This is a genomic window from Streptomyces sp. NPDC104761 (assembly GCF_055583445.1).
Map to the genome: position 1 here is coordinate 262,704 of NZ_JBVJNZ010000005.1, position 55,872 is coordinate 318,575.

Sequence of the window (55,872 nt, forward strand, 5' to 3'; positions counted from 1 at the left end):
CTCCCCACCGCGCCCGCTCGCACCCTGCTCCTGTCCGTCCTCTACCTGCGCCTCCCCCCCCCCCCCCCCCCCCCCGCCCGACTGACCCGCACGGTCCTGGCCGCCATGGAGGCGGAGGCCGTACGGCGGCTGGTGGTGGTCAGCGCAGCGCCGGTGGGCCCGGAACCGGACGACGGCCTGCTGGACCGCACCATGCGCGGTGTGGTCGCCACCGTCCTCAAGCCGGTCTACGACGACCTGCGCGCGATGGAGGCCGAACTGTCCCGCAGCGGCACCGACTGGACCTCCGTACGCCCGCCGCGCCTGCAGGACAAGCCGCTGACCGGTACCTACCGCACGGTGGTGGGCGGCTTCCCGCGCAAGGGACGCTTCATCGCACGGGCGGACGTGGCCCACGCGATGCTCGCGATGATCGAGGACGCGGGGACGGTGAAGCAGGGGGTGGGCGTGGCGTACTGAGTCCGGGGAACGCTCAGAGACTGACGCCGACGGTCACCGGTTCGTTGACCAGGGTCACGCCGAACGCCTCCCGGACCCCGGCGACGACCTCCCGCGCCAGCTCCAGCAGGTCCTCGGTCGTGGCCCCGCCCCGGTTGGTCAGCGCCAGCGTGTGCTTCGTGGAGATCCGGGCCGCGCCGCTGCCGTACCCCTTGGTGAACCCGGCCTTGTCGATCAGCCAGGCCGCCGAGGTCTTGGTACGCCCTTCCCCGGCGGGGTAGGCGGGCGGCTCGGCCGCGTCGCCCAGCCGCTCGCGCACGCGCGCGTGGAACGCGGCGAACTGCTCGTCCGTGAGGATCGGGTTGGTGAAGAAGGATCCCGCCGACCAGGTGTCGTGGTCCTCGGGATCCAGCACCATGCCCTTTCCGGCACGCAGCTTGAGCACGGTCTCGCGGGCGTCGGCGAGCGGCACCCGGCCCCCCGGCTCCACCCCGAGCGCCCGCGCGGCCTCCGCGTACCGCACCGGCGCCGACAGCCCGCCCGCGTCCTCCAGCCCGAACCGGACACGCAGGACGACGTACCGCTCAGGGTCGGCCTTGAACCGGCTGTGCCGGTACGAGAACGCGCACTCCTCGTTGGCCAGCGTCACCGTCCCGCCGGTCCGCCGGTCGTACGCGACGACCTCGGTGACGGTCGAGGAGACCTCCTGCCCGTACGCCCCCACGTTCTGGATGGGCGTGGCACCCGCGGATCCCGGGATGCCGGCGAGGCACTCGATGCCCGCGAGGCCCGCTTCGACGGTGCGGGCGACCGCGTCGGTCCACACCTCACCGGCCGCCAGCTCCAGCGTCGTACCGCGCAGTTCGACTCCGGTGGTGGCGATGCGCAGGGCGGTGCCGTCGAAGCCCTTGTCACCGATGACCAGGTTCGATCCGCCGCCGATGACCAGCAGCGGGGTCCCGCTGTCGTCGGCCGCGCGGACGGCGGCGATCACCTCTGCGTCGGTGGTCGCGGTGACCAGCCGGGTGGCGGGGCCGCCGAGCCGGAAGGTGGTGAGGGGGGCGAGGGGGGCGTCGTGGAGTTCCTGCACGCGCCCAAGACTACGAGACGCCGCCGGCGGACCGGCCGCCACGAGCGGCATGCGCGCGTGGGGCCCCGTCCGCACCGGAAACGGGGCCCACGCGCGCGTGCCGTCAGCCGTCATCAGCCGCCGTCAGCCGCCGACGGATTCCAGTGCCGGTGCCGGGTCCCCGTCCGCCACGAGCCGCGCGGCGCGCCGCCGGCCGGGGATGACCAGGGCGGCGATCCCGGCGAGGGCCACCACGGCCGCGCCGGTGACCAGGGCGGGCTGCAGTCCGTCCACGAAGCTCTGGGCGCTCTCGTAGCCGCCCTGGGCGGAGAAGATGGACGACATGACCGCGACGCCGAGTGCGCCGCCGACCTCGCGCAGCGCGTTGTTGGCGCCGGAGGCGATGCCCTGTTCCTGCGGGCGTACGGCGGACATCACCAGGTTGGCGGCCGGGGCGAAGTACAGGGCCATGCCGATGCCGCTGACGATCAGGCCGGGCAGCTGGGCGCCGTAGGAGGCGTCGGCGGTGACGACCGAGGCCAGGTACCCGAGCCCGGCGGCCTGGAGGAAGAGCCCGGCCGCGACGACCGGGCGGCCGCCTATGCGGTCGGACAGGATGCCGGCGACCGGCGCGACGATCATCGGCATGCCGGTCCAGGGCAGCATCCGCAGGCCCGCCTCGGTGGGCGAGTAGCCGAGCACACCCTGCATGTACTGGCTGAGCAGGAAGATCGACCCGAACATCCCGAGGAACATCAGCAGGCTGGCCGCGTTGATCCCGGAGAAGGCGCGGGAGCGGAAGAGCCGCATGGGCAGCATGGGATTCTTGGCGCGGCTGCCGTGGAGGACGAAGCCGGCGAGCAGGGCACCGCCCGCGAACAGGCCGGTGAGCACGAGCGGGCTGGTCCAGCCGTCGGCGGGGCCGCGCACCAGGCCGTAGACGATCCCGAAGAGGCCGCCGCTGGCGAGCAGGGTGCCGGGGACGTCGAGCGGGGCGCCGGTGCCGTGCGACTCGGCGAGGCGGAGGCGGGCGAGCGGCAGCAGGGCGAGGCCGAGCGGTACGTTCAGCCAGAAGATCCAATGCCAGGACACGTGTTCGGTGAGGCTGCCGCCGATGAGCGGCCCGGAGGCGACCGCGAGCCCGTTGACGGCACCCCAGATGCCGTATGCCATCCCGCGCCTGGCCTCGGGCACGGCTGCCGTCAGCAGGGTGAGCGTGAGCGGCATCATGATCGCCGCGCCGACGCCCTGCACCGCGCGGGCGGCGATCAGGGAGTCGATGCCGGGTGCCATGGCCGCCGCGGCGGAGGCGCCGGTGAAGACGGTGAGCCCGGCGAGGAAGAGCCGGCGCCGGCCGAAGCGGTCACCCAGGGCGGCGCCGAACATCAGCAGGACGGCGAAGGTGAGCGTGTAGGCGCTCACGGTCCATTCGAGGTCGTCCAGGGCTCCGCCGAGGTCCTTGCGGATCGAGGGCAGGGCGGTGGTGACGACGAGGTTGTCGAGGGCCGCCATGAACCCGGCGACGCTGGTGATGACGAGGGCCCATCCGGCGCCCCCACGACGTGCGGTTTCTTCTGACATCGCTCCCCCAGAGCGTGCTCTGCGTTCGTTGATTAGTTATCAGTCACTAATTTTTTGCGCCATGAAAAGGCCCGGCTGGGAACGGCGGACCGCCCCTCACTCGTCCCCGCACTACTCCAGCCGCCCCGTGACCCCGGCGTCCGGGTGCATCCCCTGCCAGACCCGGTGCCCGGGCGGAAACCCCATGGCGGCATAGGTGTTGATGAGCATCCCTTTGGCCAGGAAGGTCGTGGTGCGGTCGACGTCCGCTCCCGAGAGCAGGTGGACGGTGTCCCACAGCCGCCCCCAGCCGGCCCGCACGAGCTCGCCGAACTCGTGCTCGCCCTCCGCCTCGGCGGCCGCGACGGCGATGTACGTCTGCATCTGCATCTGGAGCCGCTCCGGCTGCTCCTGGATGAGCTGCACGTAGGCGTCGCCCATGGCGTGCAGGGCCTCTTCGCCCCGCAACCCCTCGGCCGCCTTCTCGAAGAGCTCGCGCATCTCGTCGATGCAGCGCTGCGAGGCGACGGCGAAGATCGCCTTCTTGCCCGGAAAGAGCCGGAAGAGGTACGGCTGCGAGACCCCGACCCGCTTGGCGATCGCCTCGGTGGAGGTGCCGTAGTAGCCCCTCTGCGCGAACTCGGCGATCGCCGCACGGATGACGCTCTCGCGCCGCTCCTCTGCGCTCATCCTGACCATGCAAGAAAGTTAGTACCCAATCACTAACTACGTCAAGGAGTCCGGACAGCCGCTCTCCAGGGCCACGCGCGGGTAAGGGGCGCCGCTCCAGGGAGGACGCCCCTTACCGAGACGGCTGACTCAGCCCAGCCGCACGACCGCCCGCGACATGCCCAGCACCTTCTGCCCCGCGCTCGTCGCCGTCAGGTCGACGCGCACGGTGTTGTCTTCGAGCTTGGCCGCGACCTTGCCGCTGACCTCGATCAGGGCACCCTGATCGTCGTTCGGGACGACGACGGGCTTCGTGAAGCGGACGCCGTAGTCGACGACCGCGCCCGGGTCGCCGGTCCAGTCGGTGACCACCCGGATCGCCTCGGCCATGGTGAACATGCCATGGGCGATGACGTCCGGGAGGCCGACCTCCTTGGCGAACTTCTCGTTCCAGTGGATCGGGTTGAAGTCCCCGGAGGCGCCCGCGTACCGCACCAGCGTGGCGCGGGTCACGGGGAAGGTCTGGGCCGGCAGTTCGGTGCCGACCTCGACGTCCTCGTACGCGATCTTCGACGTCATCGGATGCTCACGCCCCGCCTTCTTCTTCGTCCGCAGCGCGGGCCACCAGCTTGGTCAGGGCGCTCACCACGAGCTCGCCGCTCTCGTCGTGGACGTCACCGCGGATGTCGATGATGTCGTTGCCCGCGAGGGACTTGACCGCCTCGATGGTCGAGGTCACGGTCAGCCGGTCGCCGGCGCGCACCGGACGCCGGTAGGCGAACTTCTGGTCGCCGTGCACCACCCGGCTGTAGTCCAGGCCGAGCTGCGGGTCCTCGACGACCTGGCCGGCCGCACGGAACGTGATCGAGAAAACAAAAGTCGGCGGGGCGATCACATCGGAATGGCCGAGCGCCTTGGCGGCCTCCGGGTCCGTGTACACGGGGTTGGTGTCACCCACCGCCTCGGCGAACTCACGGATCTTCTCCCGCCCCACCTCGTAGGGCTCGGTGGGTGGGTAGGTCCGTCCCACGAAGGACTGGTCGAGCGCCATTGGCCCGGCACCTCCTGATGTCTGCTGTGCTGCCCCACAAACTAGCGGGAAAGGCATCGGCCGAAACGCCGTGAGGCCGCCCCCGAGTCGGGGACGGCCTCACGGACGAGCCTGTTTGTTATCGCGTTTCGCGGTGCGCGGTGTGCGCGTTGCAACGCGGGCAGTGCTTCTTCATCTCAAGACGGTCCGGGTTGTTACGCCGGTTCTTCTTGGTGATGTAGTTCCGCTCCTTGCACTCCACGCAGGCCAGCGTGATCTTCGGGCGGACGTCGGTGGCAGCCACGTGAGTGCTCCTAAGACGAACGGATGGACTGATTCAACGCAAGAAAGAGTAGCCGATCGAAGGACCGACCCCGCAATCGGCTACTGTCAGTAGCGGTGACCGGACTTGAACCGGTGACACAGCGATTATGAGCCGCTTGCTCTACCGACTGAGCTACACCGCTTTGATGAGATCGGCCCCCGCCTCGCGACGGGAACCTCTCACACCAGAGCCCCAATACGGAATCGAACCGTAGACCTTCTCCTTACCATGGAGACGCTCTGCCGACTGAGCTATTGGGGCGAGCGATGAAGACATTACACGCTCGGCCGCCGTTCGCCCAAATCCGTTTCCCGCCGCCCTTCCCGGCCCCCTCCGGGGCCCCTTCGGGCCGCCTCCCGCACGGCTCACAACGGCCTCCCGGGCCCCTTCCGTCAGCCCCCACGCGCGCGTGGGCGACCATTCCCCGCAGGTCCGACGGCTCCGGTACGACTATTGAGCTCCTCCCCGCCGCACGCGGCTCGCCGCCCTAGGCTCGACTCACTCTGCGTGATCTTGAGTCCCATGCCTGGTCCGACCCTGATGGAGCGCGATGCCCGACAGCCAGCCGCAGCCGCCCTCGTCGTCGTCCAACCCGCAGGGTTCCTCGGGCCAGCCCGACCCGGCCGCGCTCCTGCTGTGCGGGGCGCGGCTCACCGACGGCAGGACCGTGGACGTACGGCTGGGCTGCGGGCGCATCGAGGCGGTGGGTACGGCCGGCAGCCTGGCCGCGGGCCCGGCCCGCACGGGCGGCACGCGCGTGGACCTGTCCGGCTACCTCCTCCTCCCCGCCCCGGCCGAACCGCACGCCCACGGCGACACCGCGCTCTCCGCCGAACACCACGGCCCGGTCTCCTACGAACCCGAGGACGTCCAGCGCCGCGCCACCGAGGCGGCCCTGCTGCAGCTGGGACACGGTGCGACGGCGGTACGCGCGCACGTGCGCGTGGGCGACGTCCAGGGGCTGGGCGCCCTTGCCGCCGTCCTGCAGGCGCGCCGCTCGCTGCGCGGGCTCGCGGAACTCACGGCGGTAGCGATGCCGCGCGTGCTGACCGGGATCGCCGGCGCCGACGGGCTCGCCATACTGCGGGACGCCGCGAAGATGGGCGCGTCGGTCATGGGCGGCTGCCCCGACCTGGACCCCGATCCCACCGGGTACGCGGAGGCGGTCCTGGAGATCGCCTCCGAACACGGCTGCCCGGTCGACCTGCACACCGATGCCACCGACCCCGCCCGGCTGGCCAGGCTCGCGGCGATGGCAGGCGGCATGCGCCCCGGCGTGGTCCTCGGACCGTGCGCCGGGCTCGCGCGCCTGCCCGCCGAGGTGGCCGCGCGGGTCGCGGACCAGCTCGCCGCGGCCGGCATCACGGTGGTGTGCCTGCCCCAGGGCGGCTGCGGTGCCGTGGACCGCCGCGGCACGCCTCCGGTACGGCTGCTGCGCGCGGCCGGGGTGCGGATCGCCGCCGGCAGCGGCGCCCTGCGCGACCTGTCGAACCCAGTCGGCCGCGGCGACCCCCTGGAGGCGGCCTACCTCCTGGCCTCCCGGCACGGCCTGCGCCCCGAGGACGCCTACGACGCCGTGAGCACCGCCTCCCGCGCCGCCCTCGGCCTGCCCGAGGTCCGCGTCGAGGCCGGCTTCCCCGCCGAACTCCTCGCGGTACGCGGCGAGCACCTGGCCGGCGCGCTCTCGCTCGCCTACAGCCGGATCGTGGTGCACCGGGGGCGCGTGGTGGCACGCACGAGCGCGGTCCGCGAGTACTGCAACTCGGCGGTGGCAGCGGAACTGGGGCTGCCGCGCCAGGGGCGGGGGGAGTTGTCCTGAGGGGCACGCGAACGCGAACGCCCGGACGCGGGCCGGGGGCGCGGGAGCGCGCGGCACGGAGCGCGGGATCCCGACAGCGCGCCCGTACCGGACCGGCGCACGCCAGGAGGAACCACCCGGGCGTGTGGGGCGCATGAAGTCGTGCGGCGGATGCGGGGCTTCGGGCGTACGGTCTGAAACATGCGCATTGTCATCGCTGGTGGTCATGGTCAGATCGCGTTGCGGCTGGAGCGGCTGCTCTCCGCGCGCGGGGACGAGGCCGCGGGAATCATCCGGAGAGCCGAACAGAGCGACGACCTGCGGGCGGCCGGTGCCGAACCGGTGCTGCTGGACCTGGAGTCGGCGTCGGTCGAGGAGGTCGCGGCGATCCTGCAGGGGGCGGACGCGGCGGTGTTCGCGGCGGGCGCGGGCCCGGGCAGCGGCACGGCCCGCAAGGAGACGGTGGACAAGGGCGCGGCGGTGCTGTTCGCGGACGCGGCCGTGCGCGCGGGCGTACGCCGTTTCGTGGTCGTCTCCTCGATGGGCGCGGACCCGGCACACCGAGGCGACGACGTCTTCGACGTGTACCTGCGGGCCAAGGGCGAGGCCGACGCGTACGTGACCGGGCAGAGCGCTCTCGACTGGACGATCCTGCGCCCCGGTTCGCTGACCGACGCGCCGGGCACCGGTCTGGTGCGGCTGGAGGCGCACACGGGCCGGGGTGCGGTCCCCCGTGACGACGTGGCCGCCGTACTGGCGGAGTTGGTGGACACCTCGGCGACGGCGGGCCTGACCCTGGAGCTGATCGGCGGGTCGACGCCGGTCACGGTGGCCGTGAAGTCGGTGGCCGGGAACTGAGGCCTCAGAACAGCGGCAACTGCCCGGGGAACTCCGGCACGACGTAGCCGTCCAACGTGGGTTCCACGGCCCCGGTCCGGGCCTGCTGCCGCGAGCCGGAGCAGGAGACGAGCTCTCCGGCCTCGCGGGCCCCGGGCGGGTCGTGCCGCGCGAAACGGCCCGCCACGACGGCGATTTCACGGCGGCACACCGGGCAGGTTCTGCGTCGGGAGGACATGTGTTCAGTGTGCCCCGAGGCGGGGGACCCGCGGCGGACCGCGGTCCGGCCGCCTCACCGCCGAACCACCGTCATGATCTTCGTCACGCCCGGCGTCCACGCTCCGCGTCCACATGGTCCGGCCCGTGCGAGGACATGCGACCGAGCACATGACGAAGGGCCCGTGACCTGCATGATCGCAGGTCACGGGCCCTTCGTTCCCGTGTGGCGGCGCCAGGATTCGAACCTGGGAAGGCTGAGCCGGCAGATTTACAGTCTGCTCCCTTTGGCCGCTCGGGCACACCGCCGGGGTTTCGCCACCAGGCCGTACCGCTTTTCGGCGGTGCTCCCTGGCAACGACGTAAACAATACCCGATCCGCAGGGGTGCTCCGCCACCCGATTGATCGCCGCCCGCGGGACGCGGGGTGGCTAGGCTGGGCGGATGCGGCCCGGTCCCCACCCCGGGCTCGGCGGCTGCCGTCGCGCGCCGCGACGCATCCCGTCACACCCCCGATACAAGGAGCCACAGGACATGGCCGACTCCAGTTTCGACATCGTCTCGAAGGTCGAGCGGCAGGAGGTCGACAACGCCCTCAACCAGGCCGCCAAGGAGGTCTCGCAGCGTTACGACTTCAAGGGCGTGGACGCCTCGATCGCCTGGTCCGGCGAGAAGATCCTGATGCAGGCGAACTCCGAGGAACGGGTCAAGGCGATCCTCGACGTCTTCCAGTCGAAGCTGATCAAGCGTGGCATCTCGCTGAAGGCGCTGGACGCGGGTGAGCCGCAGCTCTCCGGCAAGGAGTACAAGATCTTCGCGTCGATCGAGGAGGGCATCTCCCAGGAGAACGCGAAGAAGGTCGCGAAGATCATCCGTGACGAGGGCCCCAAGGGCGTGAAGGCCCAGGTGCAGGGCGACGAACTGCGGGTCAGCTCCAAGAGCCGCGACGACCTCCAGGCCGTGATCGCGCTCCTGAAGGGCCAGGACTTCGACTTCGCGCTCCAGTTCGTGAACTACCGGTAGGAAGCGTCTTCGAAGTACGAGGAGGGCGGGGACCGCGCGGTGCCCGCCCTCCTCGTACTTACTCGCTCACTCGTGCGCCGGCACCGGCCGGGCCTGGTCAGTCGCGCGAGTTGCCGAACAGGATGCGGTAGGCGATCAGCAGGACCAGTGAGCCGCCGATCGCCGCCACCCAGGTCGCGCCGTCGTAGAAGTTCTTGGTGACCGGGTGGTCCAGCCAGCGGGCCGATATCCACCCGCCGAGGAACGCACCCACGATGCCGATGAGGGTCGTGCCGATGAAGCCCCCCGGGTCGCGCCCCGGCAGCAGGAGTTTGGCGATGGCGCCGGCCAACAGTCCCAGGATGATCCAGCTGATGATGCCCATGACCTGAACCTGCCCTTCCGCGCTGTGTTCGCACTGTTCCGGCCCTGTGATTTCGGTCGGGGCCGGCCGTGCCGGACTGGTGGTGCCGGACAGGCCGTCCGAGCCGTCCGCATGTGTCCGTCGCGCGTGTGTTCGTGTCTTGTCGATGACGAGGACGCCTGGGCGATACCGCACGGTTGCAGTGATCAGTAAGGTGCGCCGGGTGGCCTCCTCAAGTCCTTCCGGTCTGCGGCGCACGCTGGGCGTGCACGACGCAGTGATCGTCGGCCTCGGCTCGATGGTCGGGGCCGGCGTGTTCTCCGCCCTCGGCCCCGCCGCCCGCGCCGCGGGGTCGGGGCTGCTGCCGGCTCTGGCCGTCGCAGCCCTGGTCGCCTACTGCAACGCCATGTCCTCGGCACGCCTGGCCGCGCGGTACCCGCAGTCGGGCGGTACCTACGTGTACGGGCGGGAGCGGCTCGGCGCCTTCTGGGGGTATCTCGCGGGCTGGTCGTTCGTCGTCGGCAAGACGGCGTCCTGCGCGGCGATGGCGCTCACGGTGGGCGCGTACGTCTGGCCGGGGCAGGCGCACGCGGTGGCGGTGGCCGCCGTGGTGGCGCTGACCGCCGTGAACTACGGCGGCATCCAGAAGTCGGCCTGGCTGACGCGGGTGATCGTGGCCGTGGTGCTGACGGTCCTCGCAACCGTGGCGGTGGTGTGCCTGACGTCCCAGGCGGCGGACGCGGAGCGGCTGGACGTCGGACTGCCGACGGGCGTGGGCGGGGTACTCGAGGCGGCCGGTCTGCTGTTCTTCGCGTTCGCCGGGTACGCGCGGATCGCGACCCTCGGCGAGGAGGTCCGGGACCCGGCGCGCACCATTCCGCGTGCGATCCCGCTGGCTCTGGGGATCACGTTGGTGGTGTACGCGTGCGTGGCGGTGGCCGCGGTCTCGGTGCTGGGCACGGACGGGCTGGGGCGGGCGGCCGCGCCGCTGGCCGACGCGGTGCGGGCGGCCGGGGTACCGGGGCTGGTGCCCGTGGTGCGGGTGGGGGCCGCGGTGGCCGCGCTCGGCTCGCTGCTGGCACTGATCCTGGGGGTGTCGCGGACGACGCTGGCCATGGCCCGCGACGGTCATCTGCCGCCGGCGCTGGCCGCCGTACACCCCCGTTTCCAGGTCCCGCACCGCGCGGAGCTGGCCGTCGGCGCGGTGGTCGCCGCGGTGGCGGCGACCACGGACGTACGGGGTGCCATCGGTTTCTCCTCCTTCGGGGTGCTGGCGTACTACGCGGTGGCCAACGCCTCGGCGTGGACCCTGGATCGGGCGCCGCGGGCGCGAATGGTGCCGGCGGTGGGACTGCTGGGGTGTGTGATCCTCGCTTTCGCGCTGCCGGTGATCTCGGTGGTCGTGGGGGCGGCCGTACTGGCGCTGGGTGCGGCGGCGTACGCCGTACGGGGGTGGGTGGCGGCCCGGTAGACACGGGGGCCGCCCCGACGTCGACCACCGCGACTGCGGGCTGCGGCGTGGGACCGCGGCGGCCGCCTTCGGCGGACTCCGTCCCTCAGAGGGCCCGCTCCGGGACCGTGCGGGTCCGGAAGCCGCCCCAGGGGGTGAGATCCGTGCCCTCGTCGGTCTCCTCGTACCAGCCCGTGCCCTCCAGCCAGATGCGCAGCCAGTCGGCGAGGCTGGGCGCGTCCACGAACCAGGCGCCGTCGGCGCCGTCGGCGTTGGGCTCGTAGAGCAGGACCGTGGCCTGCGGGTCCCTGCAGTCCACGCACGCATACATGCCGCACCCCCAGTGGGATATCGGCAGGACGCCCTCGGGCCAGGGCCGGTCCGGGTTCTTGCGGCCGTACTCGCGGTTGGTGAGGTATTGGGGCACGGCGGCCGGTTCTCCCGAGGGCGCGGAGTCGAGCAGGGGCAGCAGGCCGTACGACGGGCCGAAGCCGCCGTCGCCCACCCGCTCGTAGAGCGCTGCGAGGAGAGGTGGCAGCGGGAAACCGAGGGTCTGACCGGCGCGGTCGAGCGTGACGGCGTCGACCGGCGCGGGGAGCGAAGGCCAGCCCCACGGGCGGGAGTTGCGGGCCTGTGCGGTCACCCGTGTCAGCAACTGCTCGATCTCGGTCATGGCTTCATGATGCAGGCCGCCACTGACATCCGCGCCGGCCTGTGGACAACCTCCGGCCGACGCTCCGGAGCCGCCCGGCCTGTGGACAACTCGTGGGCCGAAGGCGTCGGGTCGGGTCGGACGGGGTGCGGTCAGCGGGTCGCGAACGGCTGGTCCGTGGGGACGATCTCGCGTCCGAGCGGAAACAGGGAGACCGGGATCAGCTTGAAGTTGGCGATGCCGAACGGGATGCCGATGATCGTCAGGCACATCGCGATGCCGGTGACGATGTGGGCGAGGGCCAGCCACCAGCCGGCGAGGATCAGCCACAGTACGTTGCCGACACAGGAGGGGGCACCCGCGTCGCGTCGCTCCACGGTCGTGTACCCGAAGGGCCACAGGGCGTACACGCCGATACGGAAAGCGGCTATGCCAAATGGAATGCCGATGACCGTGATGCACAGGATCACGCCGGCCAGCAGGTAACCGAGGAACAGCCAGAAGCCGCTCAGGACGAGCCAAATGATGTTCAGGATGGTCTTCACCGAGGGCGACCTGCCATCTTCTCTAGCCGGGCGATCCGTTCCGCCATGGGCGGGTGCGTCGAGAACATCTTGGACAGTCCCTGACCCGGGCGGAAGGGGTTCGCGATCATCATGTGACTCGCGGTCTCGATCCGGGGCTCGGGAGGCAGCGGGAGCTGTTTGGTGCCGGCGTCCAACTTGCGCAGGGCGCCGGCGAGGGCGAGCGGGTCGCCGGTGAGCTGGGCGCCGGAGGCGTCCGCCTCGTACTCCCGGGAGCGGCTGATGGCGAGCTGGATGAGGCTGGCGGCCAGCGGACCCAGGATCATGATCAGCAGCAGGCCGAGGAAGCCGGGTCCGTCGTCGTCGTCCGAACGGCCGACCGGGATCAGCCAGGCGAAGTTGACCAGGAACATGATCACCGAGGCCAGGGCGCCGGCGACCGACGAGATGAGGATGTCCCGGTTGTAGACGTGGCTGAGTTCGTGGCCGATGACGCCCCGCAGTTCCCGCTCGTCCAGGATGCGCAGGATGCCTTCCGTGCAGCACACGGCGGCGTTGCGCGGATTACGGCCCGTGGCGAAGGCGTTCGGTGCCTCGGTCGGGGAGATGTACAGGCGGGGCATGGGCTGGCGGGCCTGGGTGGAGAGTTCGCGGACCATCCGGTACAGGGCCGGCGCCTCGAACTCGCTCACGGGGCGGGCGCGCATCGCGCGTAGCGCCAGCTTGTCGCTGTTCCAGTACGCGTACGCGTTCGTGCCGAGGGCGACGAGGACCGCGACGATCAGACCCGTTCGGCCGAAGAAGCTGCCGATGACGATGATGAGTGCCGACAGCCCCCCGAGGAGAACTGCGGTCCTGAGCCCGTTGTGCCGGCGGTGCACGGTACGCCCTCCAAGTCGTGCGGCAGGGGAACCCTTTGCCTGCGGTGCTGCCTTCCGATCTGCGATGCCACCGGTGTCGTGGTGTCACGTCCAGTGGACCCTCCCGCACTGGTCAACGCCAGGCGACGGCCACTAGTTCCCTTGTGTCCGCTGTGCGCGGGGTGAGCCGTCCGGGTGAGGGGCCGCGCCCGGCGGGCGGACGGCCGGCACGCGCGCGTGGCGGCGCGTGCCGGCCGTCAGAACAGGCCGGAGGTGGCGAAGCGCAGTACCAGCTGGGGAGCGCCGGAGAGGACGACGCCGAGGGTGCCGGTGAGGGCGAGCGCGGCCGTGAGAGGGGCGGGGAGGCGGTGCCTGGCGGGCTCGCCCTCAGGGGCCCGGAACAGGAGTGCCGTCCACTGAAGGTAGTAGTAGAGGGCGATCACCACGTTGACGGCCATGACGACGGCGAGCCAGCCGAGACCGGCGTCGACGGCGGCCGAGAAGACGGTGACCTTCGCGAACAGGCCGATGATGCCGGGCGGGAGCCCTGCGAGGCAGAGCAGGAAGAACGCGAGCAGCAGGGCGGTGAGCGGGTTCCTGGCGTACAGGCCGCGGTAGTCGGAGATGCGGTTGAGCCGCTCGGTACGGGCGACGGCCGCGGCCACGGCGAAGGCGCCGAGGTTCACCGCCGCGTACATGAGCGCGTAGGCGATGGTGGAGCCGACGGCCTTCCGGGCGTCCCCGCTGTATCCGGCGGCTGCGATCGGCACCAGCAGATAGCCGGCCTGGCCCACCGACGACCAGGCCAGCAGCCGTACCGCGCTGTACGCGCGCGTGGCCCGCTGGCGCAGGGCGGCCGCGTTGCCGACGGTCATGGTGAGCGCGGCCAGGGCGGCGAGCGCGGGGCCCCAGACGTCGGCGTACGACGGGAAGGCGACGACGGTGACCAGGATCAGCCCGGAGAAGCCGACGGCCTTGCCGACGACCGACAGGTAGGCGGCGACCGGGAGCGGCGCGCCGACGTAGGTGTCGGGCACCCAGAAGTGGAAGGGGACGGCGGCTGTCTTGAACGCGAAACCCACAAGGGTGAGGACGACGCCCGTCTGGGCGAGCGTGTGCAGTTGTCCGTCGACGTGCTGGATGCGGTCCGCGACCTGGGTGAGGTAGAGGGTGCCCGTGGTGGCGTACACGAAGCTGATGCCCATGAGGCTGACGGCGGTCGCGGTCACCGAGGAAAGGAAGAACTTAAGGGCTGCTTCGGAGGACCTCTTGTCGCCGTGCCGGATGCCGACGAGGGCGAAGGCGGGCAGCGAGGCCACTTCCAGGGCGACGACCAGAGTGGCGAGGTCGCGGGAGGCGGGCAGCAGGGCGGCGCCGGCGGCCGAGGAGAGCAGCAGGAACCAGAACTCGCCCTGGGGGTAGCGGCGGTCGCCGTCCTTCAGCGCGGTGACGGACAGCAGGGCGGTGAGCAGGGCGCCGCCGAGGACGAGGAACTGCACGACCAGGGTGAACCGGTCGGCTGTGTAGCTGCAGGCGCGCGTGGCACCGGTGAGGCAGAAGGTGCTGCGGTCGTGGCCGAGGAGCGGGAGCAGCAGGAGGGCGGCCGCGGCGAGTCCGGCGACCGAGATCCAGCCGAGGAGCGGCTTCCTCGCCTCGGGTACGAACAGGTCGGCGACCAGGACGGCCAGGCCGACGGCCGCGGTGAGGGTGGGCGGGGCGATGGCGAGCCAGTCGACGGACTGGACGAGGTTCGCGGCCAGTGGCTGGGCCAGGGCGCTCATCGGGTGCCTCCTGCGAGGAGCTGCTGCACGGCCGGATCGGTCAGACCGAGCAGGGCCTTCGGCCACAGTCCGGCGACGACGGTGAGGGCGACGAGCGGGGTCCAGGCCGCGAACTCGTAGGTGCGGACGTCGGCGAGCTTCGGCACTTCCTGCGATGCGGCGCCCATGCAGACGCGGCGGACCACGGCCAGCATGTAGGCGGCCGTCAGCAGGGTGCCGAAGGCGGCGATCGCCATGAACGTCAGGAAGGCCGGGCGGCTGAGGGCTGCGGCGGGCTTGAACGCGCCGAACAGGGCCAGCATCTCGCCCCAGAACCCGGCGAGTCCCGGCAGCCCGAGCGAGGCGACGGCGGCGAACGCGAGCAGGCCGCCGAGGCGCGGTGCCCTGCCGTACAGCGCGGCCCCCGTCTCCTCGGCGAGGGTGTCCAGGTCGGTCGTGCCGGTGCGGTCCTTCAGGCCGCCGACCAGGAAGAAGAGCAGGCCGGTGATGAGACCGTGGGCGATGTTGGCGAACAGTGCGCCGTTGACGCCGGTCGGGGTCATGGTGGCGATGCCGAGCAGGACGAAGCCCATGTGTCCGACGGAGGAGTAGGCGATCAGACGCTTGAGATCGCCCTGCGCGCCTCGTTTGGCGAGGTTCAGGCAGGCCAGGGACCCGTAGATGATCCCGACGACCGCGAAGGCTGCGAGGTACGGCGCGAAGGTGCGGAAGCCGTCCGGCGCGACCGGCAGCAGGATCCGGACGAACCCGTACGTGCCCATCTTCAGCAGGACACCGGCCAGCAGTACCGAGCCGACGGTGGGCGCGGCGGTGTGGGCGTCCGGCAGCCAGCTGTGCAGGGGCCACATCGGGGTCTTGACCGCGAGCCCGATCCCGATCGCCAGAACGGCGATGACCTGCACGGATGTGGTCAGCGACCGGCCGTTGTCAGTGGCGAGTGCCACCATGTCGAACGTGCCCGCCTTGATTCCGATCAGGAGCAGGCCGAGCAGCATGACGACGGATCCGAGCAGCGTGAAGAGGATGAACTTCCAGGCGGCCCGGGTCCGTCCCTCGCCGCCCCAGCGGGCGATGAGGAAGTACATCGGGATGAGCACCGTCTCGAAGGCGAGGAAGAACAGCAGCAGGTCGAGGACGGCGAAGCTCGCGAGGACGCCGCACTCCAGGACGAGCAGCAGGGCGACGAAGGCCTTCGGGGACGGTCCCGCGGGCGGGTTGAAGTACGCGTAGAGCGCGCAGAGGAAGGTCAGCAGCGCGGTCAGGACCACGAGGGGGAGGGAGATGCCGTCGATGCCGAGGTGGATGCGCACGTCGAGTGCGGGGATCCAGCTGATGTCGGTCGTGGCCTGCATCCTCGACGGATGGCTGTGGTCGAAGCCGAGCGCGAGGACGATCGCGGCGACGAGGATCGCGCCGGTCACGGTCACGCCGTGCCGGAGTACGGCCTGCTGGGGCGACTTTCCCTTCAGCCCGGGCGGGGCGGGCAGCAGGGCGGCGACGGCGCCGAGAAGCGGGCCGACCACGATCAGTGCCAGAAGAACTTGCATCACGGACTCGCTGATATCGATCACGCCTGCTCACGCTCCCGTGGCGACGAGGAGGACGGCGACCACCAGGACGACGGTGCCGGCGAGCAGCGCGCTCACATAGGTCTGGACGTTGCCGGTCTGGGCACGCCGTACGGCGGCGCCGAGCAGGCGGGGCAGTGCGCCCGCCCCACGGACGTAGGTGTCGACGACCTCGCGGTCGAGGAACTGGACGAGGCTCGCGGCGGCCAGCACCGGGCGGACGAACAGCGCGCCGTAGACCGCATCGAGGTGGAAGCCTTCGGCCGCGTGCCGGTGCAGCGGGCCGAGCAGCAGCCGGCCGGGGTCCGCCGGGTCGGGTGCGTAGGCCACGTCGCCGAAGGCGGGCTTGTGGGTGGCGATGGCCTCGGCCTCGACCAGTCCGGCGTCGCCCTCCGGGTGGGCGGCGACGGCGCCCAGCGGGGTGCGGGCGGCCCGTGTTCTGGTGCGCTGCCAGGCGCCGTAGGTGACGAGTCCGCCGACGAGCGCGAGGCCGGTGCCGAGGACCGAGGTGGTCAGGGTCGGAGTCAGGGCGCGGCCGTCGAACCAGCCGGGCAGTGACCGGTAGGCGAACCCGCCGAAGGCGAGGGAGGGCACGGCCAGGACCCACAGCACCACGGTCATGGACAGCGGCTGCCTGCCGTGGTCCGGTGCCTCGGCCCCCTGGCCCCGGAAGGTGAGCAGCCACAGCCGGGTCGCATAGGCGGCGGTGAGCAGGGCGGTGGCAAGGCCCGCGACCAGGACGATCCAGCCGGCGCTGCCGGGGGCGTTCTCGGTGTGGCCTGTGGCGACGTGCTCGGCGGCGCCGAGGACGGACTCCTTCGAGAAGAACCCGCTGAACGGCGGGATCGCGGCGAGCGCGAGCAGGGCCACGGTCATCGTCCAGTAGGCGTCCGGGACGCGGTCGCGCAGGCCGGAGGTGCGGGACATGACGGCCAGCGAGTTGGTACCGGCGGCGTGGATGACCACCCCGGCCGCGAGGAACAGCAGCGCCTTGAAGGCGCCGTGGGACAGGAGGTGGAAGACGGCGGCACCCCGGTCACCGACGGCGAGGGCGCCCGTCATGTAGCCGAGCTGGCCGATCGTCGAGTAGGCGAGGACGCGCTTGATGTCGTCCTGGGCGAGCGCGGCGAGGGCCGAACCGACCATCGTGACGGCTCCCATGACGGCGAGGACGACCATCACGGCCGCGCTGGCCTCGAAGACCGGAAGGAGACGGGCGACGAAGTAGACACCGGCGGCGACCATCGTCGCGGCGTGGATCAGCGCGGAGACGGGGGTGGGACCGGCCATCGCGTCGGGGAGCCAGGTGTGCAGCGGGAACTGCGCGGACTTGCCGGCCACACCGCACAGGAGCAGTAGCCCGACCAGGGTGGGGTGGTGCAGTCCGCCGTTCGCGACGGTGTCGAGGACCGTCGTGACGCGGAACGATCCGGCGTCGGTGGCCAGCGCGAACAGGCCGATCAGGAACGGTACGTCGCCGAGTTTGGTGACCAGGAAGGCCTTCATGGAGGCGGCGCGCGCCTCGGGGGTCTCCCAGTAGTGACCCACCAGGAAGTAGGAGCAGATGCCCATGACTTCCCAGCCGACCAGCAGCACGATCAGGTCGCCGGAGTAGACGACCACCAGCATCGCGGAGGTGAACAGGGAGACGAGGGCGGCGTACGACGGGTAGCGCGGGTCGTCCCGGAGATACCCGGTCGAGTAGATCTGCACGCAGGCGGCGACGAAGGCGACCAGGACGGCGACGAGGGCGGCGAAGCCGTCGACGTGCAGGGCGAGTTCGATCGGGACCGAGCCGGTCGGAGTGAGCTCGGTGTGGGCGTCGACGGACCGGCCGCCGCCCTGGTCGGCGGCGACCGTGCAGGCGAGGGCCAGCGTGGCGAGCGTCGGCAGGACCGCGAGCGGGCGGACGAAACCGGGGGCGGTGCGCCCCAGGAGCAGACCGGCGGCGGCGCCGAGGAACGGCAGGAGGGGGACGAGAGCGGCGAGGGTGGTCGTGGTCACGCGGTGGCCTCAGCCTTCTCGTCGGCCGCCCTGTCCGTGGGCGTGCCGTCCTCGCGGCCCTCGGCGGTGTCGCGGAGCCGGTCGATGTCGGAGGTGCCGCGGTTGCGGTAGACGGCGAGGACGATCGCCAGGCCGATGCCGATCTCGGCGGCCGCGATGGCGATGGTGAACAGGGTCAGGGCCTGGCCGGAGTGCAGCGTCTCCCGGGCGGCCTTGCTCAGCCAGACGTCGAAGGCGACGAGGTTCAGGTTGACGGCGTTGAGCATCAGCTCGACCGACATCAGGACCAGGATCGCGTTGCGGCGGGCGAGGACGCCGTACAGGCCGGTGCAGAAGAGGAGGACGGAGAGAACGGCGGGATAGGCGAGGTGCATCAGCGGGCGCCTTCCTGCTCGTCGTCCCGTTCGCTGTCCTGCTCGATCGGGTGAATCCCGGAATCCGTGACGGAGGGGGAACTCTGCGTGACGGCCCGGCCGTTCACAGGGGGCGGGGCCGACTCCGCCTTCGCCTTCCGGGACAGGACGATCGCGCCGACCAGGGCCGCCAGGAGGAGGACGGAGAGGGCCTCGAAGGGCAGGACCCAGTTCTGGAAAAGGCTCGCCCCGGTGACCTTCGTCGAGCCGGCGGCGGCGCCGTCCAGGTCGATCCAGGTGGTGCGGAAGGCGTCCCCGACCACCCAGACCAGAGCGGCCGCGGCGGCCACGGCGACGGCCAGCGCGATCCAGCGGTTTCCGGAGTCGGCGTCCGGGGAGCGACCGATCGGGGCCTTGGTGAGCATCAGACCGAACAGAAGGAGGACGACGACGGAACCCACATAGATGAGGACCTGCACCCAGGCGATGAACTCGGCGGTGAGCAGCAAGTATTCGACGGCGAGCCCGCCGAGGGCGACCACCAGCCACAGGGCGGCGTGCACCAGCTGGCGGGTGGTGACGGTGACGAGGGCGGCGCCGAGGGTGACCAGGCCGACGAGCACGAAGGCGATCTCCACGCCGGTCGGGGACAGGAAGCCGTGGGGCGCCTGGGCGAGCGGGCTCACGCCTCCCCCTCCCCCGGCTCGACCCGGTCGGTGGCCGACTCGGCCTCGGCGGCCCGGGCCGCCGCGAGCTTCTCGGCGGACTTGCGGGCGGCGGCGATCTCCTTCGGTTCCTCCGCGCCGGGGTCGAGGGCGGGTGGGGCCGGGACCGTCCACATCCACTCGCGGAGCTTGTCGCGCTCGTGGGTGAGTTCGCGGATGTCGGTCTCGGCGTACTCGAACTCCGGGGACCAGAACAGGGCGTCGAAAGGACAGACCTCGATGCAGATACCGCAGTACATGCACAGGGAGAAGTCGATGGCGAAGCGGTCCAGGACGTTGCGGCTGCGGTCACGGCCACCCGGGGCCGCCGCCGGGACGGTCTCCTTGTGGGAGTCGATGTAGATGCACCAGTCGGGGCACTCACGGGCGCAGAGCATGCAGACCGTGCAGTTCTCCTCGAACAGCCCGATCACACCCCGGGTGCGGGGCGGAAGGTCGGGAAGGGCGTCCGGGTACTGCTCGGTGACCGACTTCCGGGTCATCGTGCGCAGGGTGACGGCCAGGCCCTTGGCCAGGCCCGAGCCGGGGATGGGGGCCACTAGGAGATCACCACCTTGACGATGCCGGTGAGGGCGATCTGGGCGAGAGAAAGGGGGACGAGGAGGGTCCAGGAGAACTTCTGCAACTGGTCCTCGCGCAGCCGGGGGTAGGTCACGCGGAGCCAGATCACGACGAAGGCCAGGAGCGCCGTCTTCAGGAGGGTCCACAGCCAGCCGAGGCCGTCCGCACCCCACGGGCCGTGCCAGCCGCCCAGGAAGAGGACGGTGGTCAGGCCGCACAGGACGACGATCCCGGCGTACTCGGCGAGCAGGAACAGGGCGAAGCGCAGCCCGGTGTACTCGGTGTACGCACCGAAGATGATCTCCGAGTCGGCGACGGGCATGTCGAACGGGGGCCGCTGGAGTTCCGCGAGGCCGGCGACGAAGAAGACAAGACCGCCGGTGATCTGCCAGGGCAGCCACCACCAGTGGAAGGAGCCGACGATGCCCGGCAGGGAGACGGTACCCGCCGCCATCGCCACGGAGGCGGCGGCGAGCAGCATCGGGAGTTCGTAGGCGAGGAGCTGGGCGGCGGTACGCAGGCCGCCGAGGAGGGAGAACTTGTTGGCACTGGCCCAGCCGGCCATGAGCGAGCCGAGGACGCCGACGCCCATCACGGCCAGCACGAAGAACACACCCGCGTCCAGGACCTGGCCGACCGCGCCCTCGCCGGGGCCGATGGGGATGGCGAGCAGCACGAGCAGATACGGGAGGAGGGCCACCGCGGGGGCCAGCTGGAAGACACGGCGGTCCGCGCCCGCCGGGACCACGTCCTCCTTCTGCGCGAACTTCACGCCGTCGGCGATCAGCTGGGCCCAGCCGTGGAAACCTCCGGCGTACATCGGGCCGAGGCGGCCCTGCATATGGGCCATCACCTTGTGCTCGGTCTGACCGACGATCAGGGGGAAGGTGAGGAAGACGACGAACACGACGAGGAGTCGCAGGGCGACGTCCAGAGCGTCGTTCACTGCGGGCCTCCTGGGGGGTCGTCGGGGTGGGCGGGGTGTTCGGCGGCGGTGTCGTCGGGGGTCGGGGCTTCGGGGGTGCGCTCAGCGGCGGGGGGCTCTGCGGGGTTCGGCTCGGGCTCTTCAGGCGCTTCGGGCTCCTCGGGCTCCTCTGGTGCGGCGGGGCTCGGCTCTGCCGATCCCGAGCCCGACTCAGGCCCCGAGGCCGCCTGCTCCGGTCCGGTCGGTTCCGGTGCCGTTGGCTCCGCCGTGGGCGGTGTGGGCGCCTCAGGCTCCGCACCCGGCTCCTCGGCCTTGGTTCCGGCAGCGTCGGCTGCCTCCGCCGGGTCGGCCGATGTCCCGCCAGGCGGCCCCCCGGCCGCCGGTTCGTCGAAGGCCGGACGGGCGTGGTGCCAGGGCGCGTCCGAGCTACGGGGGGTTGCGGCGGGGCGGCCCGGGGTGGCCGGTGCCGTCGGCGGGCCCGTCTCAGCCTCCGTCTCCTGCACACGCTGGGAAGCGGAGCCGCCCGAGGCGGTACGCGTCCGGCGAGGCCCCCGGGGAGCAGCCGACGGCGCCGTCGCCGCAGCGGCCCCTGCCGTACCGGTGCCTTCCGAACCGGTGCCTTCCGAACCGGTGCCTTCCGAACCGGTGCCTTCCGAACCGGTGCCTTCCGTACCAGTGCCTTTCGTACCGGTGCCTTCCGCGACGGCGTTCTCAGTGGGCGACGCTGCCTCCGCACCGGACGCTGTCCGCTGTGAAGCGGACCCCCCGCTCGCACTGCGTGCCCGGCGCGGAGTGGCCGTCGGCCCTGCCGCACCGGACGCCTCGGTCGACTCGACCCCTCCGGTCGACTCCACCGGCCCGGTCACCCCGGCGGCCTGGCTCGCCGAGCCCTCCGCGGCCGTGCGTGAGCGGCGCACCGGGCGGTCGTCGGTTCCGCGGGCCGGGCGGGGCGGGCGGTCGCCGGCCGTGCGGCCTGCTGCGGGGCGGGCCTGGCGGGCGGGGGCGGCCGGGAGTTGGCCCTTGAGGGGACCCCACTCGTTCGGGTCGGGGACGCCCGGGGGAAGCATCTGGCGGCGCTTGGGGCCGCCGTGGTCGGACTCGCCCGGCTCCTTGGCGCCGGGCCAGGCCTTGGCGACGCGGGCGGCGAGCACGAAGTCCTTGCGGAGGGGGTGGCCTTCGAAGGTTTCCGGGAGGAGGAGGTGGTCCAGGCCGGGATGGCCGGTGAAGCGGACGCCGAACATCTCGTGGGTCTCGCGTTCGTGCCAGCGGGCGCCCGCATAGACGCCGACGGCGGACGGGAGTTCGGGGGCGGTGTGCGGGACGGTCGTGCGCAGGAGCAGGCGGCGGACCGGGGCGAGGGCGACGACGTGGGCCGAGACGCGGAAGCCGGTGCCGGGTTCGTCGACGGCGCTCAGCCAGTCGAAGTAGGTGCAGGAGAGAGTCGTACGGGCGATCTCCAGGGCGGCGAGCCAGGAGGAGGGAGGGACGTCGACCGTGAGGACGTCGTAGGACTCGTCGGCCGTGGCGTCCGTGCCGAAGAGTTCCTCGACAGGGGCCGGAAGCCAGCCGGCCGGGGCTGTCATCGCCCGTCCCCTTCGCGCTCGGCGTCCGTGCGGGCCGGGGGCCGGACCAGGTCGCTCTGGAGGGCCGCGGCGGACGGGCGGGGGGTGCCGTAGCGCTCGCCCAGGGATTCCGTCGCGATCTTCTCCTGGAGTTTGAGGATGCCCTGGAGGAGCGCCTCGGGGCGCGGCGGGCAGCCGGGGACGTAGACGTCGACGGGGATGATCTGGTCGACGCCCTTGGTGACGGAGTAGGAGTCCCAGTAGGGGCCGCCGCAGTTCGAGCAGGCGCCGAAGGAGATGACGTACTTCGGTTCGGGCATCTGCTCGTACAGGCGTTTGACCGCCGGGGCCATCTTGTCCGTGACCGTGCCCGAGACCACCATGAGGTCGGCCTGACGGGGTCCCGGCGCGAAGGGGATCACGCCGAGGCGGATGAAGTCGTGGCGGGCCATCGACGCGGCGATGAACTCGATCGCACAGCAGGCCAGGCCGAAGTTGAAGACCCAGAGCGAGTAGCGGCGGCCCCAGTTGAGGACGACCTTCATCGGTTCGGGGGCGAGGCGGGCGAGCGTGCCCAGCCTCTTCGGCTCCGGCAGCGGCACGGGCTCCGGCATCACGTCCATGTCAGGACGCCCTTCTTGTATGCGTACAGCAGGCCGACGGCGAGGAAGCCGAGGAAGACGAACATCTCCACGAGCGTGGTCGCGCCGTAGCCGGGGGCGGCGAAGACCGTCGCCCAGGGGAACAGGAAGATCGAGTCGACGGCGAAGATGACGTAGAGGAAGGCGTAGACGTAGTAGCGGACCTGGGTGTGGGCCCAGCCCTCGCCGACCGGGTCGACGCCGCACTCGTAGGTGAGGAGTTTCTCGGGCGTGGGGACCACCGGGCGCAGCAGCCGGCCGGCGCCGAAGGCGACGGCGACGAAGACCACGCCGACCAGCGTCAGCAGTCCCACGACCGAGTAGGACGCGAAGTAGTCCGCGGCGAGGACCGCGGTCGGTCCACCGCCCACCGTCTCCCGCATCGCCCGTCCCTCGCTCCCTCGACTGACCACGGGCCCGACCGGCCCGGTGCCGTGACCTCAGTCAACTCTTGATTCGACGATCTGTACGCACGGGAGTCTAGGCCCTGATAAAGACACGGTAAGCAGGCCGTCACACGGTGGGACAGGGGGACACGGGACCGGGGCCGCCTGGTGGGGTTTTCCCCAGGGTGACCCGGGCGGGGAACTCCATGGCGTCGCGCCCCGGCACACGGCACGCTGGCGCATATGACCGCATCAGCATCCCGATCCCCCGGTTACGCCGACACCGGCGAGGACCGCGAGCGACTGCCGCCCGTGCGCTTCGCCTTCGAAGGCCACACCTGGAAGGAGATCGCACACCTCCTGCTGAACCTCCCGATGTCGCTGTTCGGCTTCGTCTATGTCGTCACGACGGTGTGGGTGAGCGGTGTACTGACGCTGACGGTGATCGGCATCCCCCTGCTCGCCGCAACCCTGCTGGGCGCTCGGCAGCTGGGGAAGCTGGAGCGGGCACGCGCGCGTGCGCTGCTCGGGGTGCGGGTGGAGGAGCCGACCCCGTTGCCGTGGACCAGGCGAGGGGCGGGCTCCGGGCGGCTGTGGATGACGCTGAAGGACCCGGTGGGCTGGCGGACGCTGCTGTACGACTTCATCCGGCTGCCCTGGGGGGTTCTCACCTTCTGCGTCACGCTGGTCTCGCTGTTCGTGCTGTGGCCGGTGCTGCCGTTCGTCGCGCGCGGGCTGTCGAACGTGGACCGGGCGATGGTGCGCGGCCTGCTGTCACCCTCCGACGAGCTGGAGCGCCGTATCGCCGAACTGGAGTCGGACCGGGGCGTGGTCGTCGACACGGCCGCCGCCGACCTGCGGCGCATCGAGCGGGATCTGCACGACGGGGCGCAGGCGCGGCTCGTCAATCTGGCGATGGGGCTCGGTCTGGCGAAGGAGAAGCTGCTGGAGGACCCCGACGCCGCCGCCACGATGGTCGAGGAGGCGCACGGCGAGGTCAAACTGGCGCTGCAGGAGCTCAGGGACCTCGCCCGCGGCATCCATCCGGCGGTGCTGACCGACCGGGGGCTGGACGCGGCGCTGTCGTCGGTCGCCTCGCGCTGCACGGTGCCGGTCCAGGTGACCGCCGACCTGCCGGCCAGACCGGCGCCCGCGATCGAGGGCATCGCCTACTTCACCGTCTCCGAACTGCTGCAGAACATCAGCAAGCACAGCGGGGCGCGTACCGCCTCGGTGGACGTGTGGCGGGCCGACGACCGGCTGCTGATCCAGGTGCGGGACGACGGGCGCGGCGGGGCGAGCCTGGACGGCGGTTCCGGGATGCGCGGGCTCGCGGACCGGCTGGGCGCGGTCGACGGCCTGTTCGTCGTCGACTCACCGGCCGGCGGCCCCACGACGGTCACCGCCGAGCTGCCCTGGCGCGACCGGCCGTAGCGGCAGTGCCGGAGGGTGGGGAAAACCCCCCTTCCGAGACGCCGACGGACTCCATGGTTCCGCGACCTGCGGCAGAGCAGGGTGGAGATACGGCCGGACAGGGCCGACGAGGCTGGGAGAGGACGGGACGGCGCCGATGGCCACGGAGTACGGACACGAGTACCGGCACGAGTACGGGCACGGGCAGGACCACGGGCATGGCTACGGATACGGATACGGATACGAGCCGTACGGCGGGCGCCGGCATCGGGTGCCGGCGGTGCTGCGGGCGCCGTTCGAGGCGCGCAGCCGGCGCGAGTTCGGCTATGTCCTGCTGGGCCTGCCGGTCGGCGTCACGCTGTTCGTGTGGACCGTGACCATGCTCTCCCTCGGTGTCGGTCTGCTGGTGACCTTCATCGGGATCCCGCTGCTGGCGGTCGCCCTCGCCGGGTGCCGTGGCTTCGGGGCACTGGAACGGGCACGCGCGCGTGGGCTGCTGAAGCTGGAGGTGGCCGACCCGGAGCCGCTGCGTATGCGCAAGCCCGGGTTGTTCGCCTGGATCGGCGCGGTGCTGAAGAGCGGCACGTCCTGGCGTCATCTGCTGTACGCGGTCCTGCAGTTCCCCTGGTCGATGTTCTCCTTCGTCGTCGCCCTCACCTTCTGGGCGTACGGCTGGGCCCTGCTGACGTATCCGCTGTGGTTCTGGGTGTTCCCGATGTGGGCCGGGCAGGGCGGGATCCAGCTGTACGGCGACGCGCATCACAGCGTCTACCTCGACAACCCGTTCGAGATCACCGTGACCGCGTTGGTGGGACTGCTGTTCACGCTGGCCACGCCGTGGATCGTCCGGGCACTGACGCTGGTCGACCGGGTGATGGTGAGCGGGCTGCTGGGGCCGTCGAAGCTGGCGTCGCGGGTGGTGGAGCTGGAGTCGGACCGCGGGGTCGTCGTGGACACGGCCGCCGCCGACCTGCGGCGCATCGAGCGTGACCTGCACGACGGGGCGCAGGCGCGGCTGGTGGCGCTGGCCATGGATCTGGGGCTGGCGAAGGAGAAGCTGCGGGAGGATCCGCAGGTCGCGGCGCGGATGGTGGACGAGGCACACGGTGAGGTGAAGACCGCGCTGCAGGAGTTGCGGGACCTGGCCCGCGGGATCCATCCGGCCGTGCTGACCGACCGCGGGCTGGACGCGGCGCTGTCCTCGGTGGCGTCGCGGTGCACGGTGCCGGTGCGGGTGGAGGTCGACCTGGCGGAGCGGCCGGCGGCGGCGATCGAGGGGATCGCGTACTTCACGGTGTCCGAACTGCTGCAGAACATCAGCAAGCACGCGCGGGCGAGTGAGGCGGCGGTCGATGTGTGGCGGAGCGCAGACCGGCTGATGCTGCAGGTCGTGGACGACGGGGTGGGGGGTGCGGACACGGCGCGGGGGTCGGGCCTGGCGGGGTTGGCCGAGCGGCTGGACGCGGTCGACGGGATCCTGGTGGTGGACTCGCCGGTGGGCGGGCCCACGCGGGTGACGGCGGAGCTGCCCTGGCGGGGCTGAGGGCGGGTTCTTCGCCCCCGCCGCCCCTACCCGTCCCGTCCTCCAGGGGGTGGGCCCCCTTCGACCGCCCGTTTCGGGGGCTGCCGCCCCCGGACCCCCGCATCGGCCTCCGGCCTCGTCCTCAAACGCCGGACGGGCTGAGATGGGGGGCCGGGGTCTTCGTCCTCAAACGCCGGACGGGCTGAGATGGGGGGCCGGGGTCTTCGTCCTCGAACGCCGGACGGGCTGAGATGGGGGCCGGGGTCTTCGTCCTCGAACGCCGAACGGGCTGAAATGTGGTGCCGCCCGGTCCCCGTCCTCGAACGCCGATCCCGGCGGAGGGGGGCGGCTCCGGTCGTCGTCGTCAGGCGCCGGAGGGACGGGGGCCGGGCGGCCTGATTTGGTTCGCCTCCTCTCGTTACCCGCACGCACTCCGATCCGAATGCTGGAATGCTGGACTTTCGGACAGGGCAGGCATGTACGCCGGACGGGGTGTGGGGGGGCCGGGAGATCGTGGAGGACAGGGTGCGGGTGGTCATCGCCGAGGATTCCGTGCTGCTCAGAGAGGGGCTGACCCGGCTGCTGACCGACCGGGGGCATGACGTCGTCGCAGGCGTCGGGGACGCGGAGGCACTGGTCAAGACCATCGCCGATCTGGATGCCCAGGACGCGCTGCCGGACGTGGTCGTCGCGGACGTGCGGATGCCGCCGACACACACCGACGAGGGCGTGCGGGCCGCCGTACGGCTGCGGAAGGCGCATCCGGGGCTCGGGGTGCTGGTGCTGTCGCAGTACGTGGAGGAGCGCTACGCCACCGAACTGCTGGCCGGTTCCAGCCGTGGCGTGGGGTATCTGCTGAAGGACCGGGTCGCCGAGGTGCGGGAGTTCGTGGACGCGGTGGTGCGGGTCGCCGAAGGGGGTACCGCACTCGACCCGGAGGTCGTCGCCCAGTTGCTCGGGCGGAGCCGGAAGCAGGACGTCCTTGCGGGCCTCACCCCGCGGGAGCGGGAGGTGCTGGGGCTGATGGCCGAGGGACGGACGAACTCGGCGATCGCCCGGCAGCTGGTCGTGAGCGACGGTGCCGTCGAGAAGCACGTCAGCAACATCTTCCTCAAGCTGGGGCTCTCCCAGAGCGACGGTGACCACCGGCGTGTTCTGGCCGTTCTGACGTATCTGAACTCCTGACGGGGCCGACGGCACCGTGTCGGCACCGGAAGGCGGCCAGGGGGAGGGAAAATCGTGACAAGTCAGGGCGACAGGTCGTCTCAGAACTCCGTCCAGCATGCGAGCAGGCACGGGAAGGCGACCCTAACCGACGTAGGGTTGATTGCGGGATGGACCGTGGGACGGCCACCCCCGGACAGCCGCCTCGAAGGAGGTCCAGTTCAGTGACCAGCCAGGTCAGCAGGACAACGGAACAGGCCGACGGAACCGTCGTGGGAGAGCAGCGCAAGCCGGGCGGCGTGAAGGCCGTCCGGCGCCTCGATCGGGTGATCATCCGGTTCGCGGGGGACTCGGGTGACGGTATGCAGCTCACCGGTGACCGGTTCACGTCGGAGACCGCGTCCTTCGGCAACGATCTGTCGACCCTGCCGAACTTCCCCGCCGAGATCCGGGCCCCCGCAGGCACTCTGCCGGGGGTTTCCTCGTTCCAGCTGCACTTCGCCGACCACGACATCCTCACCCCGGGTGACGCGCCGAACGTACTGGTCGCGATGAACCCGGCCGCCCTGAAGGCGAACATCGGGGACCTGCCGCGCGGCGCGGAGATCATCGTCAACACGGACGAGTTCACCAAACGGGCGATGCAGAAGGTCGGCTACGACACCTCGCCCCTGGAGGACGGTTCGCTCGACGGCTACAACCTCCATCCGGTGCCGCTGACCACGCTGACCGTGGAGGCTCTGAAGGAATTCGACCTCAGCCGCAAGGAGGCCGAGCGCAGCAAGAACATGTTCGCGCTCGGCCTCCTGTCATGGATGTACCACCGGCCTACCGAGGGCACGGAGAGATTCCTCCAGCAGAAGTTCGCCCGCAAGCCCGAGGTCATGAAGGCCAACCTGGTCGCCTTCCGCGCGGGCTGGAACTTCGGCGAGACGACGGAGGACTTCGCCGTCTCCTACGAGATCGCCCCGGCGACGACCGCCTTCCCGGTCGGCACCTACCGGAACATCTCCGGGAACCTGGCCCTCGCCTACGGCCTGGTCACCGCGTCCCGGCAGGCGGATCTGCCGCTGTTCCTCGGGTCGTACCCGATCACCCCGGCCTCCGACATCCTGCACGAGCTGTCCAAGCACAAGAACTTCGGTGTGCGGACCTTCCAGGCCGAGGACGAGATCGCCGGCATCGGCGCGGCCCTGGGAGCGGCGTTCGGCGGCTCGCTGGCCGTGACGACGACCTCCGGCCCCGGTGTCGCCCTGAAGGCGGAGACGGTCGGGCTCGCGGTCTCGCTGGAGCTGCCCCTGCTGGTCGTCGACATCCAGCGGGGCGGGCCGTCCACCGGGCTGCCGACCAAGACCGAGCAGGCGGACCTGCTGCAGGCGATGTACGGCCGCAACGGCGAGGCGCCGGTCCCGGTGATCGCCCCGCGGACGCCGGCCGACTGCTTCGACGCGGCGCTGGAGGCGGCCCGGATCGCGCTGACCTACCGGACACCCGTGATGCTGCTCTCCGACGGCTACCTGGCCAACGGCAGCGAGCCGTGGCGGATCCCGGAGCTGGAGGAGCTGCCCGACCTGCGGGTGCAGTTCGCGAGCGGCCCCAACCACACCCTGGAGGACGGCACCGAGGTCTTCTGGCCGTACAAACGCGACCCGCAGACCCTGGCCCGCCCGTGGGCGGTTCCCGGCACGCCCGGCCTGGAGCACCGCATCGGCGGCATCGAGAAGCAGGACGGCACGGGCAACATCTCCTACGACCCCGCCAACCATGACTTCATGGTCCGCACCCGGCAGGCCAAGATCGACGGCATCGACGTCCCCGACATCGAGGTGGACGACCCGGACGGCGCCAGGACCCTGGTACTGGGCTGGGGGTCGACGTACGGGCCGATCACGGCGGCGGTACGGCGGCTGCGCGCGGCCGGCGAGCCGATCGCTCAGGCGCACCTGCGGCACCTCAACCCGTTCCCGCGCAATCTCGGCACCGTGCTGAAGAGTTACGACAAGGTGGTGATCCCGGAGATGAACCTGGGTCAGCTCGCCACCCTCATCCGGGCGAAGTACCTGGTGGACGCACATTCGTACAACCAGGTCAACGGCATGCCGTTCAAGGCCGAGCAGCTCGCCACGGCGCTCAAGGAGGCCATCCATGACTGACGCCATGACCGACGCCACGACCGCCGCCGGAACCGACGCACGGGCCGGGTCCACGACTCATGCCCAGGCCGCCGACGGACTGCTGCAGCTCGTCCCCAAGGCCGAGGCCAAGCAGTCCATGAAGGACTTCAAGTCCGACCAGGAGGTGCGCTGGTGCCCGGGCTGCGGTGACTACGCGATCCTCGCCGCCGTCCAGGGGTTCATGCCGGAGCTGGGGCTGGCGAAGGAGAACATCGTCTTCGTCTCGGGCATCGGCTGCTCGTCGCGCTTCCCGTACTACATGAACACCTACGGCATGCACTCCATCCACGGCCGCGCCCCCGCGATCGCGACCGGGCTGGCGACCAGCAGGCGTGACCTGTCGGTGTGGGTGGTGACCGGTGACGGTGACGCGCTGTCCATCGGCGGCAACCACCTCATCCACGCCCTGCGCCGCAACGTCAACCTGAAGATCCTCCTCTTCAACAACCGCATCTACGGGTTGACGAAGGGGCAGTACTCACCGACTTCCGAGGTCGGCAAAATCACGAAGTCGACACCGATGGGCTCGCTGGACGCCCCGTTCAACCCGGTGTCGCTGGCGCTCGGCGCAGAGGCTTCCTTCGTCGCCCGCACGATCGACTCCGACCGCAAGCACCTCACCGAGGTGCTGCGCGCGGCGGCCGCCCACCCGGGCACGGCCCTGATCGAGATCTACCAGAACTGCAACATCTTCAACGACGGCGCCTTCGACGCCCTCAAGGACAAGCAGTCGGCCGAAGAAGCGCTGATCCGCCTGGAGCACGGGAAGCCCATCCGCTTCGGCGCGGACGGCGCGCGCGGTGTCGTACGCGACCGGCTCACCGGCGACCTGAAGGTGGTCGACGTGACAGCGGACAACGAGTCCGAGGTCCTCGTCCACGACGCCCGCTCCCCCTCCCCCACCACGGCCTTCGCGCTGTCCCGACTGGCCGACCCCGACACCCTGCACCACACGCCCGTCGGCGTCTTCCGCTCGGTGGAACGGCCCGTCTACGACGTCCAGATGTCCGGGCAGCTGGACACCGCGGTCGAACAGCACGGCAAGGGCGACCTCGCGGCGCTGCTGGCCGGCGGGGACACCTGGACGGTCGTGGGCTGACGCGGTCCCGAGGAAACCTCGAGCGGGGCCCGGACGGTGCGTCCGGGCCCCGTTCGCTTCCCGGGGGACGGGAGCTCAGTTTCGCGCTCCGGGGCTCAACGGGCCCTCAGGTGCGCTTTGCTTCGTCGTAGGCCTCCCTGGCCCGCTCCACGTCCGCCATCCGCCGCTCGGTCCACAGCGCCAGGTCCCGCACCTGCTGAGCGGCCTCGCGGCCGAGATCGGTGAGGGAGTAGTCGACCCGGGGCGGGATGACGGGCTTGGCGTCGCGGTGGACGAGGCCGTCGCGTTCCAGGGTCTGCAGGGTCTGGGTGAGCATCTTCTCGCTGACCCGGCCGATCGCGCGGCGCAGCTCGCTGAAGCGATGGGGGCGGTCGAGGAGCTCGATCAGGACCAGGACGCCCCAGCGGCTGGTGACGTGCTCCAGGACCAGGCGGTAGGGGCACATCTCCACGCCGACGACGTACTTCGCGGTCTTCGCGGCCGTTGCGGTCTTGGGCACATCGGCTTCGGCGGCACTTACGGTCATGCCAGTACCTTACTTCAAAGTGGGTACTTTCCTTTGGTTAGCGCCACCCCTAGGGTTAGTGACAACGGAACCCCACAAGGAGATCGCACACCATGAGCATCGTTGTCACCGGAGCCACCGGACACCTCGGCCGTCACGTCGTGTCGCAACTGCTGGAGAAGGTGCCGGCCGAGCAGATCACCGCCGTCGTGCGCGACGAGGCCAAGGCCGCCGACTTCGCCGCCGCGGGCGTGACGATCGCCGTCGCGGACTACAACGCCCCCGAGACCTTCGACGGCCTCTTCGCCGCCGGCGACAAGGTGCTGCTGATCTCCGGCAACGAGTTCGACAAGGGCCGTCCCGGCCAGCACAAGGTCGTCATCGACGCCGCGAAGGCGGCCGGCGTGGCCCTGCTGGCGTACACCAGCGCCCCGGGCAGCCTGCACGCCTCGCTGGTGGACGACCACCGCGCCACCGAGGAGGTGCTGCTCGCCTCCGGCCTGCCGTACACCCTGCTGCGCAACGGCTGGTACCACGAGAACTACACCGAGAACCTCGCCCCGGTCCTGGAGCACAACGCCGTCGTCGCGGCCGCAGGTGAGGGCCGGGTCTCCTCGGCCTCCCGCGCCGACTACGCGGCCGCCGCGGTCGCCGTGCTGACCGGCGAGGGCCACGAGAACCGGACGTACGAGCTCGGCGGCGACACCGCCTGGGACTTCGCCGAGTACGCGGCCGAGGTCGCCCGGCAGACCGGCAGGGAGATCGCCTACAACTCCGTGCCCGGCGAGGTGCTCCAGGGCATCCTGACCGGCGCCGGCGTGCCGGAGACGTTCGCCGCGATCCTGGTCGACGTCGACGCGTCCATCGCCAAGGGCGAGCTGGTCGTCGACTCCGGCGACCTCTCCCGCCTGACCGGACGCCCGACCTCCCCGATCTCCGAGGCGATCGCCGCCGCGCTCAAGTAATCCCGGCAGAAACGACCCACCCCGGTCTGTCATGACCGTATGTCGATACGGCCATGACAGACCGGGGTGCTCGGCGCTACCTTCGTCCCGGCGGGCTGAAGCTGGGTGTGAGGAGGGCCGGTGGCCGACATATCGAAGGGTGAGCGGCGGACAGGACTGGTGAACGGCTTCGCGGCCTACGGGATGTGGGGGCTGGTCCCCCTGTTCTGGCCGCTGCTGAAGCCCGCCGGGTCGGTGGAGATCCTGGCCCACCGGATGGTGTGGTCCCTCCTCTTCGTCGCCGTCGCACTCGTCTTCGTACGGCGCTGGGCCTGGGCGGGCGAGCTACTGCGCCAGCCGCGCAGGCTGGCCCTGGTGACGGTCGCCGCCGCCGTGATCACCGTCAACTGGGGCGTCTACATCTGGGCCGTGAACGCCGGGCACGTGGTCGAGGCCTCCCTCGGCTACTTCATCAACCCCCTGGTGACCATCGCCATGGGCGTGCTGCTGCTGAAGGAACGGCTGCGGCCCGCGCAGTGGGCGGCGGTGGGCGTCGGCTTCGCCGCCGTCGTCGTCCTGGCCGTCGGCTACGGGCAGCCGCCGTGGATCTCCCTCGTCCTAGCCTTCTCCTTCGCCACCTACGGACTCGTCAAGAAGAAGGTCAACCTCGGCGGCATCGAGTCACTCGCGGCGGAGACCGCGATCCAGTTCCTGCCTGCACTCGGCTATCTGCTGTGGCTGGCCGGCCACGGCGAGTCCAGCTTCGTCAACGACGGCGCGGGACATGCCGCCCTGCTCGCCTCCACCGGCATCGTCACCGCCGTCCCGCTGGTCTGCTTCGGCGCCGCCGCGATCCGCGTGCCGCTCTCCACGCTCGGCCTGCTGCAGTACCTGGCGCCGGTCTTCCAGTTCCTGCTCGGCATCCTCTACTTCCACGAGGCGATGCCGGCCGCGCGCTGGGCCGGCTTCGTCCTGGTCTGGCTCGCCCTCGCTCTGCTCACCTGGGACGCGCTGCGCACCGCCCGCCGGGGCGCGCGGGCGCTCGCGGAAGCACCTCTACCACGGCCGGCCGCCCCGGTCGCGGAGACTCCCGCAAGTCAGGTGTGACCGTCAGAGCCGTCGGCTATAAGTGGGCGGCATGACGCAGACTCCCGCACCCCTGCACTGGAAGCTCGTCGTCGACGCGCGTGACCCGCACGCGCAGGCCGACTTCTGGGCCGCCGCGCTGCACTACGTGGCAGAGGACAACAGCGCGTTCGTGACACGGCTGCTGGAACTGGGCGCGCTGCCGCGCGCGGCGACCCTGGAGTACCACGGGCGTGCCGCCTTCCGCGACCTGATCGCCGTACGGCACCCGGAGGACCCGTACGACGAGGAGCGCGGGACGGGGCTGGGGCGGCGGCTGCTGTTCCAGCGGGTGCCGGAGGCGAAGTCCGGCAAGAACAGGCTCCACATCGACCTGCACGCCGGGGAGGGGAAGCGGGCGGACGAGGTGGCGCGGCTGGAGGCGCTGGGCGCTGCCGTGGTGCGGCATGTCTCCGAGCCCTCCGGGGCGTGGACCGTGATGGCCGACCCGGAGGGCAACGAGTTCTGCGTGCAGTGACGGGTTCTGCGTGCAGTGACGGCAGCGGCGGTGCTCAGGCGTTTCCGGCCGCGCGGCGGGCGCGTTCGGTGAGGCGGGCCATCCGGGCGTGGGCCGACTCCAGTTCCTCGGCGTCGTCGGCCGCCGGGCCGTCCTCGGTGGCGAGCCGTGCCCACAGGTCGATCAGTTCGCGGCCCAGGCGCAGCCCGTGCTCGGGGTCGCGCACCGCGCGCCAGGCGGTCGCCGCGCTCCGCACGTTCCCGTACGCCGCCTCACCGTCCCCCGCGTGCCGGCGCTGCCGCGCCAGGTCGAGGGAGAGGTGGAAGGCCCGCACCGGTTCGCCCGCCAGGTAGGAGATGTACGCGGTGAGCTCGCCCAGGTGCAGTACCTCGGTGTGGTCGTCGCCGAGGACCGCGGCGGCCTCGGCGACGGTGCGCTCCGCGAGCTCGGCCGCCGCTTCGATACGGCCCGTCCGGACGGCCTCGTTGATCCGCGCCACCGGCTCGGTGAGCAGCGCGGCCCCTTCCGCCGTCAGCGTCACGGGCTCGTCCCCGAGCACCTCCTCGGCGACCGCGTCGAAGCCGCGCGCGGGGGTGGGGGTGGAACGGGGGTCGGGGTCCGCCTTCGGGTACCGGTCGGCCACCGGCTCTTCGGGGGCGGGCGCGGGGGCGGCGGCTGGGGCCGGAGCGGGGGCAGGGGGGCTCATCACGGGCGGCGGGCCGAAGACGCCGGTGGGCGGGCGCACGGTACCGGGCGCGGGCGGCAGGGGCGGTTCCACGGCCGAGGGGGCCGACGGCGCGGGCGGGGCCGGCGGGACGGCGAGCGGGTGCGGTTCCGCGTGCACCCCCTGCCGGGGGAACTCCGGGGCCACGGCCTGCACGAGTCCCGTCGACGCGGGTCGGGCCGGTGCCGGTCCGGCCGGTGCCGGTCCGGTCGGTGCCGGTCCGGCCGGTGCGGATGCCTTCGGCGCGGGCTGTTCCTTCGGCTCGGGGGCCGGTGGGGCCAGCCGTACCGGGTCGCCGGTGAAGCTGCTGGAGCCGTCCAGGTTCACCTGGAGGGGGACGACGTAGCCGATGCGCGTGTCGTGGACGGTGGCGAGGACCGGGCGGCCTGCGGCGCGGGCGAGGCGCTGGAGGTGGTTGAGGACCGCTTGCTGGGGTTCCTCGCCGGGGCCCGGGAGCAGCGGTACGCCGTCCACGGAAGCGGCCGCGCCCGCCACCCGGACGTCGACCGGTGCCAGGCGCCCCTCCAGCTGGACTTCCCGCTTCTCCTCGCGGCTGAGTCGGGACATCGGCCCTCATTCCCCCGGCGTCACCATCCGGTCGTACCCAGGTCGTACTCGTGCGTACGACCCAGTGTCTCCGCTCGCAACGACTCGCGCGTCACCGCGACGTCACAGCCTCGCACCAGGAAGGAGCCCCGGCGGGGCGCGGACGGACCGGAGCGCGGGCCGGGCCAGGATGGTGCGGGCACCGCTAGGCGGTGATGCCCCTCGTCGTGAACCGTGCCCAGGCCGCCGATCCGAACACCGCCGTGTACAGGGCCTGCAGCTCCAGGTTCTTGACCAGGTCGTCCCAGTACACGGGGTCGCGCATCAGGTCGGCGAAGGACAGCCAGTAGTGGGAGAAGAAGTACGGCTGCAGTGCGTGCAGCTGGGGTATCTGGTCGAGGATCTGGACCGTGATGACCAGGCCCACGGTCGTCGCCATCGCCGCGATGCCGCTGTTGGTCAGGGTGGACACGAACAGGCCGAGGGCGGCGACGCCGGCCAGGGACGCGGCGACCACCAGAGCGATCAGCAGGGCGCGGCCGAGGCCGTCGGCGAAGGAGATCCGGGTGCCGGAGATCGTCGTCAGGTCGCCGAGCGGGAAGAAGAGCGCGCCCACGGCGAGCGCGGAGGCCGCGACCACCAGGGTCGCGACCAGGCAGAAGGCCATCGTCGTCGCGTACTTGGCGAGCAGGAGGCGGGTGCGGCCCGCCGGGGCGACCAGGAGATAACGCAGCGTGCCGGCGTCGGCCTCGCCCGCGACCGCGTCGCCGGCGACCACCCCGACGGCCATCGGCAGGAAGAACGGGAGGGTCGCGGCCAGCGCCGTGAACACCAGGAACAGTCCGTTGTTGGTGACCTGGCTGATGAACGCCGGGCCTTCGCCGCCGCCCCGGCCGACCTGCCCGCCGCCGCGCGTCTCGATCCTGACGGCGACCCCGACGAGTATCGGCACCGCCGCCAGCACGCCGAGCAGGGCGAGGGTGCGCCACCGGCGGAACGTGGTGACGAGTTCGCTGCGCAGCAGGCCGAGGCTCCACAGCGGGTTCGGCCGTGCGGCCGCCGTGTCCACGACGGCCAGGTCAGCCCGCGACATCGAAGCCCTCTCCCGTCAGTGCCACGAACGCGTCCTCCAGCGAGGCCCGTTCCACGGTGAAGCCGCGGACCCGGACGCCCGCCGTGACGAGCGCCGCGTTGACCTCGGCGAGGTCGCGCTCGGGTGGCTCGCCGGTCACCCGGTCCTCGGCGGCGACGACGTCCGCGACGCCCTGTTCCTTGAGTACCCGGGCCGCCTCACCGGGGTCCGGGGTGGTCACCACGAGCCGGCCGCGCGCCCTGGCCGCCAGGTCGGCCACCGCGCCCTGGGCGATCAGCCGGCCCTGCGCCATCACGGCCGCGTGGGTGCAGACCTGCTCGATCTCGTCGAGGAGGTGGGAGGAGAGGAACACGGTCGTGCCGTCCCCGGCCAGCTCCCGCACCAGGGAACGGATCTCCCGCATGCCCTGCGGGTCGAGGCCGTTGGTCGGCTCGTCGAGGACCAGCAGCCTGCGGGGCTGGAGCAGCGCGGCGGCGAGACCCAGACGCTGCTTCATCCCGAGGGAGTAGGCCTTCGCCTTCTTCGCGGCGGCGGCCCCGAGACCCACCCGGTCCAGCGCGGCCTCCACGCGGGCGCGCCGGGTGCGCGGGTCGGCGGCCGGGTCGGCGGCGTCGTACCGCAGCAGGTTGTCGCGGCCGGAGAGGAAGCCGTAGAGCGCCGGGCCCTCGATGAGGGCACCGACGTGCGGCAGTACGACGCGGGAGGCGCGCGGCATCGGGTGGCCGAGGACGCGGGCGGTACCCGAGGTGGGCGCGATCAGGCCCATCAGCATGCGGATGGTGGTGGTCTTGCCCGAGCCGTTCGGGCCGAGGAAGCCGAAGACGCTGCCCGCGGGGACGGTCAGGTCGAGACCGTCCACGGCGAGCTGTCCTCCGCGGTAGCGCTTGGTGAGGCCGCGGGTGTCGATGACACCCGCGGCCACCGGCGCGCCGTCCCCCAGGTCGCCCAGGTCCCCGGGGGGCCCGGAGTCCCTGGGGTGCCCGGAGCCCCCGGAGTCCTCCGGCTCCCGCTCCGTGGCGGACGGTCGGTCCATCGGCTCCCTCGATTCGTCGTGCGGCAGAGGGTACCCACCGCACCCGCGCTGCCCCTGCTAGCCCGCGTTGGCCGCCTTCACCAGTGCGGCCTTGTCCACGGCACCGACGTACACCTTGCCGTCGTCCGTCATCAGGGCGTTGATCAGCCGGGTGGAGAAGACGGTGCCCTTGCCGAACTTGCCGGAGACGGGGTCGCCGAGCGAGCCGAGGAAGCCGCTCAGGTCGCCGCCGCCGGAGGCGGAGCCGGTGGGCACGCCGCCCTTGCTGCCGGTGTCGAGGACGGCTATGGAGTTCCAGCCCTTGCCGAGGACGTCGAAGCCGGACTTGTCGAGGCCCTTGGCGGAGCCGTCGCCGGGGCCCTCGGAGGCCTTGCCGCCCTGGTCCGTCCCGTTGCCCCCAGCCGTCTTGCCGGCCTTGCCCGCCTGGTCGCCCTCGGTGACCTTGGCTCCCTTGGGCGGGGTGAAGTCGAAGGTGGAGGCGGCCGGCTTCGCGAAGCTGACCTGGGTGTAGCCGGCGTCGACGACGGCCGCGCCGCCGCTCGACGGGGTGAGCGTGAACTTCAGCGGCGTACCGGTCTTGGCGTCCACCGCGATGCTGATCGCGCCGACCGTCGTACCGGACTGCTTGGGCTTGATGACGAGCCGGTAGGCGTCCCGGCCGGCCACCTGGGCGGTGCCGTCGACCGTCACCGAGGTGGTGTCGTCGACCGACTTGAGGACCTCGTCGGCGAAGTCCTTGGGCGTGGCCGGGGTTTCGTGCTGCTCGGCCTTGCCGGAGTCGGCGGCGGTGGAGTGGTAGACCTCGTTGGACTTGCTGTCGTAGCCCCACACGTCGGTGCCGTTGTGGATGAGGCTGTACTCGGCGCCGCTCTCCAGCACCGACACCTTCTGCTTCTCGGGGCCGTCGGCGGCCACCCGCAGGGTGTGCGTGCCGGAGGCCAGCTCGGTGAGCTTGCTGGTCGGGTCGGCGGACGAGCCGTCGCCGCTGCCCTGCGTCGCCCCGGACAGCAGGCTGCTCTCCAGACCGCCGAGGTCGGGCAGGCCGAGGTCCGTACTGATCTTCACGGTGCCGGACAGCTGCTGCACGTCCGACTTGGCGATCTTGTCGATGAGTTCCTGCGCGGTGATCTTCGGCAGGTCGGGGTCGCCGGAGTTGGCGAGCGCCGGGACCAGGCCGATGGTGGCAGCGGCCACGCCCACCACCGCCACGGGGACGACGTAGCGTGCGGCCTTGCGCCGTCGCTCGGCGCGCAACTCGTCGCGCGGCTCGTCGCCGGCCTGCGCGGCCCCCGTGCTGTCGTCGGATTCGTACGGTGCCATGTGTGCCTTACCTCCGTCGTCGGCGGCGGCCGTCCTCGCACGTGTCCCACCCTGAGCCGCCATTCTCACCCGAATCGGTGAGTGGTGGTGATTTCCGTGGCTTCCATCTCACCAAATCGGGGGCGGGTAAGCGTCAGACCACGGAGCCAACTCCGCGTACACCTGCGGTATGACACAAGGGTGGAGGCGCCGTCTCCGACCCGTAGGGGTCGTACAGCGAAGAGGCCTCCTGTCACGGTCCGTGTCCGGCCGGCCGACGGTCCGTGTCCGGCCGGTCCACGCGCCGTGTCCGCTCCGCTCAGTGCCGTACGAACACATAGTCCCCCGACGGGGGACGCCGACGACGGCACCCGGAGCGCAGTCGCCGAAGGCCTATCCGGCTCGGTGCACCACCGCGTCGCACAGCTCCACGAGCGCCGTCTTCGCGTCGCATTCCGGGAGCGGACTCAGCGCGGCCCGCGCCTCCTCCGCGTACCGGACCGCGTCCCGGCGGGCCTGCTCCAGCGCCGGATGCGCCCGCAGCGCCGTCAGGGCCTCCGCGTGCCGCGCGTCGTCCGTGAGGTCGGAGTCCAGCAGCTCGCACAGGGCGATGTCCTCGGCCAGCCCCAGCCGGGCCGCCCGCTCCCGCAGCCGCAGCACCGGAAGCGTGGGCACGCCCTCGCGGAGGTCCGTCCCCGGGGTCTTCCCGGACTCGCGCGAGTCGGAGGCGATGTCCAGGACGTCGTCGGCGAGCTGGAAGGCGACGCCGAGCCGTTCGCCGTACTGGGTGAGGACGTCGACGACCGTCTCGTCGGCACCGGACAGCATCGCGCCGAAGCGGCAGGAGACCGCGACCAGCGAGCCGGTCTTGCCGCTGAGCACGTCGAGGTAGTGCTCGACCGGGTCACGGCCGTCCGACGGGCCGGCCGTCTCCAGGATCTGACCGGTCACCAGCCGTTCGAACGCGAGGGCCTGGACCCGGACCGCCTCGGGACCGAGGTCGGCAAGGATCTGGGAGGCGCGGGCGAAGAGGAAGTCGCCGGTGAGGACAGCGAGCGAATTGCCCCAGCGGGTGTTGGCACTGTCGACACCGCGGCGTACGGCGGCCTCGTCCATCACGTCGTCGTGGTACAGCGTGGCCAGGTGGGTGAGCTCGACGACGACGGCCGACGGCACGACACCGGGCGCGTACGGGTCGCCGAACTGCGCGGCGAGCATCACCAGCAGCGGACGGAACCGCTTCCCCCCGGCCCGCACGAGATGCTGGGCGGCCTCCGTGATGAACGGGACCTCGCTCTTGGTGGCGTCTAGCAAGCCTTCCTCGACAGCCGTCAATCCGGCCTGGACATCGGCTTCCAGAGCCTGGTCCCGCACGCTCAGCCCGAACGGCCCGACGACGGTCACGAGGGGTCTCCTGTCTGCTGGTGTCTACTGGCGATTACACGGTTTGTCGATAGGTCGCTGCCATCACTCAAGTCAGCGTATCCGGTCAGGTTTCGATCACCGATAGCGCCCACGGTTACACCCCGGGCGCTATCGGATCACGACCGTTATGTTTTTGATCAGCTGATACGACATGACATCTACTGACTTAACAGGAAGTGCGGTCAGTTGTCCCGAACCGAGGCCCAGGCCGTGTCCCGCACCGGCCTCCACGCCGGGCCCGGGTCCCGGGTGACGCCCCGGATCCGTCCGGCAACGAACCCTCCGGACGGCCGCCGCCCGGAACCCGCCCCACTCCCCCCGGCGGGCGTCACCTGCCCGGGCGTACCCCTCTCCCCCACCCTGCCAGGCCGACGAGGACACCCGATGCACGAACGGCGGCATTCCACCCCCGTCCGCACACCCTTCCTCCACGGGACCACGCACGGCGACCTCCACGTTCCGTCGACCCACGCCCCTCGGCCTGCGACTCCTGGATGCGCACCTCCCTGACCGTGATGCGCACCTCCCCGACCGCCGTCCCGTCGGCCGACGGAACAACACCCCCACGCGCGCACGCGGTGGCCCGCAGGCTCCCCCGGCCGGCCCGCAGGGACATCTCACGCCCGGGTCCCCGCCCAGACTCCCGTCATGTCAACGACTCACACCGCAGAGGAGGTTCCGCCTTCACGACGGGCCCTCACACCGACGATCCCGATCCCCCGGCACCCTTCCCCCGACGTGACGAGAATCACGCGTACGCACGCCGACCCTCGGCACGCACTCCGTACCCGGACCGCCAACCAGCAGCCTCACCTGCGGCGTTGAGTCCGACCGGCGGCACCCGCCCACTCCCCTGATCCGACCAGAATCGGCCTGAAGTTCATGGAGCGCCTCAATTCGGACTAATCTCGCTAATCATCCACACAGGGACACTCCGGAGTGGAATCCCAACGAATACGAGCCGGGCACTATTCCGCCGAACCAGGAAAAGGCGGATTCCATCAGTCTCGAATGCCCGATTTGCCGCTATTGCGAATTCGTGAAGTAGGTCACGTGCACCTAAATGCCGCAGGGCGCGCAAGGCAACCCTCCTTTCCTTTCCCTGTAAGCCAGTTGAGGGTTGGCAGTCGCAAAGGATCAAGCGGTCCATACGGCGCGGATCAAGGCTAATCGGCACGTTGTGCGCATCAGGCTCTTGTTCCGGACATGTGCTGTCGCATACGTTCCGGCTCGCCGGGCGGACGCCGAATCCTGCCGCCGCCCGTAATGACCCATCGACGAGATCATTCGCACGGCAGGAGCGGGGGACCCAGGTAAGTCGCCGGACCGGGCGGCCGACGTCACAGAACAGACGTCGTTCCGGAACGGCTAGGGGTGAAGTCGTATCGCCTTCGGGCGGTGCGGCCGGGCACTCCCCGGGCCCGAACCCGACAGCTCACCTCGCAGGCGACGGAGAGGAACCTCGCCATGCCTGCTGCCGCCCAGCACCGCCGTCCCCGCCGTAACCGCATCGCCCGCACGCTCGCCGTCGTCGGCACCGGTGCCGCCGTCCTCGCTCTCCCGCTCATCGGGGCGACGACCGCGTCCGCCGCCGGCTCCTCCACCACAACGGCCTCCACGACCCTCGCCGGGTACCCGAACAACCTCGACGGCTGGATCCGCGAGTCGCTCGCGATCATGCACGAGAAGAACATCCCTGGCACCTACAACGGCATCTACCGCAACCTGATGCGGGAGTCCTCCGGCAACCCGCGGGCCATCAACCTCTGGGACTCCAACGCGGCGAAGGGCATCCCGTCCAAGGGCCTGCTCCAGGTCATCGACCCGACGTTCAAGGCCTACCACGTGGACGGCACGTCGTTCGACATCTACGACCCGGTCGCGAACATCACCGCCGCCTGCAACTACGCCGCCGCACGGTACGGCTCGATCGACAACGTCAACGGCGCGTACTGACCCGACCGACGCCGCGCGTCAGTCGAAGAGTCTTTCGAGGACGACGGCGATGCCGTCGTCCTCGTTCGACGTGGTGATCTCGTCGGCCATCGCCCTGAGTTCGGGATGGGCGTTGGCCATCGCCACCCCGTGGGCCGCCCACGCGAACATCGGGATGTCGTTGGGCATGTCGCCGAAGGCGATGGCCCGTCCGGCGCTCAGCCCCAGCCGGTCGGCGGCCAGCGCGAGCCCGGTCGCCTTGGTCACCCCGCACGGCTGCAGTTCGACGGTGCCCGGCCCGGACATCGTGACCGTCGCCAGCGATCCGACGACCGAGCGGGCGGTCGTCGCCAGTTCGTCGTCGGACAGGGTGTGGTGGCGCAGCAGCACCTTGCTGATCGGCGCGCACCACAGGTCGTCGCGCCGGGCGACGCGCAGCGCGGGCAGCGTGGGATGGGGCATCAGATAGCCCGGCTCGATGAGCGTGAGCCCGTCCACACCGTCCTGGTCGACCGCCGCGTACACCTGGCCGACCTCGGCCTCGATCTTGCCGAGTGCGGTCTCCGCCAGTTCCCGGTCCAGGGTGACCGACCACAGCAGGCGGTGCGCGCCGGCGTCGTACACCTGCGCGCCCTGGCCGCAGACCGCGAGTCCCGTGCAGCCGAGGTCGTCGAGGAGCGGGCGCACTCTCGGGGCCGGACGGCCGGTCACCACGAGGTGCTGGGCACCGGCCCGGCGGGCCTGTCCGAGCGCGGCGAGCGACCGTTCCGACAGGGTGTCGTCGCCGCGCAGCAGCGTGCCGTCCAGGTCGGTGGCGATCAGTGAGTACGGGGAGGGTGCGACCATGATCAGAGAATACGGACAGCGCGGCCGTGGGACTCACGTGCGTTTCGGCCTCAAGTGGCGCCCGCCGTCTCCGTGATGGGGCCTTTGCCAGTGGCGGCCGTTGTGTTCTCCGAGACGCTCGGCACCTGCCCCGAGGACCCGGCCGGCGATGCGCTGAGCGTCGGGGACGTCCGACGGCTCGGACTCCGGTTCGACGGGGACGGCGACGCCGTCGAACCGGACGTCGCACGCGAGCTGTTGGGGCAGGTGAGGACCGGGGGGACCGCCGGAGGTGTCGGCGCCGGTCACGGCAGCTACGGTGCCTGCTTCGCGGCGTTGCTGGAGCTGCGGCGGTTGGTACGCCACAGCTGGTAGAGGTGCTTCGCGCCCGGACGCACGAAGCGGGCGAGCAGGGTGACGAACGGCAGCGGGTCGTCACCCGCCAGCCAGGCGAGCTCGGTCCCGCTCGGCCGCTTCGGCGCGTGCGGTGTCGTGTAGCCGCTGCGGCGGTAGGCGAGGAGGGCGGGCAGGTCGATGTTCTCCACCACGTAACGGTGGCCGGTGCGCTGTTCCCCCTCCGGAACCCGGCGCCCGGTCAGGTCCAGGTGCATGGCACGGACGACGTCCACGCCTCGCTCGCTCTCGAAGAGCCGGAACTGGGCGCCCATGCGCGGGTTGAAGTCGAGCAGCTTGTACTGCCCGTCGCGCCGGTCGAAGCGCAGGTCGAGGTCGATGATGCCGGTGAAGCCGATCTGCTTGATGAAACGCGCGGCGAGGTCGGCGAGTTCCGGGTTGTCGACGACGTACGCGTTCGCGGTCATGCCGGCGTGCGGCGGCCAGGAACGGACCTTGACCCCGGTGAACAGGGCGCGTGGAGTGGAGTCGGCGTCGAAGTAGGCGTGCACGATCCAGTCCTCGGCCTCCTCCCTCGGCAGGTACTCCTGGAGGATGACACCCGGATGGGTGCCCCAGTCACGGGCGAGGGCGAGCAGTCCCTCCCTGGTGGCGATCCGCGTCGTTCCGTTGACGGCGGGCTGCTTGCGCCGGACGAACGCCTCACGGTTCTTGGCGACGATCGGGAAGCGGGCCTTCTCCGCGAAGTCGGCGATCTCGTCGTACGAGTCGGGAAAGGCGGCCGCCGGGCTCGGGATGCCGTGTTCCACGCACAGTTCGTGCAGGCCCTGCTTGCTCGCCAGCCGGCGGGGCAGTTCCGGGTCGACGCGCGGGAAGAGGAAGCGGTCGCCGAGTGCGTCCTGGTGCTCGGCGATCAGGACGGCGGCCTCCTCGTCGGTGGGGATCAGCACGGTCGGACGGCCGATGCGGCGGCCGATGCGCAGCAACCCCTCGACGAGACGGTCCGCTTCCTCGGCGCCTGTTGTCGGCCACACGAACGCCCGTTTGAGATAGCGGGACGAAGCCGCCGGCGTGTACGCGTCCTCCGTGATCGCGTACATGGGAACGCCCAGGCGGCCCAGGCTGCGAATCGCGCCGACCCCGCCGTGGTGCAGCGGATAGTCGCCGAACTTGACGATCAGGCCCGGCACGTCGCGGTCCGCCTCGAACGGCACGCTGACGGCATTCCTGGCCACGGGTCCCCCCACGTGTCCCCCTCTACGGACCGGACCCACCCCGTCCGTGTCCCCCAAAGGACGCTAAGCCGGAATTGCCTACTCCGACAAGGCCTATTAGGACATTGCGAACTCTTTAGACACTGTCACGACAGGCAACTCACCCGTAACGTGTGGCGCGACCACATGGAATGCCGCGCAACGCCATAGTGACGTCGCCACATGGCCGTTCCCCGCGCGGCACGGATGAGAGTGAGGCAGCCACCCCATGCCCCCCTTGCCCCCCTTCGAGGTCCCCGAGGGTGACCCCTTCGGCCCGAACAACCTTCCGTATGGCGTGTTCTCGACCTCCGAGAGCTCGGACCGGAGGGTCGGCGTCCGCCTAGGCGACCACGTCCTCGACGCCGGTGCCGCGGCCCTCGCCCTCGGCTCGCCCTACGCCTCCCTGCTCGCCAGGCCGACCCTCAACCCGCTGCTGGCCGCCGGCCGCACCGCCTGGTCGGACGTGCGGCGCGCCCTGACCGCCTGGGTGACCGTGCCCGCGCACCGGGAGACGCTCGCCCCTCTCCTGCACCCGCTGGCCGAGGTGACCCTGCATCTGCCCTTCGAGGTCGCCGACTACGTCGACTTCTACGCCTCCGAGAACCACGCCCGGAACGCCGGCCGCATCTTCCGCCCCGACGCCGCCGATCCGCTCACCCCCAACTGGAAGCACCTGCCGATCGGTTACCACGGCCGCGCAGGCACGGTCGTGGTGTCCGGAACGGACGTCGTACGGCCCTCGGGGCAGCGGAAGGCACCCTCGGACGCGGCACCGGTGTTCGGCCCGTCGGTACGGCTGGACATCGAGGCCGAGGTCGGCTTCGTCGTCGGCACGCCTTCACCACAGGGCAGCCCCGTGGCACTGGCCGACTTCAGGGAGCACGTGTTCGGCCTCTGCCTGCTGAACGACTGGTCGGCGCGGGACATCCAGGCCTGGGAGTACGTCCCGCTCGGCCCGTTCCTCGGCAAGTCGTTCGCCACCTCGGTCTCGGCGTGGATCACCCCGCTCGACGCGCTGGAGGAGGCACGGGTCACCCCGCCGCCGCGGACGCATCCGCTGCTGCCGTACCTCGACGACGCCATGGAGGAACCCGCCGGCTACGACCTGCGGATCTCGATCGCCATCAACGGGCAGACGGTGTCCGAGCCGCCGTTCTCCACCATGTACTGGACCGCCGCCCAGCAGCTCGCCCACCTCACGGTCAACGGCGCCTCCCTGCGCACCGGCGACCTGTACGGCTCCGGCACGGTGAGCGGCGCGGAGCCCGGGCAACGCGGGTCCCTGCTGGAGCTGACCTGGAACGGACGCGACCCCCTCGAACTCCCGGACGGAAAGCGGACGTACCTGGAGGACGGCGACGTGGTGACGCTGTCGGCCTGGGCTCCGGGGCCGGGCGGCAGCCGGGTGGGGCTCGGGGAGGTCAGCGGTCGGGTCGTGGCGGGGTGAGGAGCGCGCCGGGCCGGTGAACGGATGGGTGTGCCCGGATCGTCGTCGACACCTGACTCGGGGCACCCGGCACCGTCATACTGACGGGACACGCACCATGCGATGCGCCCGCACGCGCACCATGCGAAGCGTCGGCGCACGCACCACGGGACGCGCCGGCGCGCGCCATGTCACGCAGCGGCGTATCGCCCCGCGCCAGCCGCCACCCGCACGCATTTCCGATCAGGAAACGGAGCCCCGGCATGACCGTCTGCCTGCTCCTGCTGACCGTCGTCGCCCTGACGGCCGCGGTGCCTGCGCCGCGTGCCCTGGTGCGGTCCCTGTGGCCGGAGCGGGAACCGGTGGTCGCGCTGTGGGTGTGGCAGTGCCTGGTCGCCACCGTGCTGCTGTGCTGCCTGGCCGCGCTCACCCTGGGCGCGGCGGCCGTCTTCCACACCGTGCGCGACCGGGTGTTCGCGCCGGCGCCGCCGGCGGTCACCGCCGCGTACGACCTCTCCGTCGCGCCACCTTGGGCGGTCGCCCTCACCGTGCTGCTGGCGTCCGGAGCCGCGTGGACGACGGCGATGCTCGCCCGCGAACTGGTCGAGGCCCGGCGCCGCCGCGACCGGACCCGCGCACACCTGCGCGAACGGGCACCGGAACTGCCGGCAGGGCTGCCCGCGGCACGCGGACCGATGCTGGTGCTGGAGGACGAGTACCCGGACGCCTGGTGGATGCCGGGTCATCCACCGCAGCTGGTCGTGACGACGGGGGCACTGCACCGCCTCACGGACCACCAGCTGGACGCCGTACTCACCCACGAACGAGGCCATGCCCGCGCCCATCACGACTGGCTGCTGCACCTGTCCAGCGCCCTGGCCACGGGTTTCCCGCACGTGCCGCTCTTCTCCCACTTCTGCGACCAGACCCACCGGCTCGTCGAACTCGCCGCGGACGACACGGCGTCCCGCCGCTGCGGCCATCTCACCACCGCACTGGCCCTGATCGAACTGAACCAGCACCGCGGGGTCCTGTCCTGCGCGTCGAGCCGCCGGCTGCTGGGAGAGCGCGTCGACCGCCTGCTGGAACCGCCACCACGGCTGCTGCGCCGCCAGCGGGCCCTGACGACGACGGTCGCCGCCCTGGTCCCCCTGCTGCCGCTCCTGATCGCGTTCGCACCGGGACTGACGGCACTCGGCTAGAGCGAGCACCGCCGGACCGCGGACGGCAGGATCCAGAGAGCCGCCCTCCCCATTGCTCGGCTCCTTGCGGCGAGCGCGGGATAGCCTCGGCACCGTCATCGTCCGGCAGGAAGGGCAGGGGGCTGCGGATGCAGGGGCAGGACTGGGGCGTGCAGGCGGAAGATCTCTTCGAAGCGGCGATGTTCGGCGGGGACACGTCCGCGCTGGACCGGTCCGACGACGTGCTGGACGCGGTCGAGGCGCGCCTTTCCATGGCGCGGGGCAAGGTACTGCACGTGCGTTTCCTCAACGACCGCGAGGAGAACAGCCGGGAGGTGGCGCTCTTCGAGCGCGCGGCGGAGTTGTACCGGCGGCTGGAGGACGCGTCGGGTGAGGCACACGCCTTGTTCTGGATCGGCTGCTGGCACCAGGTCGTGAAGGGCGACGGCGCCACCGGCAGACCGTACTTCGAGCAGTCGTACGAGCTGGCGAAGTCCGTCGGCGACCGGTTGACGATGTCCTACGCAGTACGCCATCTCGGCTTCACCGACAAGGACGCGGGCCGTCTGGACCTGGCCCGGGACCGGCTGACCGAGTCGGTGGCGCTGCGCCGGGAGATCGGCTTCAGACCCGGGGAAGCGGCCGGCCTGGTGGCCCTGGCCCACCTCGCGGCCGAGACCGGCGACCGACCGGCGGCACTCCAGCACCTCGACGAGGCCCAGGCGGTTGCCCGGAGCTGCGGCGCCAAGGCGGTCTCGGGGTGGGTCGAACAAGCCCGCGCGTCCATGGGGGCGTAACTGTCAGCGCGCAGGGTGAGCGTCGGGGCCGCCCGATCACCATTCCCCACGAACGTGATCGTCCAAGACCGTCCGGCGACTTTCCCTACCCCATCGGTATGGTTCCAGCCATGCCACCCGCCGACCGCATCCGAGACCACTCCGGTCAGGGCGCCGCGACCACCGCCGACGTCCGCAAGGCTGCCGTTCTCGCTCTGACCCGGCATTCCGGTGTCGAGGGGGCCCGTGCGGCTCTGGCCACGGCGACGGCCGCCCCGGACGCGGACGTCAGGGCGTATGCGGCGAGGGGGCTGTAAGCGGTGGTTCCCCCGCCGCGACCGCGGGCCGCCCTATATCCAGTCCTCCGGTTCCGGCTCCGCGTCCATCTCGGGCCAGTGGTCCTCGTCCCCGGTTCCCGGCGCCGTGGCGGCCGGGGCGGCGGTCGGCGTCTTCAGACCGGCCAGCACCCCGAGGACGCCCTCTCCGTACGTCATGAGCTTCTTCTCGCCGACGCCGCCGACGGTGGCGAGTTCGGCCACGGACTCGGGCCACCGGCTGACGATCTCCCGCAGGGTGGCGTCGTGGAAGATCACGTATGCGGGTACGCCTTGTTCGCGGGCCTGCTCGCCACGCCAGGCTCGCAGGGCCTCGAAGGCGGGGAGCAGTTCCTCGGGCAGCTCTGCCACGGCTGCCTTCGCCTTGCCCCTGCCGGATGACCCGGAGGATCCGGCGGACCCGGGGCTTCCGGTCGCTCGTGAGGCCGCCGGCTTCTTCGGCTCCTTGCGCAGCGGAACCTCGCGTTCCCGCCGCAGTACCGTCCCGCTGGCCTCGGTGAGCACCAGGGTGCCGTACTCGCCCTCGACGGCGAGCAGCCCCTGGGCGAGCAGCTGTCGGACGACGCCCCGCCATTCGCCTTCGTCGAGGTCGGTGCCGATGCCGAAGACGGACAGCTGGTCGTGGTCGAACTGGATGACCTTGGCGGTGCGCTTGCCGAGCAGGATGTCGACGATCTGGACGGCGCCGAACTTCTGCCCGCGTTCGCGCTGGAGCCGTACGACGGTGGAGAGGACCTTCTGGGCGGCGATGGTGCCGTCCCAGGTCTCGGGTGGGGTGAGGCAGGTGTCGCAGTTACCGCAGCCGGCGGGGTCGGGGTCCTGGCCGAAGTAGTTGAGGAGTTGCCCGCGGCGGCACTGGGCGGTCTCGCACAGGGCGAGCATGGAGTCGAGGTGTGCCTGGGCGCGGCGGCGGAAGGCCTCGTCGCCCTCGCCGGACTGGATGAGTTTTCGCTGCTGTATGACGTCGTTGAGGCCGTAGGCCATCCAGGCGGTGGAGGGCAGGCCGTCGCGGCCGGCGCGGCCGGTCTCCTGGTAGTAGCCCTCGACGGATTTGGGCAGGTCGAGGTGGGCGACGAAGCGGACGTCGGGTTTGTCGATGCCCATGCCGAAGGCGATGGTGGCGACGACGACCAGGCCGTCCTCTCGCAGGAAGCGGGACTGGTGGGCGGCGCGGGTGGCCCCGTCGAGGCCGGCGTGGTAGGGCACGGCGTCGATGCCGTTGCGGGTGAGGAATTCGGCGGTGGTTTCGACGGACTTGCGGGAGAGGCAGTAGACGATGCCCGCGTCGCCTTCGTGTTCCTGGCGGAGGAAGGTGAGGAGCTGCTTCTTGGGGTCGGCCTTGGGGACGATCCGGTACTGGATGTTGGGCCGGTCGAAGCTGGCCACGAAGTGCCGGGCCGTCGGCATGTGCAGCCGCTGGGTGATCTCCTGGTGGGTGGCATGGGTGGCGGTGGCCGTGAGCGCGATGCGCGGGACGTCGGGCCAGCGCTCGCCGAGGAGGGAGAGGGCGAGGTAGTCGGGGCGGAAGTCGTGGCCCCACTGGGAGACGCAGTGCGCCTCGTCGATGGCGAACACGGCGATCTTGCCGCGGGCGAGCAGGTCGAGTGTGGAGTCCAGGCGAAGCCGCTCGGGAGCGAGGTAGAGCAGGTCGAGCTCGCCCGCGAGGAACTGGGATTCGACCACGCGGCGCTCGTCGAAGTCCTGGGTGGAGTTGATGAACCCGGCGTTGACGCCGAGGGCGCGCAGGGCGTCCACCTGGTCCTGCATGAGGGCGATGAGTGGTGAGACCACGATGCCCGTACCGGGTCTGACCAGGGCGGGGATCTGGTAGCACAGTGATTTTCCGCCGCCGGTGGGCATGAGGACGACGGCGTCGCCGCCCGCCACCACGTGCTCGATGATCGCTTCCTGCTCGCCCCGGAAGGCGTCGTACCCGAAGACGCGGTGCAGCGTGGCCAGTGCCTCGCTGTCCGCCGGGCCGTGCGCCTGTGGCGCCTCCGGCGTCTCGGTCGTCCCTGGCATGTCGTCGGTCCCGCCCGTCCCGCCCATCGTCGTGTCCCCCGTACGTCGTCCTTCGACCACTGCCACCACGATAGGGGTCCGGACCGACAGCGCTGGAGTTATCCACAGGCTGCCCACCGGGGAGGGGGGTGGGAGTGCGGGGTTCCCCCGTCCGGCGATGGCCTCAGTCCTTTGGCGGTCTTCGCGTGGCGGCGGGGAAGAGGTGCGGGCGATGCTGCACGGGTGGGACCGGGGAGGCCCGCGTTGTACGGAGGTGTCGCGCTCGCGTGCCTCTTCCGTCCCAAGGAGCATCAGGATGTCTCTCAGGTCCCGCACCGCCGGCGCAGTTCTGGCCCTGGCCGTGCCGTTCGCTCTGGCCGCGGTTCCCGCCGGCGCGGATCCCGTTCCCGAGCCCGACCCGTTCGTGTGGACGGATCTGACCCCGACGTACACGGCGACGACGGACTACCAGTACGAGCCGTTCGCGGTCACGGACGGGTACGCGAGGACCGACATCTGCGACAAGGACGGCCTGGGCGGCAAGGGAGGCGTGGGCTACCAATACGTGAAGGCCGCCGGCGTCGGCAGTCTGGACCCGGCCGAGCCCTCCGGTCTCCTCTACGAGACCGACTCCGGCGGCGGCCGTGCGCTGGTCGCGGCGGAGTGGATCGTGCGGGCGGGCAGCGGCACCGTGCCGACGTTGTTCGGCCGGCAGTTCCAGGGGCCGACGACGGTTCCCGGTGTGACGGGGTCCGTGTACACGCTGCGCGCCTGGATCTGGAAGGACAATCCGCGCGGTGTGTTCGCTCAGTGGAACCCGACGGTGACGTGCCCGTAGTCCAGGCCCGTGCACGCGCGCGTGGGCCCCGGTTCCTGTGCGGGGAACCGGGGCCCTTGGGACGTGCAGGTCGTCTCAGCGCACGAACACTCCGGCCTGGCTGGCCAGGTTCAGGAAGTACTGCGGTGCCACACCGAGGACCAGGGTGACGGCGACGCCGAGGCCGATCGCCGCCATGGTCAGCGGTGAGGGCACGGCGACCGTGGGTCCTTCGGGCCTCGGCTCGCTGAAGAACATCAGGACGATCACGCGGATGTAGAAGAACGCGGCAATCGCGGACGAAATCACACCGATCACGACGAGCGGGACCGCGCCGCCCTCGGCCGCCGCCTTGAACACGGCGAACTTTCCGGCGAAGCCGGAGGTCAGCGGGATACCCGCGAAGGCCAGCAGGAAGACGGCGAAGACGGCTGCCACGAGTGGTGAGCGGCGGCCGAGGCCTGCCCACTTGGACAGGTGGGTGGCCTCGCCGCCCGCGTCGCGCACCAGGGTGACCACGGCGAAGGCTCCGATGGTCACGAAGGAGTAGGCGGCGAGGTAGAAGAGGACGGACGACACGCCGTCCTTCGAGGTCGCGATGACACCGGCGAGGATGAATCCGGCGTGCGCGATCGACGAGTAGGCGAGGAGCCGCTTGATGTCGGTCTGGGTGATCGCGACGATCGCGCCGCCCAGCATGGTGATGATCGCGACGCCCCACATGACCGGCCGCCAGTCCCAGCGCATGCCGGGCAGGACGACGTACAGGAGGCGCAGCAGGGCGCCGAAGGCGGCGACCTTGGTGGCGGCGGCCATGAAGCCGGTGACCGGGGTGGGTGCGCCCTGGTAGACGTCGGGTGTCCACATGTGGAAGGGGACGGCGCCGACCTTGAAGAGCAGGCCCATGACGACCATGGCGGTGCCGATGAGGAGCAGTGCGTCGTTGCCCATGGTGTTGGCGAGGGCGGGGTCGACGCTGGTGACGGTGCCGTCGACGACCTGGGCGATGGTGGCGTAGGACACCGAGCCGGCGTAGCCGTACAGCATGGCGATGCCGAACAGGGTGAACGCGGAGGCGAAGGCGCCGAGCAGGAAGTACTTGACGGCGGCTTCCTGTGACATGAGGCGCTTGCGGCGGGCCAGGGCGCACAGCAGGTAGAGCGGGAGGGAGAAGACCTCCAGGGCCACGAAGAGCGTCAGCAGGTCGTTGGCCGAAGGGAAGACCAGCATGCCGGCGATGGCGAAGAGCAGGAGCGGGAAGACCTCGGTGGTGGTGAAGCCGGCCTTGACGGCGGCCTTCTCGGTGTCGCTGCCGGGGACCGCGGCGGCCTGGGCGGCGAAGGAGTCGACGCGGTTGCCGTGGGCCTCGGGGTCGAGGCGGCGTTCGGCGAAGGTGAACAGGCCGACGAGGCCGGCCAGCAGGATCGTGCCCTGGAGGAACAGGGACGGTCCGTCGACGGCGATGGCGCCCATCGCGGCGATGTGCGCCTTGGTGGTGCCGTAGCCGTCGGCGGCCAGGGCGACCACTGCCGCGAACGCGGCGCACAGGGCGACGGCGGAGACGAACACCTGGGCGTAGTAGCGGGACCTGCGCGGGACGAACGCCTCGACCAGCACTCCGACGATCGCCGCGCCGACGATGATCAGGGTGGGTGACAGCTGCCCGTATTCGATTTTCGGTGCCGGGATCTTCGAAATCGGCTCGGCTGCGGTTGTCCACAGGCTGTGGACGGCTGCTGCGCTCACTTGGCCGCCTCCACTGCGGGCTTCGGGTCGGTCTTGTGTACGTCCGACATGGTCTGCTTGACCGCCGGGTTGACGATGTCCGTGACGGGCTTCGGGTAGACGCCCAGGAAGATCAGAAGAACGATCAGCGGGGCGACGACGACGAGTTCACGGGCCTTCAGGTCGGGCATCGCGGAGACGGCCGGTTTCACCGGGCCCGTCATCGTCCGCTGGTAGAGGACGAGGGTGTAGAGCGCGGCGAGCACGATGCCGAAGGTGGCGATGATCCCGATGGCCGGGTAGCGCGTGAACGTGCCGACCAGGACGAGGAATTCGCTGACGAAGGGTGCGAGGCCGGGCAGGGACAGGGTGGCCAGGCCGCCGATCAGGAAGGTGCCGGCGAGGACGGGGGCGACCTTCTGCACGCCGCCGTAGTCGGCGATGAGCCGGGAGCCGCGGCGGGAGATCAGGAAGCCGGCGACCAGCATCAGGGCGGCGGTGGAGATGCCGTGGTTGACCATGTAGAGGGTGGCGCCGGACTGACCCTGACTGGTCATCGCGAAGATGCCCAGGATGATGAACCCGAAGTGGGAGATGGACGCGTAGGCGACCAGCCGCTTGATGTCGCGCTGCCCGACGGCGAGCAGTGCGCCGTAGATGATGCTGATCAGGGCGAGGACCAGGATGGTCGGTGTCGCCCACTTCGAGGCCTCCGGGAAGAGCTGGAGGCAGAAGCGGAGCATCGCGAACGTGCCCACCTTGTCGACGACCGCGGTGATGAGGACGGCGACGGGGGCGGTGGACTCCTGCATGGCGTTGGGCAGCCAGGTGTGCAGCGGCCACAGCGGCGCCTTCACGGCGAAGGCGAAGAAGAAGCCGAGGAACAGCCAGCGTTCGGTGCTGGTGGCCATGTGCAGGGTGCCGTTGGCGCGGGCCTGCGCGATCTCGGCGAGGGAGAAGTTCCCGGAGACCGTGTAGAGGCCGATCACCGCGGCCAGCATGATCAGGCCGCCGACCAGGTTGTAGAGGAGGAACTTCACGGCGGCGTACGACCGCTGCGTCGACGCGGCCTCCTCGCCCTGGGCGTGGGCCCGGTCCCCGAAGCCGCCGATGAGGAAGTACATCGGGATGAGCATGGCTTCGAAGAAGATGTAGAAGAGGAAGACGTCGGTGGCCTCGAAGGAGATGATCACCATCGCCTCGACGGCCAGGATCAGGGCGAAGAAGCCCTGGGTGGGCCGCCACCGCTTGCTGCCGGTCTCCAGCGGGTCGGCGTCGTTCCAGCCGGCCAGGATGATGAACGGGATGAGCAGGGCGGTCAGGGCGAGCAGGGCGACCGCGATGCCGTCGACGCCCAGTTCGTAGCGGACGCCGAAGTCGCTGATCCAGGCGTGGGATTCGGTGAGCTGGTAGCGGGCGCCGCCGGGGTCGAAGCGGACCATGACGACGATCGCCAGGGCGAGTGTGGCGAGCGAGACCAGCAGGGCGAGCCATTTGGCGGCGGTGCGCCGGGCGGCCGGTACGGCGGCCGTGGCGACCGCCCCGACGGCCGGGAGGACCGCCGTCGCTGTCAGCAGAGGAAAGGACATCGGTATCAGACCGCCCTCATCAGCAGGGTCGCGGCGACCAGGAGGGCAGCGCCGCCGAACATCGAGACCGCGTACGAGCGCGCGTAGCCGTTCTGCAGTTTGCGCAGCCGGCCGGAGAGCCCGCCGAAGCCCGCTGCCGTGCCGTTGACGACGCCGTCAACCAGGGTGTGGTCGACATATACAAGGGAGCGGGTGAGGTGTTCACCGCCGCGGACCAGGACGACGTGGTTGAAGTCGTCCTGGAGGAGGTCGCGGCGGGCCGCGCGGGTGAGCAGCGAGCCGCGCGGGGCGACGGCGGGGACGGGGCGGCGGCCGTACTGGAGGTAGGCGATGCCGACGCCGATGATCAGGCAGACCATCGTGGCGCCGGTGACGACGCCCGCGCTGATCGGGGAGTCGCCCTCGCTGTGGCCGGTGATCGGCTCCAGCCAGTGCAGGAAGCGGTCGCCGATGCTGAAGAAGCCGCCGGCGAAGACCGAGCCGATCGCCAGGACGATCATCGGGATGGTCATGACCTTCGGGGACTCGTGCGGGTGTGGTTCGGCGTGCTCGCCGCGGTGTTCGGCGGCGGGCTCGGCGCTCGGGGCCTGCGGGGAGCGGGTGGGCTGGTTGCGCCAGCGTTCCTCGCCGAAGAACGTCATCAGCATCACGCGCGTCATGTAGAAGGCGGTGATGGCCGCGCCGACCAGGGCGCAGGTGCCGAGGATCCAGCCCTCGGTGCCGCCCTTGGCGAACGCCGCCTCGATGATCTTGTCCTTGGAGAAGAACCCGGACAGGCCGGGGAAGCCGATGATGGCGAGGTAGCCGAGGCCGAAGGTGATGAAGGTGACGGGCATGTACTTGCGCAGGCCGCCGTACTTGCGCATGTCGACCTCGTCGTTCATGCCGTGCATCACGGAGCCGGCGCCGAGGAAGAGCCCGGCCTTGAAGAAGCCGTGCGTCACCAGGTGCATGATCGCGAAGACGTAGCCGATCGGGCCGAGGCCGGCGGCGAGGACCATGTAGCCGATCTGCGACATGGTGGAGCCGGCGAGGGCCTTCTTGATGTCGTCCTTGGCGCAACCGACGATCGCACCGAAGAGGAGGGTGACGGCGCCCACGACGGTGACGACCAGCTGGGCGTCGGGGGCCGCGTTGAAGATCGCTCCGGAGCGGACGATGAGGTAGACGCCCGCGGTCACCATGGTCGCCGCGTGGATGAGGGCGGAGACCGGGGTGGGGCCTTCCATGGCGTCGCCGAGCCAGGACTGCAGCGGCACCTGGGCGGACTTGCCGCAGGCGGCGAGCAGCAGCATGAGGCCGATCGCGGTGAGCCGGCCCTCGGAGGCGTCGGTGGCGTGGCTGAGGACCGGGCCGAACGCGAACGTGCCGAACGTCGTGAACATCAGCATGATCGCGATCGACAGGCCCATGTCGCCGACGCGGTTGACGATGAAGGCCTTCTTGGCCGCGGTCGCCGCGCTGGGCTTGTGCTGCCAGAAGCCGATCAGCAGGTACGAGGCGAGACCGACGCCCTCCCAGCCGACGTACAGCAGCAGGTAGTTGTCGGCGAGGACGAGCAGCAGCATCGCCGCGAGGAACAGGTTGAGATAGCCGAAGAAGCGGCGGCGGCGCTCGTCGTGCTCCATGTACCCGACGGAGTACAGGTGGATGAGGGAGCCGACGCCGGTGATCAGCAGGACGAAGGTCATCGACAGCTGGTCGAGGCGGAAGGTGACGTCCGCCTGGAACCCCTCGACCGGCACCCAGGTGTACAGGTGCTGCATCAGGGTGCGGTGTTCGGGGTTCTTGCCGAGCAGGTCGGCGAAGAGGATGACGCCGAACACGAA

General features: G+C 71.1%; 53 protein-coding genes, 3 tRNA genes and 1 riboswitch (1 of these 57 cut by a window edge). Of the genes, 20 read left to right on the plus strand and 36 right to left on the minus strand.

The features are described 5' to 3' along the window. Positions 1–459, plus strand: a 459-nt coding sequence (locus tag ACZ63F_RS16630) for an NAD(P)-dependent oxidoreductase (protein WP_469711755.1), incomplete at its 5' end; no start/stop codon positions are given. Between the two features lie 13 nt (positions 460–472). On the opposite strand, the gene ACZ63F_RS16635 is transcribed toward ACZ63F_RS16630, so the two are convergent. From ACZ63F_RS16635 to ACZ63F_RS16670, 8 genes are all read right to left on the minus strand, one after another. Then, positions 473–1,528, minus strand: coding sequence for a UDP-N-acetylmuramate dehydrogenase (locus tag ACZ63F_RS16635; protein WP_469711757.1), 1,056 nt, complete (start codon positions 1,526–1,528; stop codon positions 473–475). Positions 1,529–1,651: 123 nt separating this feature from the next. Further along, a complete protein-coding gene (locus ACZ63F_RS16640; protein ID WP_469711758.1) occupies positions 1,652–3,088 on the minus strand; it encodes an MFS transporter in 1,437 nt (478 codons plus the stop codon). A gap of 111 nt (positions 3,089–3,199) precedes the next feature. Then, positions 3,200–3,766, minus strand: a complete 567-nt coding sequence (locus tag ACZ63F_RS16645; RefSeq protein ID WP_469711759.1) for a TetR/AcrR family transcriptional regulator — start codon at positions 3,764–3,766, stop codon at positions 3,200–3,202. 120 nt (positions 3,767–3,886) lie between these two features. Then, a complete protein-coding gene (locus tag ACZ63F_RS16650; protein ID WP_469711761.1) occupies positions 3,887–4,315 on the minus strand; it encodes a MaoC family dehydratase in 429 nt (142 codons plus the stop codon). Between the two features lie 7 nt (positions 4,316–4,322). Beyond that, on the minus strand, positions 4,323–4,787 hold the full coding sequence (locus ACZ63F_RS16655) for an FAS1-like dehydratase domain-containing protein (protein ID WP_469711762.1): 465 nt from the start codon (positions 4,785–4,787) through the stop codon (positions 4,323–4,325). A 118-nt stretch (positions 4,788–4,905) separates the two neighbouring features. Continuing rightward, on the minus strand, positions 4,906–5,070 hold the full coding sequence (rpmG, locus tag ACZ63F_RS16660; RefSeq protein WP_003948671.1) for a 50S ribosomal protein L33: 165 nt from the start codon (positions 5,068–5,070) through the stop codon (positions 4,906–4,908). 90 nt (positions 5,071–5,160) lie between these two features. Further along, positions 5,161–5,233: transfer RNA gene (locus ACZ63F_RS16665), tRNA-Met, on the minus strand. Between the two features lie 46 nt (positions 5,234–5,279). Further along, positions 5,280–5,352 (minus strand) — tRNA-Thr (locus tag ACZ63F_RS16670). A gap of 289 nt (positions 5,353–5,641) precedes the next feature. On the opposite strand from ACZ63F_RS16670, the gene ACZ63F_RS16675 reads away from it, so the two are divergent. Further along, entirely contained in the window at positions 5,642–6,910 is a 1,269-nt protein-coding gene (locus ACZ63F_RS16675; RefSeq protein ID WP_469711763.1) for an amidohydrolase family protein, read from the plus strand. Positions 6,911–7,090: 180 nt separating this feature from the next. Then, positions 7,091–7,747: an SDR family oxidoreductase gene (locus ACZ63F_RS16680; RefSeq protein ID WP_469711765.1), complete on the plus strand. Its 657-nt coding sequence runs from the start codon at positions 7,091–7,093 to the stop codon at positions 7,745–7,747. 4 nt (positions 7,748–7,751) lie between these two features. Here ACZ63F_RS16680 and ACZ63F_RS16685 read toward each other — a convergent pair whose 3' ends face one another. Further along, positions 7,752–7,964: a hypothetical protein gene (locus ACZ63F_RS16685; RefSeq protein ID WP_352359701.1), complete on the minus strand. Its 213-nt coding sequence runs from the start codon at positions 7,962–7,964 to the stop codon at positions 7,752–7,754. A gap of 205 nt (positions 7,965–8,169) precedes the next feature. Further along, positions 8,170–8,251 (minus strand) — tRNA-Tyr (locus ACZ63F_RS16690). 225 nt (positions 8,252–8,476) lie between these two features. Here ACZ63F_RS16690 and ACZ63F_RS16695 point away from each other — a divergent pair. Then, positions 8,477–8,965: a YajQ family cyclic di-GMP-binding protein gene (locus tag ACZ63F_RS16695; protein ID WP_093499708.1), complete on the plus strand. Its 489-nt coding sequence runs from the start codon at positions 8,477–8,479 to the stop codon at positions 8,963–8,965. 97 nt (positions 8,966–9,062) lie between these two features. On the opposite strand, the gene ACZ63F_RS16700 is transcribed toward ACZ63F_RS16695, so the two are convergent. Next, on the minus strand, positions 9,063–9,329 hold the full coding sequence (locus ACZ63F_RS16700; protein WP_352354432.1) for a GlsB/YeaQ/YmgE family stress response membrane protein: 267 nt from the start codon (positions 9,327–9,329) through the stop codon (positions 9,063–9,065). Between the two features lie 202 nt (positions 9,330–9,531). Between ACZ63F_RS16700 and ACZ63F_RS16705 the strand changes: the two genes are divergently transcribed. Then, entirely contained in the window at positions 9,532–10,779 is a 1,248-nt protein-coding gene (locus tag ACZ63F_RS16705; RefSeq protein ID WP_469711769.1) for an APC family permease, read from the plus strand. Positions 10,780–10,864: 85 nt separating this feature from the next. Here ACZ63F_RS16705 and ACZ63F_RS16710 read toward each other — a convergent pair whose 3' ends face one another. The 13 genes from ACZ63F_RS16710 to ACZ63F_RS16770 form a co-directional block, all read right to left on the minus strand. Further along, positions 10,865–11,431 carry an SMI1/KNR4 family protein gene (locus ACZ63F_RS16710; RefSeq protein ID WP_469711770.1) on the minus strand — a complete coding sequence of 189 codons (567 nt, stop codon included), beginning with the start codon at positions 11,429–11,431 and terminating at the stop codon, positions 10,865–10,867. Between the two features lie 131 nt (positions 11,432–11,562). Further along, on the minus strand, positions 11,563–11,955 hold the full coding sequence (locus tag ACZ63F_RS16715) for a YccF domain-containing protein (protein ID WP_469711771.1): 393 nt from the start codon (positions 11,953–11,955) through the stop codon (positions 11,563–11,565). Then, positions 11,952–12,815: a zinc metalloprotease HtpX gene (gene htpX, locus ACZ63F_RS16720; RefSeq protein WP_351957553.1), complete on the minus strand. Its 864-nt coding sequence runs from the start codon at positions 12,813–12,815 to the stop codon at positions 11,952–11,954. Before htpX ends, ACZ63F_RS16715 begins: the two co-directional genes overlap by 4 nt. A 236-nt stretch (positions 12,816–13,051) precedes the next feature. Further along, the gene (locus ACZ63F_RS16725) at positions 13,052–14,575 is read right to left on the minus strand and encodes an NADH-quinone oxidoreductase subunit N (RefSeq protein WP_469711772.1); all 1,524 of its coding nucleotides are present in this window, start codon (positions 14,573–14,575) and stop codon (positions 13,052–13,054) included. Next, on the minus strand, positions 14,572–16,146 hold the full coding sequence (locus ACZ63F_RS16730) for an NADH-quinone oxidoreductase subunit M (RefSeq protein ID WP_469711774.1): 1,575 nt from the start codon (positions 16,144–16,146) through the stop codon (positions 14,572–14,574). Before ACZ63F_RS16730 ends, ACZ63F_RS16725 begins: the two co-directional genes overlap by 4 nt. A gap of 6 nt (positions 16,147–16,152) precedes the next feature. After that, complete coding sequence (locus ACZ63F_RS16735; RefSeq protein ID WP_469711776.1) at positions 16,153–18,147, minus strand: NADH-quinone oxidoreductase subunit 5 family protein; 1,995 nt, start codon at positions 18,145–18,147, stop codon at positions 16,153–16,155. Beyond that, positions 18,144–18,521: an NADH-quinone oxidoreductase subunit NuoK gene (gene nuoK, locus ACZ63F_RS16740; protein WP_469711778.1), complete on the minus strand. Its 378-nt coding sequence runs from the start codon at positions 18,519–18,521 to the stop codon at positions 18,144–18,146. The genes ACZ63F_RS16735 and nuoK overlap by 4 nt, the downstream gene beginning before the upstream one ends. Beyond that, positions 18,521–19,186, minus strand: a complete 666-nt coding sequence (locus tag ACZ63F_RS16745) for an NADH-quinone oxidoreductase subunit J family protein (RefSeq protein ID WP_469711780.1) — start codon at positions 19,184–19,186, stop codon at positions 18,521–18,523. The genes nuoK and ACZ63F_RS16745 overlap by 1 nt, the downstream gene beginning before the upstream one ends. Further along, the gene (locus tag ACZ63F_RS16750) at positions 19,183–19,764 is read right to left on the minus strand and encodes a NuoI/complex I 23 kDa subunit family protein (RefSeq protein ID WP_469711781.1); all 582 of its coding nucleotides are present in this window, start codon (positions 19,762–19,764) and stop codon (positions 19,183–19,185) included. The genes ACZ63F_RS16745 and ACZ63F_RS16750 overlap by 4 nt, the downstream gene beginning before the upstream one ends. Continuing rightward, positions 19,764–20,732, minus strand: coding sequence for a complex I subunit 1/NuoH family protein (locus ACZ63F_RS16755; protein WP_217549043.1), 969 nt, complete (start codon positions 20,730–20,732; stop codon positions 19,764–19,766). Before ACZ63F_RS16755 ends, ACZ63F_RS16750 begins: the two co-directional genes overlap by 1 nt. Then, positions 20,729–22,294: an NADH-quinone oxidoreductase subunit C gene (locus ACZ63F_RS16760; protein WP_469711785.1), complete on the minus strand. Its 1,566-nt coding sequence runs from the start codon at positions 22,292–22,294 to the stop codon at positions 20,729–20,731. The genes ACZ63F_RS16755 and ACZ63F_RS16760 overlap by 4 nt, the downstream gene beginning before the upstream one ends. Further along, positions 22,291–22,896: an NADH-quinone oxidoreductase subunit B gene (locus ACZ63F_RS16765; RefSeq protein ID WP_469711787.1), complete on the minus strand. Its 606-nt coding sequence runs from the start codon at positions 22,894–22,896 to the stop codon at positions 22,291–22,293. The genes ACZ63F_RS16760 and ACZ63F_RS16765 overlap by 4 nt, the downstream gene beginning before the upstream one ends. Beyond that, positions 22,887–23,297: an NADH-quinone oxidoreductase subunit A gene (locus tag ACZ63F_RS16770; RefSeq protein ID WP_093499722.1), complete on the minus strand. Its 411-nt coding sequence runs from the start codon at positions 23,295–23,297 to the stop codon at positions 22,887–22,889. Before ACZ63F_RS16770 ends, ACZ63F_RS16765 begins: the two co-directional genes overlap by 10 nt. Before the next feature lie 246 nt (positions 23,298–23,543). Between ACZ63F_RS16770 and ACZ63F_RS16775 the strand changes: the two genes are divergently transcribed. The 5 genes from ACZ63F_RS16775 to ACZ63F_RS16795 all read left to right on the plus strand — a co-directional run bounded on the left by ACZ63F_RS16775 (position 23,544) and on the right by ACZ63F_RS16795 (position 30,672). Continuing rightward, the gene (locus ACZ63F_RS16775; RefSeq protein WP_469711788.1) at positions 23,544–24,734 is read left to right on the plus strand and encodes a sensor histidine kinase; all 1,191 of its coding nucleotides are present in this window, start codon (positions 23,544–23,546) and stop codon (positions 24,732–24,734) included. A 136-nt stretch (positions 24,735–24,870) separates the two neighbouring features. Beyond that, the gene (locus ACZ63F_RS16780) at positions 24,871–26,256 is read left to right on the plus strand and encodes a sensor histidine kinase (RefSeq protein WP_469711790.1); all 1,386 of its coding nucleotides are present in this window, start codon (positions 24,871–24,873) and stop codon (positions 26,254–26,256) included. A gap of 504 nt (positions 26,257–26,760) precedes the next feature. Continuing rightward, positions 26,761–27,420, plus strand: a complete 660-nt coding sequence (locus ACZ63F_RS16785) for a LuxR C-terminal-related transcriptional regulator (RefSeq protein WP_469712046.1) — start codon at positions 26,761–26,763, stop codon at positions 27,418–27,420. 203 nt (positions 27,421–27,623) lie between these two features. Further along, positions 27,624–29,552, plus strand: a complete 1,929-nt coding sequence (locus ACZ63F_RS16790) for a 2-oxoacid:acceptor oxidoreductase subunit alpha (protein WP_469711791.1) — start codon at positions 27,624–27,626, stop codon at positions 29,550–29,552. Positions 29,553–29,670: 118 nt separating this feature from the next. Continuing rightward, a complete protein-coding gene (locus ACZ63F_RS16795) occupies positions 29,671–30,672 on the plus strand; it encodes a 2-oxoacid:ferredoxin oxidoreductase subunit beta (protein ID WP_469712048.1) in 1,002 nt (333 codons plus the stop codon). A 106-nt stretch (positions 30,673–30,778) separates the two neighbouring features. Here ACZ63F_RS16795 and ACZ63F_RS16800 read toward each other — a convergent pair whose 3' ends face one another. Beyond that, entirely contained in the window at positions 30,779–31,198 is a 420-nt protein-coding gene (locus tag ACZ63F_RS16800) for a winged helix-turn-helix transcriptional regulator (RefSeq protein ID WP_469711792.1), read from the minus strand. Positions 31,199–31,290: 92 nt separating this feature from the next. Between ACZ63F_RS16800 and ACZ63F_RS16805 the strand changes: the two genes are divergently transcribed. From ACZ63F_RS16805 to ACZ63F_RS16815, 3 genes are all read left to right on the plus strand, one after another. Beyond that, the gene (locus tag ACZ63F_RS16805) at positions 31,291–32,142 is read left to right on the plus strand and encodes an SDR family oxidoreductase (protein WP_469711793.1); all 852 of its coding nucleotides are present in this window, start codon (positions 31,291–31,293) and stop codon (positions 32,140–32,142) included. A 120-nt stretch (positions 32,143–32,262) separates the two neighbouring features. After that, positions 32,263–33,228 (plus strand): EamA family transporter RarD, encoded by a 966-nt coding sequence (gene rarD, locus ACZ63F_RS16810; RefSeq protein ID WP_457697128.1) that lies wholly within the window; start codon positions 32,263–32,265, stop codon positions 33,226–33,228. A gap of 31 nt (positions 33,229–33,259) precedes the next feature. Then, the gene (locus ACZ63F_RS16815; protein ID WP_469711795.1) at positions 33,260–33,724 is read left to right on the plus strand and encodes a VOC family protein; all 465 of its coding nucleotides are present in this window, start codon (positions 33,260–33,262) and stop codon (positions 33,722–33,724) included. Between the two features lie 34 nt (positions 33,725–33,758). Here the strand turns inward: ACZ63F_RS16815 and ACZ63F_RS16820 are convergent, their stop codons facing one another. The 5 genes from ACZ63F_RS16820 to ACZ63F_RS16840 form a co-directional block, all read right to left on the minus strand. Further along, the gene (locus ACZ63F_RS16820) at positions 33,759–34,994 is read right to left on the minus strand and encodes a tetratricopeptide repeat protein (protein ID WP_469711797.1); all 1,236 of its coding nucleotides are present in this window, start codon (positions 34,992–34,994) and stop codon (positions 33,759–33,761) included. A 184-nt stretch (positions 34,995–35,178) separates the two neighbouring features. Continuing rightward, positions 35,179–36,066, minus strand: coding sequence for an ABC transporter permease (locus ACZ63F_RS16825; protein WP_469711798.1), 888 nt, complete (start codon positions 36,064–36,066; stop codon positions 35,179–35,181). After that, positions 36,053–37,099: an ABC transporter ATP-binding protein gene (locus ACZ63F_RS16830; protein ID WP_469711799.1), complete on the minus strand. Its 1,047-nt coding sequence runs from the start codon at positions 37,097–37,099 to the stop codon at positions 36,053–36,055. The genes ACZ63F_RS16825 and ACZ63F_RS16830 overlap by 14 nt, the downstream gene beginning before the upstream one ends. A 57-nt stretch (positions 37,100–37,156) precedes the next feature. Further along, positions 37,157–38,419 (minus strand): LolA family protein, encoded by a 1,263-nt coding sequence (locus tag ACZ63F_RS16835; protein ID WP_469711800.1) that lies wholly within the window; start codon positions 38,417–38,419, stop codon positions 37,157–37,159. A gap of 372 nt (positions 38,420–38,791) precedes the next feature. After that, positions 38,792–39,802 (minus strand): polyprenyl synthetase family protein, encoded by a 1,011-nt coding sequence (locus tag ACZ63F_RS16840; protein ID WP_382725962.1) that lies wholly within the window; start codon positions 39,800–39,802, stop codon positions 38,792–38,794. A 1,286-nt stretch (positions 39,803–41,088) separates the two neighbouring features. Further along, a riboswitch (cyclic di-AMP (ydaO/yuaA leader) is annotated at positions 41,089–41,287 on the plus strand. Between the two features lie 3 nt (positions 41,288–41,290). Here ACZ63F_RS16840 and ACZ63F_RS16845 point away from each other — a divergent pair. Then, a complete protein-coding gene (locus ACZ63F_RS16845) occupies positions 41,291–41,779 on the plus strand; it encodes a transglycosylase SLT domain-containing protein (protein ID WP_469711802.1) in 489 nt (162 codons plus the stop codon). An 18-nt stretch (positions 41,780–41,797) separates the two neighbouring features. Here ACZ63F_RS16845 and ACZ63F_RS16850 read toward each other — a convergent pair whose 3' ends face one another. Continuing rightward, complete coding sequence (locus tag ACZ63F_RS16850) at positions 41,798–42,604, minus strand: HAD family hydrolase (RefSeq protein ID WP_469711803.1); 807 nt, start codon at positions 42,602–42,604, stop codon at positions 41,798–41,800. Between the two features lie 90 nt (positions 42,605–42,694). On the opposite strand from ACZ63F_RS16850, the gene ACZ63F_RS16855 reads away from it, so the two are divergent. After that, the gene (locus tag ACZ63F_RS16855; RefSeq protein ID WP_469711804.1) at positions 42,695–42,958 is read left to right on the plus strand and encodes a hypothetical protein; all 264 of its coding nucleotides are present in this window, start codon (positions 42,695–42,697) and stop codon (positions 42,956–42,958) included. Here ACZ63F_RS16855 and ACZ63F_RS16860 read toward each other — a convergent pair. Then, a complete protein-coding gene (locus tag ACZ63F_RS16860) occupies positions 42,898–44,151 on the minus strand; it encodes a carboxylate--amine ligase (RefSeq protein WP_469712050.1) in 1,254 nt (417 codons plus the stop codon). The genes ACZ63F_RS16855 and ACZ63F_RS16860 overlap by 61 nt on opposite strands. Before the next feature lie 277 nt (positions 44,152–44,428). Between ACZ63F_RS16860 and fahA the strand changes: the two genes are divergently transcribed. The 4 genes from fahA to ACZ63F_RS16880 all read left to right on the plus strand — a co-directional run bounded on the left by fahA (position 44,429) and on the right by ACZ63F_RS16880 (position 47,893). Then, a complete protein-coding gene (fahA, locus tag ACZ63F_RS16865; RefSeq protein WP_469712052.1) occupies positions 44,429–45,640 on the plus strand; it encodes a fumarylacetoacetase in 1,212 nt (403 codons plus the stop codon). A 242-nt stretch (positions 45,641–45,882) separates the two neighbouring features. Next, on the plus strand, positions 45,883–46,821 hold the full coding sequence (locus ACZ63F_RS16870) for a M56 family metallopeptidase (RefSeq protein WP_352354381.1): 939 nt from the start codon (positions 45,883–45,885) through the stop codon (positions 46,819–46,821). 128 nt (positions 46,822–46,949) lie between these two features. Beyond that, complete coding sequence (locus ACZ63F_RS16875; RefSeq protein WP_469711805.1) at positions 46,950–47,597, plus strand: tetratricopeptide repeat protein; 648 nt, start codon at positions 46,950–46,952, stop codon at positions 47,595–47,597. A 110-nt stretch (positions 47,598–47,707) separates the two neighbouring features. Further along, positions 47,708–47,893, plus strand: a complete 186-nt coding sequence (locus ACZ63F_RS16880) for a hypothetical protein (RefSeq protein WP_469711807.1) — start codon at positions 47,708–47,710, stop codon at positions 47,891–47,893. A gap of 33 nt (positions 47,894–47,926) precedes the next feature. Here ACZ63F_RS16880 and recQ read toward each other — a convergent pair whose 3' ends face one another. Beyond that, the gene (recQ, locus tag ACZ63F_RS16885; RefSeq protein ID WP_469712053.1) at positions 47,927–49,933 is read right to left on the minus strand and encodes a DNA helicase RecQ; all 2,007 of its coding nucleotides are present in this window, start codon (positions 49,931–49,933) and stop codon (positions 47,927–47,929) included. Positions 49,934–50,228: 295 nt separating this feature from the next. On the opposite strand from recQ, the gene ACZ63F_RS16890 reads away from it, so the two are divergent. After that, positions 50,229–50,750: a hypothetical protein gene (locus tag ACZ63F_RS16890; RefSeq protein WP_469711808.1), complete on the plus strand. Its 522-nt coding sequence runs from the start codon at positions 50,229–50,231 to the stop codon at positions 50,748–50,750. A 75-nt stretch (positions 50,751–50,825) separates the two neighbouring features. Here ACZ63F_RS16890 and nuoN read toward each other — a convergent pair whose 3' ends face one another. The 3 genes in view from nuoN to nuoL are tightly spaced (at most 5 nt apart) and all read right to left on the minus strand, a layout consistent with a single transcriptional unit that may run on beyond the window. Next, the gene (nuoN, locus tag ACZ63F_RS16895) at positions 50,826–52,475 is read right to left on the minus strand and encodes an NADH-quinone oxidoreductase subunit NuoN (protein ID WP_469711809.1); all 1,650 of its coding nucleotides are present in this window, start codon (positions 52,473–52,475) and stop codon (positions 50,826–50,828) included. Beyond that, a complete protein-coding gene (locus tag ACZ63F_RS16900) occupies positions 52,472–54,043 on the minus strand; it encodes an NADH-quinone oxidoreductase subunit M (protein WP_351957520.1) in 1,572 nt (523 codons plus the stop codon). The genes nuoN and ACZ63F_RS16900 overlap by 4 nt, the downstream gene beginning before the upstream one ends. 5 nt (positions 54,044–54,048) lie before the next feature. Beyond that, a protein-coding gene (gene nuoL / locus ACZ63F_RS16905; protein WP_388716378.1) for an NADH-quinone oxidoreductase subunit L crosses the window boundary here: on the minus strand, positions 54,049–55,872 show its 3' portion. It continues 123 nt past the right edge of the window; only the last 1,824 of its 1,947 coding nucleotides appear in the window; the start codon falls outside the window, past its right edge; its stop codon occupies positions 54,049–54,051.

What these genes read in the sequence shown, in the direction of transcription:
- ACZ63F_RS16640 (WP_469711758.1), bottom strand. Translation starts at nt 3,088, where the DNA reads ATGTCAGAAGAAACCGCACGTCGTGGGGGCGCCGGATGGGCCCTCGTC.
- ACZ63F_RS16645 (WP_469711759.1), bottom strand. Translation starts at nt 3,766, where the DNA reads ATGGTCAGGATGAGCGCAGAGGAGCGGCGCGAGAGCGTCATCCGTGCG.
- ACZ63F_RS16650 (WP_469711761.1), bottom strand. Translation starts at nt 4,315, where the DNA reads ATGACGTCGAAGATCGCGTACGAGGACGTCGAGGTCGGCACCGAACTG.
- ACZ63F_RS16655 (WP_469711762.1), bottom strand. Translation starts at nt 4,787, where the DNA reads ATGGCGCTCGACCAGTCCTTCGTGGGACGGACCTACCCACCCACCGAG.
- ACZ63F_RS16675 (WP_469711763.1), top strand. Translation starts at nt 5,642, where the DNA reads ATGCCCGACAGCCAGCCGCAGCCGCCCTCGTCGTCGTCCAACCCGCAG.
- ACZ63F_RS16680 (WP_469711765.1), top strand. Translation starts at nt 7,091, where the DNA reads ATGCGCATTGTCATCGCTGGTGGTCATGGTCAGATCGCGTTGCGGCTG.
- ACZ63F_RS16685 (WP_352359701.1), bottom strand. Translation starts at nt 7,964, where the DNA reads ATGTCCTCCCGACGCAGAACCTGCCCGGTGTGCCGCCGTGAAATCGCC.
- ACZ63F_RS16695 (WP_093499708.1), top strand. Translation starts at nt 8,477, where the DNA reads ATGGCCGACTCCAGTTTCGACATCGTCTCGAAGGTCGAGCGGCAGGAG.
- ACZ63F_RS16700 (WP_352354432.1), bottom strand. Translation starts at nt 9,329, where the DNA reads ATGGGCATCATCAGCTGGATCATCCTGGGACTGTTGGCCGGCGCCATC.
- ACZ63F_RS16710 (WP_469711770.1), bottom strand. Translation starts at nt 11,431, where the DNA reads ATGACCGAGATCGAGCAGTTGCTGACACGGGTGACCGCACAGGCCCGC.
- ACZ63F_RS16725 (WP_469711772.1), bottom strand. Translation starts at nt 14,575, where the DNA reads ATGAGCGCCCTGGCCCAGCCACTGGCCGCGAACCTCGTCCAGTCCGTC.
- nuoK (WP_469711778.1), bottom strand. Translation starts at nt 18,521, where the DNA reads ATGCACCTCGCCTATCCCGCCGTTCTCTCCGTCCTCCTCTTCTGCACC.
- ACZ63F_RS16760 (WP_469711785.1), bottom strand. Translation starts at nt 22,294, where the DNA reads ATGACAGCCCCGGCCGGCTGGCTTCCGGCCCCTGTCGAGGAACTCTTC.
- ACZ63F_RS16765 (WP_469711787.1), bottom strand. Translation starts at nt 22,896, where the DNA reads ATGGACGTGATGCCGGAGCCCGTGCCGCTGCCGGAGCCGAAGAGGCTG.
- ACZ63F_RS16770 (WP_093499722.1), bottom strand. Translation starts at nt 23,297, where the DNA reads ATGCGGGAGACGGTGGGCGGTGGACCGACCGCGGTCCTCGCCGCGGAC.
- ACZ63F_RS16775 (WP_469711788.1), top strand. Translation starts at nt 23,544, where the DNA reads ATGACCGCATCAGCATCCCGATCCCCCGGTTACGCCGACACCGGCGAG.
- ACZ63F_RS16780 (WP_469711790.1), top strand. Translation starts at nt 24,871, where the DNA reads ATGGCCACGGAGTACGGACACGAGTACCGGCACGAGTACGGGCACGGG.
- ACZ63F_RS16795 (WP_469712048.1), top strand. Translation starts at nt 29,671, where the DNA reads ATGAAGGACTTCAAGTCCGACCAGGAGGTGCGCTGGTGCCCGGGCTGC.
- ACZ63F_RS16800 (WP_469711792.1), bottom strand. Translation starts at nt 31,198, where the DNA reads ATGACCGTAAGTGCCGCCGAAGCCGATGTGCCCAAGACCGCAACGGCC.
- ACZ63F_RS16805 (WP_469711793.1), top strand. Translation starts at nt 31,291, where the DNA reads ATGAGCATCGTTGTCACCGGAGCCACCGGACACCTCGGCCGTCACGTC.
- ACZ63F_RS16815 (WP_469711795.1), top strand. Translation starts at nt 33,260, where the DNA reads ATGACGCAGACTCCCGCACCCCTGCACTGGAAGCTCGTCGTCGACGCG.
- ACZ63F_RS16820 (WP_469711797.1), bottom strand. Translation starts at nt 34,994, where the DNA reads ATGTCCCGACTCAGCCGCGAGGAGAAGCGGGAAGTCCAGCTGGAGGGG.
- ACZ63F_RS16825 (WP_469711798.1), bottom strand. Translation starts at nt 36,066, where the DNA reads ATGTCGCGGGCTGACCTGGCCGTCGTGGACACGGCGGCCGCACGGCCG.
- ACZ63F_RS16830 (WP_469711799.1), bottom strand. Translation starts at nt 37,099, where the DNA reads ATGGACCGACCGTCCGCCACGGAGCGGGAGCCGGAGGACTCCGGGGGC.
- ACZ63F_RS16835 (WP_469711800.1), bottom strand. Translation starts at nt 38,419, where the DNA reads ATGGCACCGTACGAATCCGACGACAGCACGGGGGCCGCGCAGGCCGGC.
- ACZ63F_RS16845 (WP_469711802.1), top strand. Translation starts at nt 41,291, where the DNA reads ATGCCTGCTGCCGCCCAGCACCGCCGTCCCCGCCGTAACCGCATCGCC.
- ACZ63F_RS16850 (WP_469711803.1), bottom strand. Translation starts at nt 42,604, where the DNA reads ATGGTCGCACCCTCCCCGTACTCACTGATCGCCACCGACCTGGACGGC.
- ACZ63F_RS16870 (WP_352354381.1), top strand. Translation starts at nt 45,883, where the DNA reads ATGACCGTCTGCCTGCTCCTGCTGACCGTCGTCGCCCTGACGGCCGCG.
- ACZ63F_RS16875 (WP_469711805.1), top strand. Translation starts at nt 46,950, where the DNA reads ATGCAGGGGCAGGACTGGGGCGTGCAGGCGGAAGATCTCTTCGAAGCG.
- ACZ63F_RS16880 (WP_469711807.1), top strand. Translation starts at nt 47,708, where the DNA reads ATGCCACCCGCCGACCGCATCCGAGACCACTCCGGTCAGGGCGCCGCG.
- recQ (WP_469712053.1), bottom strand. Translation starts at nt 49,933, where the DNA reads ATGCCAGGGACGACCGAGACGCCGGAGGCGCCACAGGCGCACGGCCCG.
- ACZ63F_RS16890 (WP_469711808.1), top strand. Translation starts at nt 50,229, where the DNA reads ATGTCTCTCAGGTCCCGCACCGCCGGCGCAGTTCTGGCCCTGGCCGTG.
- ACZ63F_RS16900 (WP_351957520.1), bottom strand. Translation starts at nt 54,043, where the DNA reads ATGTCCTTTCCTCTGCTGACAGCGACGGCGGTCCTCCCGGCCGTCGGG.